This is a genomic window from Sphingomonas sp. ACRSK (assembly GCF_022346685.1).
GTDB lineage: Bacteria > Pseudomonadota > Alphaproteobacteria > Sphingomonadales > Sphingomonadaceae > Sphingomonas > Sphingomonas molluscorum.
This window is the reverse complement of record NZ_JAKRNR010000020.1, coordinates 1-51,779: the sequence shown is the minus strand read 5'-3', so window position 1 is coordinate 51,779 and position 51,779 is coordinate 1. Positions and strand designations below refer to the sequence as shown.

Here is a 51,779-nt window from a genome sequence, read left to right as displayed (position 1 = left end):
CCGAGGGGATCGGCAGCTTCGACGTCTCGACCACCAGCGTGGATCATGCGGTCGCCATCAACCCGCTGATCGCCGATCGCATCGAGGTGCTGCGCGGTCCCGCGGCGCTGCTGTTCGGTCCGTCGGCGATCGGCGGCGTGGTCAATGTGATCGACAGCCGCATCCCGCGCACGCTTCCGGAGGAACCGGTCCATCTCGACGGCATCGTCGGCTACGGATCGGCCGCGGACGAGCGTACCGCCTCGGGCAGCATCGACGTGCCGGTCGGCGGCAAGGTCGTCCTCCACGCCGATGGCAGCTACACCAAGTCGGACGACCTGGAGACCGGCGGTCACATCCTGGCAGGGCCGCAGCGCCGGGCCGCGGCAGCCAGCAGCGATCCCGACATCGCCGATCTGGCGAACCTCAGCGGCACGCTTCCCAACAGCTCGGCCGAGACCTGGCAGGTGGCTGGCGGTGCGGCGGTGGTCGCGGACGGCGGCAATCTCGGCTTCTCCGTGTCGCATTACGACACCAACTATGGCGTACCCATCCGCTATGCGATCGAGCCAGGCGAGGAAGCGGAGGCAGTTCGGATCGCCATGCGCCAGACGCGCCTCGACATGCGCGGTGAGGTGGAGACGGGCGGCTTCATCGACCGGGTGCGCTTCCGGGGGGCGATCGCCGACTATCGCCATCAGGAACTGGAGGACACCGGCGAAGTCGGGACGACCTTCTACAGCCAGGGGCTGGAAGCGCGCGTGGAAGCGCAGCAGGCGGTTCGTGGCGGCTGGCGCGGGACGACCGGCGCGCAGATGCTGATCCGCACGCTCAACGTCATCGGTGAGGAGAAATTCCTGCCGCGCAACGAGACGCAGCAATATAGTGTCTTCACCCTCCAGAGTGCCGATTTCGGCGCGGTGCGTGGCGAACTGTCCGGTCGCTACGAGCGCACCGAAGCAGTGGCGCAGCCCGACGCGGACCTCGGCAACGGCCGGCTGGAGCGCAGCTTCAACGCCTTCTCGGCCGCCGGTGGTGCGAGCGTGGGGCTGGGCAATAGCGGCGTGCGCTTCGGCGTGTCGCTGTCGCACAGTGAGCGGGCACCGACCGCGGAGGAACTCTTCGCCAATGGCCCGCACGCCGGCACCCAGGCGTTCGAGATCGGCGACGTGAACCTTGGCGTGGAGCGCAGCAACGGCGTGGAGGCGACGCTGAAGGGCGGCGGCGATGGCTTCGACTTCAGCCTCGCGGCCTACCATAACTGGTACGACGGCTTCATCTACGAGCAGCCCACCGGCGAGCTCGAGGACGGGCTGCCGGTGTACCAGTACAACCAGGTTGATGCGCGCTTCTATGGCCTTGAGGCGGAGGCCTCGGCCCGGCTGGCGCAGATCGGCAGCACCGCGGTGGTGGTGGATGGCGTCGCGGACTATACCCACGCCACGATCAAGAACGGCGGACCGGTGCCGCGCATCCCGCCGCTCCGCCTGCTCGGCGGCATCGAGGCGCAGGGTGTGCTCGCCCAGGGCCGCCTGGAGGTCGAACATGTCACCAAGCAGGATCGGGTCGCCGCCAACGAGACCGAGACGGGCGCCTATACGCTCGTGAATGCCTCGCTCACGCTGAAGCCCTGGGGACGCGACAACCCCACCAGTCTGCTTCTGTCCGCCAACAACCTGTTCGATGTGGTCGCGCGCCGGCACGCGAGCTACCTGAAGGACTATGCCCCGCTCGCGGGGCGCGATCTGCGCATCACCGCCCGCTTCGCGCTGTAAGGGGCCGGGGCGGGGCCACCCGCTTCGGGTCACCCGCGCACCAACAGAAACGGGGCCGCTTCCAATCCGGAAGCGGCCCCGTCTCGTGTCGGCTCTCTCGGGCTGCCGTTACTTCAGCTCGGGCTCGAGCAGGCGGTGCAGCGGCACCACCACATACTTCATCTCGGCATCGTCCACCGTCCGCTGCGCGGCGGCGCGCCACGCCTTTTCGGCGCTCTCATAGTCGGGGAACAGCCCGACCAGATCGACTTCCTTCAGATCGACGAAGTCGAGCGTCTGGGGGTCGCTGACGCGGCCACCGAAAACGAGATGCATCTTGCTCATGTCAGCTCCTGATGTGTGCTGCACTGCCGCATAGCGGCTCGAGCCGAGCACTCAAGGGCGCAGAGGCGATCAGGCCGCGCTGCTACCGGTAGCAGCCGTTTTTCCGCCGTCCTTGGCCGCCTCGACGACGTTGCCGAACGCCTTCTTCAGCGACTCCTTGGCGGCGTCCTTGTCGGGGATCGCGCTGGTCAGCTGTTCCTTGCCGGCCTCGCGAGCGGCGGTGGCGGCAGCGGCAGCGGTCTCGGACAGCCGCTTGCCGAGCGGACCCAGCACCTTCTGCTCGCTTTCCGACTTGGGCAGGAGCGCGCCGAGGATGGCGCCGAGCGCGATGCCGCCCGCCAGCACCGCGAGCGGGTTTGCCTCGATACCCTCGCTCGCACGCGCCGCTGCCGTCGCCGCGCTCTCGCGCGTGCTCTCATAGGCGTGGCTCGCGCTTTCGCGCAGGTGGGCGAGGGTGCCTGCGTCGCCCTGGGTGTCCGCGGACGTGTTGGTCGAAGCCGTGGTGTTGTTGCCGTTCGTGGTCATTCCACTTGTCCTTGCTAGGGGCCGATCACGGCCCAGTGATGGTGTCAGGATCCTACGGGGGGCGGTGCTGGCGGCGGCTCCGGGCTAGCGACCGTGGCTGGTACCTTGGCGCGTGCCCGCTTCTGCTTGCAGCGCCGCCGAAGGCTGCGGATCAGCTTCGGCGTGATGAACAGAGCGAACAGCCCGGCTGCACCCGCCGCCACGGCGCGGGGCTCGCGCTGGACGACGGCGACGCCTTGCTCGACCGCAGCCGACGCCCGTTCCTTGACCCGGCCGGCCACGTCCTCCGCGACGGTTCCGGGGTTCAGCCGGGCCTTCAGCGCGTCGACGGTACCCAGCATCCTGGACTTGGCCTGCTGCGCGTTGGCGCGCGCCGCTGCGATGCCCTGGGGTTCGGTCACAGCCCGTCTCCCGAAAAGGCGCGGCCCAGCCGCGTCGCCGCCATCTTGCCGAGGATGCCGGCGATCGCGAGCGCGACGAGCACGACCACGGCCGTCGCGCCGCCGCTACCCAACGGCCCGCGAAGTACCAGGATCAGCCCGACGAGCAGGGCGCCGATTGCTGCAAAGGTGAGCACCAGCGCCCCGACGCCGAAGGCAATCCCCAGGATCGCGTCGTTCTTGCGGGAGGCGGCGACCGCCTTCCACACGGCCAGCTCGGCCTGGACCCACGTCCGGCCGTCAGAGACCAGTCGCTGGATCAGTTCGCCGATACTGGCGTCGCTCCTGCTATCGCGCATCGCGTCCACTCGCTCGGGATCAGGCCGTCGGGGTCGTGTCGGTGGCGTCCGCGGTGCCGTCCACGCCCGCCTTGACGACGCGCGCCAGCACGAAGCCCAGAGCCGCTGCGGTGCCGATCGCGACCGCCGGGCTCTTGCGCACGAAGCCGCGCACGTCCTCGATCAGCTCGTCGACTTCCTTGTCGCGCAGGGAATCGGAAAAGCCCGACAGCGCCTGCGCCGCGGAGCGGGCATACTGGCCGTACTGCTCGCCCAGCTTGTCGTCGACGGTGCCTGCGGCATCTTCCATCATCTTCGAAAATTCATCGAGTGCGCCGGTCGCGCGCAGCTTGCCTTCATCGGCAAGGCCGCGTGCCTTGTCCGTCGCCTGGCGGCCCAGCTTGTTCGCCTCGTCCTTCAGCGTCTGTGCCGTACCCTTGGCCTTGTCCGCCGTCGTGCCGGTGGTGCTGCCGCCCGTGTCGGTCGTGCCTGCGGTCTCGAATACGGACTCGTCGCTGCCGGCTGGCTCGAAGCTGACGTCCGCGCCACCGGCGGTGCTGGAAGAGGGGGTGAACTCGACGTTGGTGTCGCTAGGGCCCGTGCTCGAAAGCGGGTCGGTCCGGTTGGTGTCGCTCATCGTGCGTTTCCCTTCGTGGTTCGCCTGGAGAACCAAAGCCGGCGACGGCGGTTCCCGATCCGGCACGAATTGCCCCGCGAGGGCCGAGCGGATAGGGCTGCGCACGATCGCCGGCAGCGTCCGGCCGAGAAGGTAGGGAGATCGTTACGTGACCGCAATCATCGACATCCACGCACGTCAGATCCTGGACAGCCGTGGGAACCCCACCGTCGAGGTCGACGTGATGCTGGAAGACGGCAGCACCGGCCGCGCAGCCGTGCCCTCGGGCGCCTCCACCGGCGCGCACGAAGCCGTCGAGAAGCGCGACGGCGACAAGAGCCGCTGGATGGGCAAGGGCGTGCAGGCCGCGGTCGACGCGGTGAACGCCGATATCGCCGAGGCGGTGCTGGGCCTTGACGCCGAGGATCAGGCAGACGTCGACCGGGCGATGATCGAGCTCGACGGCACGCCCAACAAGGGCCGCCTGGGCGCGAACGCGATCCTGGGCGTGAGCCTTGCGGTCGCCAAGGCGGCGGCGGACGCCCGCGGCCTGCCGCTCTATCGCTATGTGGGCGGCGTCTCGGCGCACCTGCTGCCGGTGCCGATGATGAACATCATCAACGGCGGCGAGCATGCCGACAACCCGATCGACTTCCAGGAATTCATGGTGATGCCGGTCGGCGCGCCCAGCCTCGCCGAGGCCGTGCGCTGCGGGTCGGAGATCTTCCACACGCTGAAGAAGGGCCTGCACGACAAGGGCCTCGCGACCTCGGTCGGTGACGAGGGCGGCTTTGCGCCGAACCTCTCGTCCACCACCGACGCGCTCGACTTCATCATGACCAGCATCGAGAAGGCCGGCTACACCCCCGGCGACGACGTGATGCTGGCGCTCGACTGCGCCGCGACCGAGTTCTTCAAGAACGGCAAGTATGAGATGGTCGGCGAGGGCAAGTCGCTGACCCCGGTCGAAATGGCCGACTATCTGGCGGACCTCGCCGCGCGCTACCCGATCTTCTCGATCGAGGACGGCATGGGCGAGGACGATTTCGAGGGCTGGAAGGCGCTCACCGACAAGATCGGCGGCAAGGTCCAGCTGGTCGGCGACGACCTGTTCGTCACCAACCCCGAGCGCCTGGCGATGGGCATCGGCAAGGGCCTCGCCAACTCGCTGCTGGTGAAGGTCAACCAGATCGGCACGCTGACCGAGACGCTGGAGGCGGTGAGCCTGGCCCAGCGTTCGTCCTACACCGCGGTCATGTCGCACCGTTCGGGCGAGACCGAGGACGCGACGATCGCGGATCTCGCGGTCGCCACCAATTGCGGCCAGATCAAGACCGGCAGCCTCGCGCGTTCGGACCGGCTCGCCAAGTACAACCAGCTGATCCGCATCGAGGAAGAGCTGGGCGACGCCGCCCGCTACGCGGGCCGCTCGATCCTGCGCGCGTAAGGGGAAGTGGGGGACGCGCGGGCAACGCGCTCCCCCGCCATCCTAAGCTGGAGAGCGTCGGGTGGCGAAGAGGGGCGGTAGCGCTGGTAGCCGTCGCGTAACCCGCTAACATCGGCTGATGGCATGCTCTAGCTACGCGCTACTTCCTTCCGTCCTCTTCATGGTGGGCTGCCCCGCGGGCAAGCCGAGTGAAAAGGTCGTGGAGCAGATAGAAGGTAAGCTGGCCGCCGATCCTTGTCTCAAGAACATCGCCAGCATGCGACGGACGTACGCGTATGCGAGACGGGGTTGGAAGATCGATCCAAACAGGATTGACGTCAGCATCGAGCGCGCCGGCTTCGATGGACTTCCTGCGGCGAGGATCATCACCAGTCCTCCCAGCCAAGTTGGTATCGATGAGCGGGAGCGCTTTAGCGCCGCCGCGACCTATGTCGTCAGCGCAGATGCCCTGGATATCTGGGCTTGCGGGGGGAGCCGGAGCGGGCTGCGCCATCTCCCACGCTTCTGACCTCCTCTCTCTGCACCACGCTCAAAACAGCCGCCCACCATCCGGCACCTTCTGGTCCGGCGCGAACAGCACCACCGCGCCGTTCTCGTCCGGGAAGCCGAGCGTCAGCACTTCGGACAGAAATTTGCCGATCTGGCGGGGCGGGAAGTTCACCACCGCCGCCACCTGCCGCCCGACCAGCGCCTCGGGCGTGTAATGCTCCGTGATCTGCGCGCTCGACCTGCGAACCCCGATCGTTGAGCCGAAGTCGATCCGCAGCTTGATCGCCGGTTTGCGCGCCTCGGGGAACTCTTCAGCGGCGACGATCGTTCCGACGCGGACGTCGACCGCGAGAAATGCATCGAAGTCGATTGGCTCGGCAGCGGGGCTGGCGGGGTCGTGGCGTAGATGCATCAGCTTCGAATCTCTTGATGTTTTCGACTCGGGCGACCTTGCGCACGCCCGCGGCTTGCGCAAATATCGGGGTATGCCGCGCTCCTCGCCGCTTCACCCGATACTCCGTCGTGCAGGATTTCCCGCGTTCGCGATCCTGTTCATGGGGTTCTTCGGCTATTATGCGGTGCTCGGGCCCAACGGCATTCTCGCCTACCGCGATTATTCCCGCAAGCTGGCCCAGCGTCAGGCCTACTACGCTTGCCTGGACAAGGCGCGGGCGGAGCTGCGCAACCGCGTCGCGCTGCTCGATCCCCGGCACGCCGATCCCGACATGGTCGACGAACTGGTCCGCAAGCAGCTGAACGTGGCGCACCCGGACGAGTTCATCATGCCGCTCGGCAGCGGTACCGGCAATGCGGATCGCTGCGCAGGGACGGTCGACGGCTAGGCCGAGTTGCGCTAGCAGGGCTCCAGCGCGGTCGCCCAGCCGCTCCGGCCGGGTGATTGCAGTTGGGAGAGAAACCGGCCTATAGGCTCGGCTCCTTTCCCCTTTCCCAGGCATGAGGGTACCTACATCGTGGCAAAGGCACCGGCGCAGAGCGCCAAGAGCGAACCTGCCGTTCCGAACCGTGAGCGTCCCAACGAACCGACGCGCTACGAGGCCTCGAAGGAGGAACTGCTCGACTTCTACAAGCAGATGCTGCTGATCCGCCGCTTCGAAGAGAAGGCGGGCCAGCTCTACGGCCTCGGCTTCATCGGCGGCTTCTGCCATCTCTACATCGGCCAGGAGGCGGTCGCCGTCGGCCTGCAGTCGGCGCTGGATGGCGAGAAGGACTCGGTCATCACCGGCTATCGCGACCACGGCCACATGCTGGCCTATGGGATCGATCCCAAGATCATCATGGCCGAGCTGACCGGCCGTGCCGCCGGCATCAGCCGCGGCAAGGGCGGATCGATGCACATGTTCTCGACCGAGAAGAAGTTCTACGGCGGCCATGGCATCGTCGGCGCGCAGGTGTCGCTCGGCACCGGCCTGGCGTTCGGGCACAAGTACAACGAGGACGGCGGCGTCGCGATGGCCTATTTCGGCGACGGCGCGGCCAACCAGGGCCAGGTGTACGAGAGCTTCAACATGGCCGAGCTGTGGAAGCTCCCGATCATCTACGTGATCGAGAACAACCAGTACGCCATGGGCACCAGCGTCAACCGCTCGTCGGCGGAAGACCAGCTCTACAAGCGCGGCGAGAGCTTCCGCATCCCGGGCATCCAGGTCGACGGCATGGACGTGCTCGCCTGCCGCGGTGCAGCCGAAGAGGCGCTGGCGTGGGTGCGTGCGGGCAAGGGCCCGATCATCCTCGAGATGAAGACCTATCGCTATCGCGGCCACTCGATGTCGGATCCGGCCAAGTACCGCTCGCGCGAGGAAGTGCAGGCGATGCGCGACAATTCCGACCCGATCGAGGCCGCCAAGCGCGAGCTGGAGAAGCTGGGCGTGGGCGAGGGCGACCTCAAGACGATCGAGCAGGAAATCCGCAAGGTGGTGAACGAGGCCGCCGACTTCGCCGAGAGCACGCCGGAGCCCGATCCGGCCGAGCTCTATACGGACGTGCTGGTGGAGAACTACTGAGATGGCGATCGAACTGAAGATGCCGGCGCTGTCGCCCACGATGGAAGAGGGCACGCTGGCGAAGTGGCTGGTCAAGGAAGGTGACGTCGTCAAATCCGGCGACATCATGGCCGAGATCGAGACCGACAAGGCGACCATGGAGTTCGAGGCCGTCGACGAAGGCACGATCGCCAAGATCCTAGTCACCGAGGGCACCGACAATGTGAAGGTCGGCACCGTGATCGCGCTGATCGCGGGTGAGGGCGAGGACGTGGCCGAAGCCGCCAACGCGTCGCAGACCTCCACCGGCGCAGCCGCAGGCTCCAAGCCGGCCGGGGGCGAGGGCGGCGTGCAGACCCCGTCCGACCAGCGCACCGAAGCCGTGTCGGACGCGCCGAAGGATCAGGAAACGGGCACCACCCAGCTCGTCCAGGCTGTCGAGAACACCTCGACCGACCCCGAAATGCCGGAAGGCACCGAGATGGTGAAGGTGACGGTCCGCGAAGCGCTGCGCGACGCGATGGCCGAGGAAATGCGTGCCGACGGCCGCGTGTTCGTGATGGGTGAGGAAGTCGCCGAGTACCAGGGCGCCTACAAGGTGACTCAGGGCCTGCTCGAGGAGTTCGGTCCCAAGCGCGTCATCGACACGCCGATCACCGAGTACGGCTTTGCCGGCGTCGGCACCGGTGCGGCGATGGGCGGCCTGAAGCCGATCGTCGAGTTCATGACGTTCAACTTCGCCATGCAGGCGATCGATCACATCATCAACTCGGCCGCCAAGACCAACTACATGTCCGGCGGCCAGATGCGATGCCCAATCGTGTTCCGCGGACCCAACGGCGCTGCCAGCCGTGTCGGCGCGCAGCACTCGCAGAACTATGGTCCGTGGTACGCGAGCGTCCCCGGCCTGGTCGTGATCGCGCCCTATGACGCCGCTGACGCCAAGGGCCTGCTGAAGGCCGCGATCCGTTCGGAAGATCCGGTCGTGTTCCTTGAGAACGAGCTGATGTACGGCCGCACCTTCGAGGTGCCCAAGCTCGACGACTATGTCCTGCCGATCGGCAAGGCGCGCATCATGCGCCAGGGCAAGGACGTGACGATCGTGTCCTACTCGATCGGCGTCGGCGTCGCGCTGGAAGCAGCCGAGAAGCTGGCGGGCGAAGGCATCGAGGCGGAGGTCATCGACCTGCGCACGCTGCGCCCTCTCGACACCAACACGGTGCTCGCAAGCCTGAAGAAGACCAACCGCCTGGTGGTGGTCGAGGAAGGCTGGCCGGTCTGCTCGATCGCGAGCGAAATCGCTGCGGTCGTGATGGAGCAGGGCTTCGACGACCTCGACGCGCCGGTGCTGCGCGTCACCAACGAAGACGTGCCGCTGCCCTATGCGGCGAACCTCGAGAAGCTGGCGCTCGTCACCGCCGACCGCGTGGTCGAGACGGTGAAGAAGGTGACCTACAAGGGTTGATCGTCCAGTCCTTCGGGATTGCGGAGGGCCGGCGGGAAACCGCCGGCCCTTTTTGCATCAGCAGCTCGAGACGGCGGCTCTCTCGGCGTTGTAGATGCTGCTCAGGTCTCGCCGGTCGCGCACCATCATCGATGCGATCTCCGTGATCGCGGACGAGGGGGCGAGGGAGGTCCGCACCAGCGGCTGGTATTTGTAATAGACTTCCACGAACATTGTCGCGCCGCCATCGGGCGCGAAGGCCTGGCGTCCGGCAGGCCCCATGCCGCTGAGGCCCGTATCCCCGGCCTTGCCATAGGAAGAGGCGCGCGTGGCGCTGCCCCGGCATCGCTGCCAGACGATCTTGTACTTCGACGTGGTGTTCGGGTTCGCGACCGGCTCCAGATCCGACACGATGACCCGCCCGTTCTTGTAAAGGTCGAGCCTGCCTGCCTGAAGCCCGGCGCCCGTGAGCAGGTCGTTGATGTCCGTCTCGCTGATCGTCTTGGCCGACAGCAGGCTCCCGCTGCCCATGCGTGCGGCATTGTCGGCGAGCTGGAGGGCGACCTGGCTGATCCGCATCCGCGTGATGATGAAGTTCGTGAGCTCTGCGCCCGTCAGGGTGAGTACCAGGAACACCGGCAGTCCTATGGCGAACTCGGTCAGTGCCACCGCCCGGTGCTCGCGAGCGAGTCGAGCGAGAAATGGGAGAGCGCGCCCGATCATGCGCAGTTCCGGACCACGGCGGTGCCATAGCTACCCTGGTCGCCGTAGGGCTGGTTCCGGAGCACGGTCGTGGCGCTCACCCGCGCCGTCGGGCTTCCGCCCACGAGGCGCCAGAACGGGAACAGCCGGGTGTAGGTGACGGTGGCGGTATAGACGGTAGCGTCCTTGGCACCACCCTGGCCGGCATTGCCGCCGTCGGGGTCCCAGATGCTGTTGAGGTTTGCGTCCTCATAGGGCTCCCCCTTGTCGCAGGTGCCGTTCTTGTTCGTGTCGGTGAAGGTTTCGGCCTTCTTTGCCGCCGCCGCGGCATAGTTGCGGTAGAAGCGCCGGGTGATCGTGACTTGCGCGTTGCTGGCGAGCACCCGCACCTGATCGGCTACCTGCTTGTCGAGCGCGGCCGCGGTCGCGGCGCTGGTGCCGCCCTCCAGCGCGGAATCGCGCGCGGTCTTCTGGACGATGCCTTGCAGGGCGGCGTTGACATAAAGGCCGTGCCCGACGTCGAACGCACCCATCAGGAGCACCGCCAGCACCGGGGCGACCAGGGCGAACTCTACGATCGTCGCGCCCCGGCGGTCGTCCACGAGCCGCCCGACTGCCGAGCAAGATGTTGCGATGCGCCCCATCATTTGGTCAGCCGTAGTTGCGAGATTTGATCGGCGATCGACTTGAACGTCGACTGCAGGGTGGCGGCATCGTTCGCGCTGAAATAGCGGTTTGATGTCGCGCAGGTTTGAAGCCGGTTCTTCGTGTCAGTCGTTATCGAGCCGAAGGAGATTACCCAAAGCGTGATGTTCTTGTTCTTGACGGCCGTGCACAGCGCCGCGAAGCGCGCATTGATCTGTGCCTCCAGCGTCGCGTCCGTGGGGGTGCCGGTATCGAGCGTTTGGCGTCGGTCGAACCAGGGAATGCCATAGGCATTATAGTCGCTCGCCGCCGCCTGCGTGTCGCCATCGGTCATAAAGATCAGGTGGCGTTCGATCTCACCGCCCTTGGGCGTGTAGGCGTTCTCGGACGAAAAGATCCCGGTCGGAGAGAGCAGTCGCGCACCCCAAAGTATCCCGATGTCGTGATAGGTATTCCCTTCCGGCGTGAGGCTGTCAACATAGCTGCTGAACGCGGCAGCATTGTCCCAGGTCCGCAGTTTCTGGGCCGGGGTCGGGCACGCCGCGTAGGACGAGTTGGTGTAGGTCTTCGTGTCCCTGACCGTGGCCCGGTTCCAGCCTGCGGTGCCGCTGTTGCTCGTGCTCTGGCGCGTGTAGATCAGGTCCGGCAGCCACGGTTTCCATTGCGTGTCCGCGTTGCTGGTCGGCACCATGTCGATGTTCAGGTCGTTCATGTCGCTGGTGATCGACGCGAACGTGCTCGTGGGGACCGTTTTCCGCTCCTCGATGCACCCGGGCCAGTTGATCGTCTTCGCGCTGGCATTATCGCCGATCGGGAGGGTGAAGCTCGCGTTCCAACCGTTGCCGTTCTTCAGTCCGCTTACATTCTGCTCAATCGGCCCATACTCCCATGTCAGCGGAGTAATGCTGCGCGTGCGCCTCTCGATGGTACACCGAAGGAAACTATAGCTGACCCGATACTCCTCAGTGTTCGTGTTAGATGGGACGTTACCGCAGAAAAGGAGATTGGTCTGGAAGTCGGTCCAGCCACTCCACGGCCCCACCGCTCCGCTCGAGAAGATCTTGCGGCTTTGATACGTCCACCGATCGGCCATCCATTCCGGCTTGAGCAGCCTCCCGACGTTGACGTTCACCGCATAGGGCACGAACCCGAACCGGATCTGTACCTGATTGCCCGTGCCGCCGCTGGGATTGCCCGTGGTGCAGTTCGCATCCGTGTCCAGCCGGGCGACAATCTCGTAGAAGCACTTCACCGCCACCTTCAGCGCGGCGATTTTCGATACGTTGTCGCTGCCCGCCGCCTGCGCCATCGATCCGGTGGTATCGAGCACGAACATCACGTCGGTGTTCGGCAGCCGCATCTCGGCATCGCAGGTGACGGAAATGGTCTGCGTCCTGAAGCCGAACACGCGCATCAGGGTCATGCCCAGGGTGGCAGACGCCGTCCCGGTTACCTTGCCGGCATTTTCGGAGAAGCTGCGCTTGATCGTCGTTGCGCCATAGGCCGAAGAGGAGATGTTGGCGTCGAAGAACTTCTCGGCAGCCGTGCGCGGATAGCTGGATTGCGCCCAGGTGCCGCCGCCCATCGCCTTGCGCCCCGCCAGCGCACCGGCGTCACACGCATGTTGCAGCCGCGTCTTGACGATGTACATGCGCGACAGGTCAATGCCCCCGCCGATCATGCCGATCAGCGGGATCATCGCGGCGGCCATGATCGCCAGGGTATTTGCGCGAACGTCGCCGAGCAGACGTGAGAGCAGGCCCGCCGGCCTCATTGCTGGGCGCCCCATCAAGTCGGTGCCTTAAGGTTACACATAAAATTCCAGCGCTTCGAATGGCCTGGAAGCGTTAAAGACGGGTTCAAGCATCATGGTTAACCAGGGTAAACAATTGGCCGGCGCGGGAGCGGCCGCGTCGGAGCAGGCAATGCAACCCGAACGCAATCTGGTGCTCACCTATGTTCCGGCGCCTCGCCTTCCTGCGATCGCGGCGTTGTTCGCACTTGATGACATGCTCGCTGAGATCCTGAGGACGACCAGTGAACCGGCGATCGGACAGATTCGCCTGACGTGGTGGCATGATGCGCTCGGCAAGCTCGACTCCGGACCGCCTCCTGCTCAGCCGATCCTTCAAGCGGTCGCGCGCGACCTGCTGCCGCTGGGCGTGCGCGGGGCCGATGCGGCGACGATGATCGACGGCTGGGACGTGCTGATCGAGGAGTCGACACTGGACCCAGACGCACTGCGGCGCTTCGGAGACGGCCGTGGCGCTACCCTGTTCGGGCTGGCCGCCCGGGTGCTCGGCGGGTCCTCCGATCTCGAGATGGTACGCTTGGCAGGCATTGGCTGGGCCCTGGCGGACTTGGCTTCCGGCTTGTCGAGCCCAGCGGAGGCGGAGGAAGCGCGTAGTCAGGCGCTGGCGCATTTGCGGCAGGCGCTGGCGCAGCGGTGGCCTGGCCCGCTTCGTCCGCTCGGCATGCTCGCGCACTTCGCGTTGCTGGACATGGGACAAGTACCGTTCGGTGCTCCGCGCCGCCTCGCACGGGTGCTGTGGCATCGGTTAACCGGGCGTTAGGGCTATCCTCCGCCTGCGGCTTGCGATAGCTTGCGCTCCGGCACAGCGGGGCGGGGGCAGGCATGTGGCGGTACGGGGCGGGGGTCTTGTCGGCGTTGCTTCTGGCGGGGGGCGGCGTGATCCTGTTCCGCGGTACGGCGCAGACAGAGGCGCCGTTGCCGCAGCCAAAGGCGGCGCCCGTCGGCATGGCACCGCTGCCGCCGGCACCCGTCACCATACCTAGCGCCACCGAACGTACCCGCGAGCAGAAGCGCTTCGATCGCTATGACAAGGACCGGGACGGCAGCATCACGCGCGACGAATATCTCGCCAGCCGGCGCAAGGCCTATGCCAAGCTCGACGCGAACCGCGACGGCCAGCTCTCGTTCGACGAATGGGCGGTCGCCACCACGACCAAGTTCGCCAAGGCAGATGCGGACCGGTCGACGGCGCTGAATCCGGCGGAGTTCGCGACCACCGCGGTCCCGCGCAAGCCTGCCGCGCGCTGCGCCTGTCCAGCCCCGCGCGCGGAGGCAGAGGACTAGGCGGGCATCCAGTCCGCAAGCGCAGCCCGGGCACGCGCGGTGTACATCTTCTTGCGATCGGCCTTCTTGGTGCGGCCTTCGATCGGCGGGAACAGGCCGAAATTGACGTTCATCGGCTGATAGGTCTCCGCCTCGGCGCCGCCGGTGATGTGGCCGAGCAGCGCGCCCAGCGCCGTCTCGGGCGGGGGTGGCGGAAGGTCCTTGCCGGCAAGTTCGGCCGCCGCGAAGCGGCCGGCCATCAGGCCGATCGCGGCACTCTCGACATAGCCCTCGCAACCGGTGATCTGCCCCGCGAAGCGCAGGTGGGGTCGCGCCTTCAGCCGAAGCGTGGGGTCGAGCAGCTCGGGCGAGCGGATGAAGGTGTTGCGGTGCAACCCGCCCAGCCGCGCAAATTCCGCCTTTTCCAGGCCCGGGATAGTGCGGAACAACCGAACCTGCTCGGCATGCTTGAGCTTGGTCTGGAAGCCGACCATGTTCCACAGCGTGCCCTGGGCATTGTCCTGGCGCAGCTGGACGACGGCATAGGGCCAGCGGCCGGTACGCGGATTGTCGAGCCCGACCGGCTTCATCGGGCCGTAGCGCAGCGTGTCGACGCCGCGCTCGGCCATGACCTCGATCGGCATGCACCCTTCGAAATAGGGGACGTTCTCCCACTCACGATACTCGGTCTTCTCGCCCGCGAGCAGCCCGGCGTGAAACGCGAGGTACTGGTCCTTGTCCATCGGGCAATTGATGTAGTCCTTGCCCCCCTTGTCCCAGCGCGCGGCCATCCAGGCGACGTCCATGTCGAGGCTGTCGAAGTGGACGATCGGCGCGATCGCGTCGAAGAAGGCGAGGGCGTCGCTGCCGGTCGCGCCGCTGATGCTCTCGGCCAGCGCGGGTGCCGTCAGCGGTCCGGTCGCGATGATCGTTGGGCCCTCCGCGGGGAGGATGTCGACCCGTTCGCGAACGATCGTGATGTTGGGGTGCGCCTCCAGTGCGGCGGTGACCCCGGCGGAGAAGCCCTCGCGGTCCACCGCCAAAGCCGAACCTGCGGGCACGCGGTGTTCGTCGCCCTTCGCCATGATCAGCGATCCGAGCGCCCGCATCTCGGCATGAAGCAGCCCGACTGCGTTGCTCTCCGCATCGTCGGAGCGGAAGCTGTTGGAGCAGACGAGCTCGGCCAGCCCGTCGGCCTGGTGCGCAGGCGTGCAGTCGCCGCTGCCGCGCATTTCCGACAGCCGCACGCGAAAGCCCGCCTGGGCCAGCTGCCAGGCTGCCTCGGACCCGGCGAGACCGCCGCCGATGATATGAATCTGGTGGGAATGCGTCACGAACGTCTCGAAAGCTGCTAGGTGAGGGAGGGCGGCGTGCGCCGCGATCGAAGGCTGCCTAGCCGATCCAGGAGCGGGTGCACAGCCGCAACGAAGGACATGCCATGCCGGATGCGCCGCAGACGATCTACACCATCGGCTATGAAGCGACGACCATGGCGGACTTCCTTGCCGCCCTGCAGCGCGCAGGCGTCCGGCGGGTGATCGACGTGCGCGCGCTTCCGCTGTCGCGCCGTCCGGGCTTCTCCAAATCGTCGCTTGCTGCGCATCTCGCGGAGGTCGGGATCGAGTACCGCCACCTGAAGGCGCTCGGTACGCCCAAGCGCGGGCGGGACGCGGCGAAGAAGGGAGACGTGGCAACCCTCCGGGACGTGTACGCACATCAACTGGCGCTGCCGGAGGCGCAGGCGCAGGCCGCGGCGATGCTGGCGCTGGCCGCGGAGATGCCGTCGGCGCTGCTCTGCTACGAGCGCGAGCCCGGGCACTGCCATCGAACGCTGCTGCTCCAGGCGGAAGCCCCGGACGCGCGCATCGTCGATTTGGTGCCGTAACGTCCGGAACCAAGCCGGCGGCGGAACGTTCCGGCGCTGTGGGGGAAGTCTCATGCCATTCCCGGATGAACCGGCCGATCCGACCTCGCCTTGCGAGGGGAGGGGCAGTCGCCGATCCGCCCGTGCGCCGCGATCGACAGCGATGCTGGCCATTCCCTTCAAGGTCGTTTTGCCCTAAGTAAACTCAAATAAAATGACGATCAGGAGCCGGCATGATCGGCTCCGTCCAGGACAGGATCGGCGCATCGTCAAGATGCGTTCGAGAGGCTAGCATGACTGAAGTCGACAATAACGCGTATTTTTACGAACGTGCCGAAGCAGAACTGAAGCTGGCGCAGAATGCCGAGCACCCCGCCGTGGTAAAGGCGCACTATCTGCTTGCAGGCTATTATCTCGACCGCGTCTATGGTCCCGGCGATGCGGAGAACACGCCGGCGGTGCCGCTGCCGTCGGCAGGCGAGCCGCTGGCGCAGTCCGACGCCTCCAAGTCTCCGCCCGCCTAAGGCGCTGCTGCGCCACGGGCGCCGAATGGCTGGTCGACGCTACGAGCCATTCGTGCCGGTGAGGCTCCGGCGGATCACCGCCGGAGTCGTTGTCAGCCGGTGACCGGCAGCCGGACGCTGCCGTCGCCTTCCCGCTCGAGCGGGGAGTAGGCGACGATCGTGTCCAAGGTCAGCTTCCCATAGAGATGCGGAAAGTCCTGACCACCGCGGGAAGGCTCCCAGCGGATGGCGTCGCCCAGCGCCTCCAGATCCACTTCGGCGACCCACAGCCCTTCCTGACCCGCGAAGTGCTTGTCCACCGTCTCGGTCAGCTGGGCTGCCGTCGACAGGTGGATATAGCCGTCCTGCTGGTCGATCGGGGCACCGGCGAAGCTGCCGGCCTCCAGTTCGGCCATCTGGTCGGCCGTCAGCACCTTGAACGCGGCGTTGGGCTTGCTCATTCCTCGTCGCTCCCGCTGTCCTCTTCCTCGATCCGCTCGGGCAGGGTCTCCGGACCGGTGCCGTCATCAAGCTGGATCGCGTCGTCGGTCGAACCCGCAGGCGGGGTTGCGGTTGCACGTTCCTCGGCGACGATCGCCTCGGCCTCGTTCTCCGGCTCCTCCTCCTCGTCGATGCGGGCGGCGGAGACGACATGCTCTTGGGCGGCGACATGGAACAGGCGCACGCCCTGGCTGGCGCGGCCGGTCACGCGGGTGTCGCCCACCGACATGCGGATCAGCTTGGCCTGGTCGGTAACCAGCATCAGTTGCTCGCCCGAGCTCGCCGGGAAGCTGGCGACAACATGGCCGTTGCGATCGGAGGTGACGATGTTCGTGATGCCCTGGCCGCCGCGGTTGGTGCGGCGATACTCATAGGCGGAGGTGCGTTTGCCATAGCCGTTCGCGGTGACGGTCAGGATGAACTGCTCCGCCGCCTCGAACTCGGCCATGCGTTCGGGAGAGAGGGTGACTTCGCGGTCGCCTTCCTTCCACGGTGCCGCCTTCAGATAGGCGTCGCGCTCCTCGGTGGTGGCCTGGAAGCCGCCCAGGATCGACAGCGAGATCACCTCGTCGCCCTCGGCCAGGCTGACGCCGCGCACGCCCGTGGACGTGCGGCTCTGGAACTCGCGCACGTCGGTGGCCGCGAAGCGGATCGCCTTGCCGCACTTGGTGGCGAGCAGCACGTCGTCGGTCTCGGTGAGCAGCGCCACGCCGATCAGGCGATCGTCGCTCTCCTCGTCGAAGCGCATCGCGATCTTGCCGGCGGTGGGCACGTTGGTGAACGCGTCCATCGAGTTGCGGCGCACGGTGCCGTTGGCGGTCGCGAACATGACGTGCAGGTCGGACCAGCTCGCCTCGTCCTCCGGCAGCGGCAGCACGGTCGAGATGGTCTCGCCCGCGGCCAGCGGCAGCAGGTTGATCATCGGCCGGCCGCGGGTGGCGGGGCCGCCCTCCGGCAGGCGCCACACCTTCATGCGGTACACCTTGCCGGCGGTCGAGAAGAACAGCACCGGCGTATGGGTGGACGTCACGAACAGCGACGTGACGGCGTCCTCGTCCTTGGTCGCCATGCCCGCACGGCCCTTGCCGCCGCGCTTCTGCGCGCGGAAGGTGTCGAGCGGCGTGCGCTTGATATAGCCCTGCATGGTCACGGTGACGACCATGTCCTCGCGCTCGATCAGATCCTCGTCGTCGATGCCATCGACGGCATTGGCGATCTCGGTCCGGCGCGGGGTCGCGAACTCGGCGCGGACCTGCACCAGCTCGCCGCGCATGACGGCATAGAGCTTGGCGCGATTGCCCAGGATCTCCAGCAGTTCGGCGATCGAGTCCGCCAGCTTCGAAAGCTCGTCGCCGATCTCGTCGCGGCCGAGCGCGGTCAGGCGGTGGAGGCGCAGGTCGAGGATCGCGCGGACCTGTGCATCCGACAGGCGATAGGTGTCGCCGGTGACCTCGGCTTCCACCGCCTCGACCAGGCGAATGTAGGGCGCGATCTCAGCGATCGGCCACTCGCGGGCGAGCAGCGACGCGCGGGCGGCGGCCGGGTTGGCGGCACCGCGGATGATGCGCACCACCTCGTCCAGGTTGGTGACGGCGATCACCAGGCCCAGCAACAGGTGGGCACGATCGCGCGCCTTGGCGAGCTCATACTTCGACCGGCGGGTGATCACCTCCTCGCGGAAGGAGACGAACGCGTCGATGATGTCCTTGAGGTTCAGTAGCTCCGGGCGGCCGCCGCGGATCGCCAGCATGTTCGCGGCGAAGCTCGACTGCGCGGGCGTGTGCCGCCACAGCTGGTTCAGCACCACGTCGGGGGTCGCGTCGCGCTTCAGGTCGATGACGATGCGGACGCCTTCGCGGTTCGATTCGTCGCGAATGTCGCTGACGCCCTCGATCCGCTTGTCCTTGGCCGCTTCGGCGATCTTCTCGACCAGGCCGCTCTTGCCGACCTGGAACGGGATCTCGGTGAGCACGATCGAGCGACGCTCGCCTCGCGCTTCGGTCGTGTAGCGCGACCGCAGGATGATCGAGCCGCGGCCGCCGGCATAGGCGGCGCGCGCACCGGCACGGCCCAGCATCAGGGCGCCGGTCGGGAAGTCTGGGCCCGGCACGATCTCGGACAGTTCCTCGACCGTCACGGGTTCGCCGCCCTCGACCGCGCGGTCGATGGTGAGCAGGCAGGCGTCGATCACCTCGCCCAGGTTGTGCGGCGGGATGTTGGTCGCCATGCCGACGGCGATGCCGCCCGCGCCATTGACCAGCAGGTTGGGGAAGCGCGCCGGCAACACCGACGGCTCGCGCTCCGACCCGTCATAGTTGGGGACGAAATCGACGGTGTCCTTGTCGAGGTCGTCGAGCAGGAAAGCGGCGGCGCGATGCAGGCGCGCCTCGGTGTAGCGCATGGCTGCGGGCGGATCCGGATCCATCGAGCCGAAGTTGCCCTGGCCGTCGATCAGCGGCACCCGCATCGACCAGTCCTGGGTCATGCGCGCCAAGGCGTCGTAGATCGCCGTGTCGCCGTGCGGGTGGTATTTACCGATCACGTCACCGACGATGCGCGCCGACTTGCGATACGGGCGGTTGTAGTGGAAGCCGCTCTCGTTGGCCGAAAACAGGATGCGCCGGTGAACCGGCTTCAGGCCGTCGCGCACGTCGGGAAGCGCGCGCGAGACGATCACGCTCATCGCATAGTCGAGGTAGCTCGACCGCATCTCGTCGACGATGGAGACGGGGGAAATGTCGGAAGGGTCCGCGAGGCGAATCTCGTCGGTCAAGGCGTCCTGCTTTCGGGAAGATTGAAATCCGGCGCCCTGACTAGCGGGGAGAGGCTCCTATGCCAAGCCGCGCGCACGCGTGCGCGTACGCGAGGGCAGGGTCAGAACGGGATTTCGGCGCCGTCCCAGGCGAAGAACTTACCGCTGTCCTTCGGCTTCAGCTCCTCGATCACGTCGAGCAACTGCATCGCGGCGCGATCGGGTGCGAACAGGCTGCCGGGTGCGACATTGCCCTGGAACGGCTTCGACAGCGCGCTGTCCACCGTGCCCGGGTGAAGGCCGACCACGATCGCGCGCGGGCTCTGCCGCTTCGCCTCGATCGCGGCGTTGCGGATCAGCATGTTTAGCGCCGCCTTGGCCGCGCGATAGCCGTGCCAGCCGCCCAGGCTGTTGTCGCCGATCGAGCCGACGCGCGCGGAGAGCGCCGCCACCACCGGCTCGCCGGTCTTCGGGAGCAGCGGCAGGAAATGCTTGAGCACCAACGCCGGCCCGATCGCGTTCACCGCATAGCTGCGCGCCAGCCATTCGGCGTCCAGTTCCTTGAAGCCGCGCTCCGGCACGCAATCGCCCTCGTGCAGCAGGCCGGTGGCGATCAGAACCAGCGAAGGGGAGGGGCCGGCCGCAACCCGCGCCGCCGCCGCCGCGATGCTCGCCTCGTCGAGAAGGTCGAGATGGTCCGCCTCGGTGCGGGAGCGGGCAAATCCCCAGACACGGTCGTGCACGCCTTCCTCGATCAGCGCGCGCTCGACCGCACCGCCGATCGCCCCGGAGGCGCCGATGACGACGGCCGAGCCGCTCATGCGCGGGTGAACCGCCAGCGGGTGTCGCTGCTTTCCTGCGGATCGAATCGATAGCCATCGCTGTCGAAGCCGCGCATCGCCTCCACCTCCGTGATCCGGTGCTCGCACATCCAGCGCGCCATCATGCCGCGCGCGCGCTTGGCGTGGAAGCTCAGGAACCGCGGGCCGTCCGGGCCAGGCGCGCGGAAATCGACGTCGATCACGCGGATCGACTCCGGCAGCTTGCCCGCCACCGCCTTCCAATATTCCTGGCTGGCGAGGTTCAGGACCACGCCCGATCCCTCTGCGGCGACGTCCTCGGCGAGCAGCTCGGCGATGCGGCCCTGCCACCAGTCGTACAGCGTCTTGGCCGAGCCGGGAGCCCAGCGCGTGCCCGTCTCGAGCCGGTAGGGGCGCATGGCGTCGAGCGGGCGCAACAGGCCGTACAGGCCGGACAGGATGCGCAGGTGGTCCTGCGCGAAGTCGATCGCGGGCGCGTCCAGCGTCGCCACCTCGAAGCCGGTGTAGACATCCCCGGCGAAGGCATGGATCGCCGGGCGCTCGGGCGCCTCTGCGAAGTCGCGGAACCGGGCAGCATTCAGCTCCGCGAGCTTGGGCGAGATGTGCATCAGGGTGCCGAGCTTCTCGGCGCCAAGCGACGCGGCGCCCTCGGCGAGCGTGTGCGCTTCCTTTGCCAGGCGGGGCACACTGGGCGTGCTGCTGGCAGGAACGGGGGTTTCGTAATCGAGCGATTTTGCGGGAGAAACAACGGCGATCATCGCGCGGCTGCCTAGCGGCCAAGCGCGGGCGGGTCAAAAATTTCGCCCGGGCGCCCGCGCTTCGGGATCGGCTCCGTTCAATTCGCGTTCACCGGGGCGAGGGCATCCGTCCGGATGGCCGCTGCGACTTGTCTGGCGTATCTGCGCAACTTACAGACGGTCCGACGCGTGTGCGCACAGCATCAGGAGAGTTCCGAATGGGTTTCGTATCGAAGTCGGCGCTTGCCGCGGTTCTTGCTCTGGGAGCGGCAGCGCTGACGGCGGCCCCTGCCGAGGCCCAGAAAAAGAAGAAGGAAGAGGCTCCCAAGGTCCAGATCAACGATGCGTTCCGCGCCGCAGCGGTCGCGGGTGAGACGGCGGCAAAGGCGGGCGATATCGCGACCGCGAAGGCGCGCCTGGCCGAGGCGGACGCAGCCGCGACCTCCGATATCGAGAAGTTTTACGCAGCTAACCTGCGTCTGCAGGTGGCCCAGGCGTCGAAGGACAATGCGCTTCTGGCGACCGCGATCGACCAGATGATCGCGAACCCCAATACGCCGGCCGAGCAGCAGGCGACGCTGAACTACAACCGCGGCATCCTGGCGCTGAACGCCAAGGACAAGGCCGGGGCGCGGCAGTATTTCCAGCGCGCAAAGCAGCTGGGCTACAACGACCCCGAATATGATCTGCGCATGGCGAGCCTGGAGCTCGAGGGCGGCAACGTCGATCAGGGCGTCTCTGCACTCGACAAGGCGATCCAGGCGAAGGTCGCAGCCGGCCAGCCCGTGCCGAACGACTGGTACAACCTGGCGATCTCGCAGCTGTACAAGGCGAACAAGCCGGCGGAGACCGCGGCCTGGATGCGCCGCCAGCTCAAGGATTATCCGACCGCGACCAATTGGCGCAAGGCGCTGATCCTGTTCCGCGACCGTGCGGACCAGGGCCGTGCGCTCGGTGGCTCGGCACGTCTCGACACCTTCCGCCTGATGCGGGAGACGGGCGCGCTGACCGACCAGGCCGAGTTCGGCGAATATGCGCAGCTCGCCCAGGACCTGGGCCTGCCGTATGAGACCGTGGCGGTGATCGACCAGGGCCGCGCCGCCGGCAAGATCCCCGCATCGGCCACCCAGTACAACGCGCTCAAGACCGAGGCGCAGGCCGGCATCCGTGCGGAGGGCTCGCTGTCGTCGCTCGACGCCAAGTCGCGCTCGGCTGCCAACGGCAAGCTCGCCGCCGGCACCGCCAACGCATACCTCGCCAACGGCGATGCGGCCAAGGCGGCGGAGTTCTTCCAGCTCGCCCTGCAGAAGGGTGGCGTCGATCAGGACGAGGTCAACACCCGTCTCGGCATCGCACTCGCCAAGAGCGGCCGCCGCGAGGAAGCCAAGGCGGCCTTCGCCAAGGTGACGGGCTCACCGCGCAACGAGCTCGCGGCCTTCTGGACGCTGTGGCTGGACTCGCCCAAAACGGCGGGCTGAACGGACACGGGCGGCAGGTTGCCCTGCCGCCCGCTGTCTTCGGAATGGAAGAAGGGCCGTGCGACTGTGTCGCGCGGCCCTATTCCGTTGGCACCGGGATGCCCGGCAGCTGCTTGGAAGTGCGGATCGTCAGCGAGGTCTTGACGCTGCTGACATTGTGGGCGGTCGTCAGCCGCGTGGTAAGGATGTCCTGGAACGCCTTGAGGTCGGTCGCGACGATCTTCAGGATGAAGTCGATCTCGCCGTTGAGCATGTGGCATTCACGCACCTCGGGAATGCCGGCGACATGCGCCTCGAACGCCGCCAGGTCGCTCTCCGCCTGGCTGCGCAGGCTCACCAGCGCGAACACGGTGATGGTGTAGCCCAGCTGTGCCGGGTTCAGCGCCGCGTGATAGCCGCCGATCGTGCCCGACTCTTCCAATGCGCGAACCCGTCGCAGGCAGGGCGGAGCCGTCAGGCCGACACGTTCTGCGAGTTCGACATTGGTCATCCGACCGTCCTCCTGAAGCAGCGAGAGGATTTGACGGTCGATACGGTCGAGAACCATGGAAGGGGCAACTCCGGGAATCTGATACAAGGAAAAAGGATTCTGTCCGCCCCCTATAAGATAATTACACGCCAAAGCAATTGTCCCACAATGTTACGGGCGCAAAATGTCTGTACCCGAACGGCTTTTCCCGGCGTAAGGAGAGGCGGCAGGCGCGAACGGCGCCGGGGATCAGGTGGCGCGTGCGGTTCGACGATACTCTTCAAACAGTGCTCACCACGGACCTCAGCCATCCGCAGGCGCGCCAGTCCGCGTGGCGACAACTCGTCGACCTGATCGGCCGACGCCGTGCCTCCGCCGACCCGCGCGCGATCGCATTGCTGGCCGACATCCGCGACGCGGTACCGCAGTCGGTGCGGGCGGCGAGCGCACGTGCTCTCGTCTTCGCGAACCCGCCGGCAACGTTGGTTCGGCTGCTCGCCGAAGACACGCTCACCGTAGCGGCTCCCGTGCTCGCGAGCGCCCGCCTGGACGCCGCGGAATGGGTGGCGCTGCTTCCCGATCTTACTCCTTCGACCCGCTCGGTGCTGCGCAACCGCCGCGACCTCCCTGCCGAAGTGGCGCGGGCGCTGGCAAGCTTCGGTCCCGCCGACATGGTGTTGACCGACCAGAGCGCCGCGGATGCGAGCACCGGGCAGCCGGCGGCCGCGCTCGAAGCGCCGGCGCAGCTTCCGGAGGCGGAACTGGCGCCCCAGCGGATGGCGGAGCCGGTTGAAGCTGCCATCGCCACCGTTTCGGAACCCGTGGTCGAGGCCCCGGCGGCAGTACCGGAAGGTCCGTTCCGCATCGCCGACGTCGTGGCGCGGATCAATGCCTACCAGCGCCAGGCCGACAGCAAGCCGCGTCGTCCGGCTGCGGCTCCGGGCATCGTCACCAGCTTCCGGTTCGAAACCGACAGCCGCGGCGTGCTCTCGCGCGTCGACGGGGTCGAGCGGGGGCCGCTGCTCGGCCTTTCGCTCGCCCGCGCCGGCGAAACCGGATTGGCGCAGATCGATGGCGTGCCCGGCGGCGCCCTTCGTCGTCGCGCGGCCTTTTCCAACGCGCGGTTGCGGGTTGGCGGCAGCAGCGACGCGGCAGGCGACTGGCGGATCTCCGGCGTGCCGAGCTTCGATCCTGCATCGGGCCGGTTCATCGGCTACCGGGGCTCGGCACGGCGCCCGCGTTCGGACGAACGGGCGGAGCCGGCACCTACGCCCGCGCCTTCGACCGCCGACTCGCTCCGGCAGCTGGTGCACGAACTGCGCACCCCGGCAGGCGCGATCTCCAGCTTTGCCGAGATGATCGAGGCACAGATGCTCGGCCCGGTGCCCCCGGTCTATCGCGGGCAAGCCGGCGTGATCCGCCAGCAGGCGCGGGATCTCCTCGGCGTCATCGACGATCTCGATCTCGCCGCCCGGATCGAAGAGGACGCGCTCGATCTGCGCCCCGGCACGGTGCCGCTTGCGCCGCTGCTTGCGGAAATCGCCGGAGAGCTGGCGCCGCTTGCGGAGCTGCGCGGCGCCTCCCTGTCGGTGGAGGGCATCGGCACCGTCGTGCGCGGCGACCGCCGCGCGGTGGAGCGACTGCTGTCCCGGCTGCTGGCGACCTTGGTCTCGGCAGCACGATCCGGGGAGACGATCCGCGTGGAGACGCTTGCCGGCGCCGGCGAGGCGCCGGTGCTCGCCTTCGCCCGACCCGCTGCATTGGACGCCTATCCCGGCGACGCGCTGCTTGCGATCGACGACGAAGGCGAGGATGCTGCCCTGCTCGGCACCGGGTTCGCGATGCGGCTGGTGCGCAACCTGGCCAAGGAGCTTGGCGGTGCGCTGCTGTTCGAGCCCGGTCAATTGATCCTGCGACTGCCGTCCGCGGACAACATCCCGCTGGGGCAGGCGCACGGCGGCTGATCGTGGAGGCGCCGATGGTCTTCCATCCGCCGGCGCCCGCTCCGGAGGCGCTGGTCCGGTGGCCGGACGCCTTCGGAACCCGCTTCACCCTTTTCGTCGACACCGAAGAGGAGTTCGACTGGTCTGCCGGGTTCCGCCGTGAGGGCTTCACCACCGGCGCGATGGCCGCGATCCCCGAGGCGCACCGCCGCTTCGCCGAGCGCGGCATCGGTGTCGTCTATCTGGTGGACTATCCGATCGCGCGCGATCCAGCGGCAGTCGCGTTTCTGCAAGAGCCGCTAGCCGATGGCCGCTCGGAGATCGGTGCGCAGTTGCATCCTTGGGTGACGCCGCCGTTCGAGGAGAGGGTTAGCGTTTCCAACAGCTTCGCCGGCAATCTTGCGGAAGCGGTGGAAGCCGCCAAGCTCGACCGGCTGGGTCATGCGATCAGCCGGGCATTCGGTCGACTGCCGCGCGCCTATCGGGCCGGGCGATATGGCCTTGGTCCGCATACGCTCCGTCTCCTTGCCGCCCGCGGCTATCGCGTGGACACGTCGATGCGCGCGAGGTTCGACTATTCCCGGGAGGGCGGCCCCAACTACAGCGACATCGGCAACGCGGCATTCCGCACCGGCCCGCACGAGACGCTTCTCGAACTGCCGTTCACGACCGTGTTCACCGGCCGCGCACGCGGACGGGGGGGCGCCCTCCACAAGCGGCTCTCGCGGCTACCCAAGGGCGCGGCAATCGCCGCGAAGCTGGGTCTCTTGAACCGTGTTCCGCTGACGCCGGAAGGGGTGTTCCGATCGGAGGCGTTGGAAGCAATCCGGGTTTCGGTGGGAGAGGGGCTGCGGCTCCTGAACTTCGCCTTTCACTCGCCCTCGCTGGTGCCGGGGAACACCCCGTACGTCCGTGACGCGGCCGATCTCCAGCGCTTCTGGGCATGGTGGGAAGGCGTCCTGGACCTGCTCGATCGCCTGGGCGTCCGCCCCGCCACGCTCGACGAGGTACTGCAGGCCGCATAGCCCGCTTGCAGGAAAGCCCCAGCCTCCGCTATCGCAGCCGGGCTGGGGGCCTGTAGCTCAATGGTTAGAGCTGGCCGCTCATAACGGCTAGGTTGCGGGTTCGAGTCCTGCCGGGCCCACCAGCGTTAATCTTCACGGCTTCCATATGTTCTCACCTCTCCTTAGAAGGAGAGGGTGAGTCCCGCTGCCGGTTTCTCATATGTTCTCATTAGGCGACGCCTAAGCGCGGCCCTCGTGGGGGTAGCAGTGGGGGTATCGTCGAACGAGTGGGGGTATCGTGCCGCTAACAGCCGTTGAAGCGCGCAACGCCGCGCCGGGAGCCAAGGACTATAAGCTGCCGGACGAGAAAGGGCTCTACCTTCTGATTCGTCCGAACGGCACGAAGGCGTGGCGGCACAAGTACCGCTTCGCCGGGAAGGAGAAGCTCGCGAGCTACGGCCTGTTCCCCGAGGTCGGCCTGAAGGAGGCACGAGATCGTCGTGACGCGGCCCGCGCCGTTCTGCGGCTGGGTAAGGATCCGATGGCCGAGGCCGAGCGCGAACGCCAGGCGGCCGTCGCTGCGGCCGGCGCGAAGTTCCGGGCTGTCGCGGAGGCGTGGCATGAAGCCGAGAAGCCGCGCTGGTCGCCGCGTCACGCTATGGTCGTCATGAACGCGCTGGAGCGGGACGTCTTCAAAGCGCTGGGAAACCGCCCGGTGGCCGAGATCGAGCCGTCCGACGTCCTCCAGGTGCTGCGCAAGATCGAAGGCCGCGGCGCGATCGAGACCGCCAAGCGGGTCCGGGGCTACATCTCCGAAGTGTTCCAGCGTGCGAAAGCCGAGCACCTGATCAAGACGAACCCGGCCGCAGATGTCGGGGACGCCCTCCGTCCGACGCCGAAGGGCTCCAAGCAGCCGGCGCTGACGAAGGTGGACGATCTGCGGAAGCTGCTCGACCGAGTGGACCGCTCCACGTCGAACCCGGTGACGAAGCTGGCGAACCGCCTGCTCGCGCTCACTGTGGTGCGCGTGGGCGTGCTGCGGACCAGCGTCTGGCCCGAGTATCTGGGCATCGACTGGGAAGAGCCCACTGCCGCTGCTCCCGGCGCCGAGTGGCACATTCCCGCCGAGCGGATGAAGCTGGAGGTGGAAGAGAAAGGGGACGAGGCGTTCGACCACCGCGTGCCGCTCGTGCCGCAGGCAGTTGCCACTGTGCGTGCACTTCGCGTGCTAACCGGCCGCAGCCAGTACCTTTTCCCCAACACCCGCACGACGCGCGAGCCCATGACGGACAGTGCGATCAGCTCGCTCTATCTGGAGCTTGGCTACCGCGGGAAGCATGTGCCGCACGGCTGGCGTGCAGCATTCTCGACGATCATGAATGAGTGGGCGGCGAAACATGGGCGCGATCACGACCGGCTGGTGGTGGACCTGATGCTTGCGCACCGGCCCAAGGGTATGTCCTCCTCCGAGTTCGCCTACAACCGCGCCTTGTTCTCCGACCGCCGGCGCGAGCTGGCGCAGGTGTGGGCGGACCTGATCACCCGGGACATGGGCGATCCGATGGATCTGCTTAAGGGTCAGGCCCGATAGCCCATCGGGTCGGCCACGAAGGCGGTCACGTCGGAATCATACCAAGCCACCATTCGATCACCCAGCTTCTGACGGGGCGGGAAGGTGCCGGCGGCTTCGCGGCGGTAGATGGTCGCCGTTGACAGGCCGGTGCGCGCCTTCACCTGGGCGATGCGCAACAGGCTGTCGCGGCTGCGATCGACACGCTCGGTCATTGAACCATCTCCATCTGCCGGTGCGAAGCTTTTGGGGCTCGCCTTCATATCCCGTTCGTTTCGAGCTCGGCCAAACGCCGCTTGTTCGCCGCCACCTTTTCGGGAGCGACCTTACGTGGCTGGCGACCCAGCTGGACGGCGAGGTGCAGACCGAACCACTGAAGCTCGACTAGCCAGACCTCGCCTTCAGCCTCATCGGAGAAGTCGCGCTCGACCTGATCCAGCCGCCAGGTCGTCGTCTTGCCCCAGTCGTACCAAGGCTCCAGCCACGGCGCGCGACGGCGCACGAGTTCGATGAGGCTCATGCCTCCCTCCACCGGTAGGCGACGTATCGCCGATTATCCGCCGTCGAGACATGCAGCCGGATCCGGCTGGCTTTGGCGCGGTATAGCTGTCCCTCGAAGTCGAAACTCGCGATCCGCTTGCGGCCAGTCAGTGCTGCGACCGCGGCCTGGGCGGCGTCGAGCAAGGCTGTCGTTTCCTCTGACGAGAAGCTGCCCTCGGCCAGCACGTCCCGCGCCGGCGCCTGCCTGAAACCACTCATTGGCGCGGCTCCTCTACGCCCAGCACTTCGGCCAGCCGTTCTCGACCAAGCAAGTACGCGCCGTCGAATGCATCGAGGGCGAACGCGGCAGGCGTTAGCTTCGTCAATGCCAGCGCAGAGCCGGCCTGCACCAGCACCTGGAGCGCCAACAGTACGTCGCCGGTCTGGCTGAGTGCGGCACTGGCAAGCTGTCCCGCGAGGACGGAGTGGTCGGGTTCGGAGCTCATCGGCACACCTGCTTTCCGTCTGCGTTGAGGCGCGGGGTGATGCCGCCGCCGCTTGTCTCCAGATACTGGCAGCCTGTGCCGTGGTCGGTGCGCAGCGCCATCTGGCTATGCACGCCCGCACCGCGATCGTCGGTGTCGTCCCAGCCATAGCCGAGGGCGCTCAGGATCAGGGCAAGCAGGATCGTGATGCCGATCCACACGAGGGCTAATCGGGCGATTTCGAGCATGACCCCGCGAGCAACATCGCGGCCGGCTTGCATCATGTCGCGCTTCATCGCCGCCCCCGCTCTGCCAGTCCGACCAGCTTCTCAATGGCTTCCGCCGAGCGCCGCGACTGGTACGCGATGCGCGCCAGCGAGAACGCTGCCCATGCGGCGAACATGCCGAAGGTGAAGACGTCCGGATCATCCATGATCGCTCTCCGGCTGGTTGCCGTCACTCCGGCGGAGAGCCGGCAACGGCCACTCGACGAAGCGATAGAAACGGATGTTGCGCTTCCAGCTCGACGCGTGGCCCTGCCACCAATCGTCTGGCCAGTAGCCGGCGTGTTCGACATCGCGGCCGGTGATGTGCAGCCCGTCGGCGAGGATGATCTCCACCGGCAGCCGCTTATCGAACGGAAAGGGGCCGCCCATGTGCTTGATCCAGCCGATCGGCAGCATGCGCACGCGCGGCTTCGGCGGGCGGGGCGGTGGCGGTGCCTGTCCTTCCTCGATGATCAGCATGTCACCGGGGCTGGAGCCGGGATCGTAGCCACACCAGAGCGCGTGATCCTCGCCATGGGTGTCGAACAGCTTGCGGATGAACTGCGGGATCATCGCGGAAGCCTCGCCTCGATCCGGTTGATCATCTGCCTGAGGGCTTGGGTAACTGCTGCCTTAGCCTCCTCCATCGAGGATGCTTCCCGCTTTATCCACGCCAGTTCGAGCGCGGCTTCGCGATACTCGCGAGCCTTCCGGCCCCAGTGCAGCGCATTCCCGAAGTCGCTCCGAGCAATACCACCACCTGCGCACGACCGGCGATACTGACCGATGCCTGTAGCCTCTGCCTCGTCAGCTAGGCGGCGGAGTTCCTTGATCGCGTCTTCTCTCTTCATGGTCGCTTCCTTCCGTCGCGGCAGTACCCGCAGCGGCCGTCCACCAGCCGCGGCATGTCCTCGCCGCATTGCTCGCATTCGCCGGGTTGGCCGGCTGGTATCGGTGCGCGCGCAGCTGCGAGACTGCGCTCGAGGTGCGCCTCTGCGATCGCGTTCGCCTGGTCGACTTCGTCAGCCATCAGTGCACCCGCCCGGCTGGTTCGGCCTGAAGCATGGCCCGCAGATCGTCACGGCCCTCGGCTACGCTGCTGAGGAAGTCAGCCGTTGCGTCTGGACCAAAGTGCGCGGCGAGTGTCCCGAGGCAGGCACCGAAGAGCGCGAGAGCAGCGTCGACAGGATCGCCGCTCTTCTCCAGGGCCATTTCGGCCAGATCGTCAGCCAGTGCCTCCATCTGGTCTTCGGTGAAGCCCGCGTCAGCCATGGGGCCGCTCCTGGCGCCGCACCCATGCGGCGTGAGCTTCGAAGACGCTCGTGCCGTCGCCGTCGCGAGGCTGCTTGGGTTCCAAGTCCGCCGGCAGCGCTTTCACGCGACCGACCTCCTGCAGGATGACGAACGTCGACTGCGGGTGCTTGCCAAGCAGTCGCTGCGCTTCGGTTTCGGCACTCTCAAAGGTCGGGTGGCGGAAGCGCGGCGGGCGCGCCGTGCGTTCGCCAGTCCGGCGCTTGAGGTTATGTCCGTCCTTGCGGAACAGCAGGTAGTTGCCCGGGAAGCTCTTCGTGCTGGTGGTGAGTTCGTCGGTCATGATTTCCTCCGGGTGAGGGGGACGCCGGAGGCGCTGCGATGCATGCGCACCCGAGCTTCCTCGCGGGTAATGATGAAAGTCGCGGTCGGGTCAGCCTCGACCAGGCGGATCGCCTCGGCCTCGGCCGCGCTGAAGCTGTCGTGCCGGGTGCGGGGCGCCGTGCTCTTGTGCAGCAGGTACGCGCCGCTGCGGATCGGCAGCACATCGGGTCGGCTCATGTGCGCTGTCGTTTCAGTCGCGCGGGGTGGACGGGCAACCAGACGATGGCCTTGCGTCCGCTGGCGTTGCGCCGGCGCAAGCCGCTGTCACGCACCAGACCGAGCCGGGAGAGTTCGGTCAGGCGCGGGCGGATCGAGAGGATGGAGAGCCCCAGCCGGCCCGCGACCTCGTCAGCAGTCAGACCGTTCGAGCGCTTCACGACGGCCAGCGCGCGGCCGCGCAGCAGGTGAGCCTCAGGCGCGATCGCCTCGGCGGCAGCCTGGGACGTGTCCTGATCCTGCGTGCCCGGCTGGTGCGGATAGGCGAAGAGGTCGGTCATGCCGCGATGTTCGGACGGATCGGCACTACTTCACCGCCGATCTGGTCGACGGGAACTTCCTCCCCGTCGTCCGGGTCCCTGCCGCCAGGCTGCCCTTCCCACATCGCGCAGAACCGATCCTCGTGCGTGACGGGGAACACGCCGGATTGGTTTTCACGCCATCCAGAGATCCGCGCTTCCGGCGGATACACATGACAAGCGCCCTGGAAGTGCTCTGCCAGAGGATCTCGGGTGGCCGCGGCGTTCGCAGGCGACCCGGCTACCCACCACCGGCAGTTACCGCAGCGCTGCGCGACTTCCTCGGTCATGCTTCGTACTCCCCGGCGAGCAGCGCGCAAATGCGGTCCAGCTGCGGGATGACGGTGTCCGCGATCGTCCAGATCGCGGTGGCGAGGGCAGCGCTGAACAGCGCGGAGGTGAAGAGCGAGATCATGCGGCACGCTCCTCGTTGATGGAGCGGCTGCGGGTCTCGATCTGTCCGCCAACGTCGCCGCAGGCGTCCGCCAAATCTAAGCCGATGGTGCAGAGGTTATCGGCGTCACCCAGCTCACCCTCATCGATCGCGTTGCGGATAGCTGCGAACAGGGACTTCAGAACTGCCCCGCGGACTTGCACGTCCGTGCCAAGCAGCCGGATGTCTTCGCGCACACTCCCGGCGCTCACTTGACCGCCTCCAGCACGCGCCAGCCGTTTGCCGTCTGCACCCCGAGCATGCAGACTGCGCGCTTGATCTGCCGGTCCGTGTTGTAGCGGCGACGCAGGTCAAGGTAGCGCGACAGCGCTTCGTCCCTCTGTTGGGCGGTGTCCGCCAGGTCACGCATGACGCAGTGATCTTCCAGCACGCCCCGGGGGTTCAGGAGGATGCGGCCGCCGGCACGGATGAAATCGCGAACGACCCAGGTCGTTTTTCGCGCGTTGGTTGGCCTCCGGTCCATCTTTGGACCATGCTCGCGCAGCTGCCGCAGCAGTTCGTCGCGCCGGCCATCGCCACGCTCAAGATCCATCAGCAGGAAATGTGTCCAGCGCGTTCGGTGCCGCGTCTGCGTGTCCATCGGCATCCAGAGCTTGATACTCTGCTCCCCATTTCGCTCGTAACAGAGCGACACGGGGCACCCGATCGATGCCAGCAGGAAGCGGTAGAGGCTGACGTAGCCAACATCGTCATCGTCGAACTGATGGAGGGCGTTGAGCATCTCCTCGATCGGAGTTGCATCGCGCATGTCCGGGCCATCGCACAGTCTGTCATCCAGGGCCGGGATCGGTTCATCGTCAGCGGCGGCGGAAAATGGGAGGAGCTCGGTCATGCCGCCGCTCCCATCCCGATCGAGGCGGGGCTGTAGATGCCCACGATCTTCCCGATGATCTTGTCGGCGAGGTAGTACTCGCGGAGTGGGCCGTCAGAGCAGGTGAAGACGCCCGCGCGGAAAGCCGCGAGGGGGTGGATCATCCAATCGTCTTCGGCGCCGGGCCAGTTGGACCGCACAACGCGCGCCGCGGTGCGGCTCACATCGAGTCCAGATCGTCCGGCCGTCCGTCCGGCGTTATGGCGGTCCCAGCATTCCCAGCTCATACCCGAGCGCGGATGCTGGTATTCGAGGACGTAGAGACCCCCGTCGATCACGCCTTCGGAGGACCAGAGTTCGTCGTAGACCGCGACCTCCCCGGTGCGGAACATCGGCGAGTTGCCTTCGATCGCGATCACCCCATGCCGGGGCGGGATGCTCGGGAAAATGCGAAGATGCGCACCTTGGCTTTCGCCCGCCTGAAGCGGATGAGCTGAGGAAATGGTGGATTTGCAGGGCCGCAGTCGTGCGGCAACAGTCGTCCGTCCGCGCACCGATGGTGCGCGCTGTGCTTCGGCGGCCATGAGCCAACCTCCCTCCATGAGTGGAGCAGGTGGATTGGCGGAGGCTGGCCCCTATTCGCCGGGTGCCGAGCGCGTCTTTCCTATCCCTGCATCATCAGGGTCGGCTGGCCTTGCGGCTGCACTCACCTGATGGAATGCAGGATATGTCCACAATGGACATGGCGTCAACTCGTAAATGTCCGTTAAGGAAATAATCGCTAGAGCGGCATGAACGCGCCGGTCACCTGGCCTATGACCGTGAAGGGCGTGCGTCCCAGCGGTATTTCCACATGGGTCGGATTCGACGAGCACGGCTCAAGCCGAGCTGGGTCCGTGCGAAACCGCTTTACCGTAGTTTCGCCCTCTTCATTCATGATCGCATAGACCTTGCCGTCCCGCAGATCGGAAAGGCCCGGCTCGATCACCACGTAGCCGCCATCAGGGACGAGGAGGTTCATGCTGTCGCCTCGGGCGCGCAGACCGAATGCTTCGTCACTGGCGCCCACTGCGGCGACTGAGCCATCCGCATGCTCGATCGCTTCCCGCCAGTTGCCAGCCGCGATGTCGCCGACGAGGGGCACTACCCGAACTGACGCGGTGGCGCCGGCATTCCCGACGATCAGCTCAGATTCCGAGATCTCGAATGCCTTCGCCAAGCGCTCGATCCAGTCCAGGTCAAGCCGACGGTGTGATTTCTCAAGCTTCATGATCTGGGGCGCGGTCGTACCCGCGCGCTCCGCCAGCTCTTGGAGCGTCCAACCGCGGGCCATGCGCAGCGCGCGCACGCGGTTCGGGATCAATTCGCTCAGCTTGGACATGACCTACCTCTTCAGTTCGGTACGCCATATCCGTTACGGATATTAACAACCAGTGCACAGAATGGACACGAAGACAGGTTGTCTTGTGTCCAAATAGGAAATATGTTTCGCAGCATGAAGCTCGGAACATACCTGGCGTTGAGCCGCATCAAGTACGACGACTTCGCGGAGCGCATTGGCGTCGCGAATGCCGGCGTGATCAGCAAGTACGTCACCGGCAAGCGCTATCCTCGCCGCAAGTTCCTGGAAGCGATTGTCCGCGAAACCGACGGCGATGTGCAGCCTAACGATTTCCTCCTCACCGCTCCGGCGGAGTGACGCGCATGAACCGCGCCACTCTCGGAAGGGGCATTGAGGAACTTCCGGCTCCGCTTACCCCCCTAGACTGCGATCTGCGCGACTTCGGCCGGATGATGATCGACATCACGCGGCTGCGCGCGTCCGACTTTGATGCAGTCACCAGCGACGGGGCCTGGCGCGCGGGGGTCAACCTGTGGCTCACGTCCTGGCACTCGGTGCCGGCCGGATCGATGCCGGACACCGATAGCGTGCTGGCCAAGGGCGCCGGCCTCGGCCGGGATCTGGTCACATGGGCAGAGGTGAAGACGGAGGCACTGCGGGGCTGGGTTCGTTGCTCTGACGGTCGCCTCTATCACCCTACCGTCTGCGAGATCGCACTCGAAAGCTGGATCGAAAAGCTTCACCAGCGCCGGTCCAGCGGCAAGGGAAACAGCGCACGCTGGGGCGCTGCCTTCGACGAGAACAGTGTCGACGCACAGATCGACGCGGCCGCGCAGATGCTCTCGGCGATCGCGCCGAAATCCAAATCACTGTCGAAGCTGATCCGCCGGCAAAGCCGGAAGGAGGGCAAGTGAGCCTCGCTCGTTATCCCGCCGGGATCCCGCTGGCATCCCACCGGGACTCCCGACGCAATCCCAGCCGTGTCCCGATGTCGTCGCAAGAGACAGAGACAGAGACAGAGACAGAGACAGTAGTAAGAAGAAGGCCCTTACCAGAGGGAGACTTCAGTTATGTAGCGTATACGCGTGCGAGCGAACGCGCGGCCGGGGGTGCGGCATGACCCCCGACATGTTCGCTCCCGAGCCAGGCGCGCCCAAAGAACTGCGCCCGCATCAGGCGGTGGCGATCGGCCTGCTCAAGCGCTCCACTGGCAAGGCAATCCACGAGGGTCGCCGCGCGCGCTTCATGCTGAAGCTGTCCACCGGCGCTGGTAAGACCGTGATCGCCGCCGCGATCGTTCAGGGCGCCCGCACCAAGGGCAAGCGCGTCCTGTTCATCGTCGACGCGATCTCGCTAATCGACCAGACGGTCGAAGCCTTCATGTCGCAGGGCGTCACCGAGATCGGCGTCATCCAGGCGCAGCATTCGATGGAGGACTGGTCGCGCCCGGTTCAGGTCGCTTCCGTGCAGACGCTGCAGCGTCGGGGCAAGCTTCCGCCCGCCGACATTGTGATCGTCGACGAAGCGCACTGCCAGAGTGAATGGCTCAGCGAGATCATGCAGAGCGAGACTTGGGCGGGCGTGCCGTTCATCGGGCTCAGTGCGACGCCTTGGTCGAAGGGGCTGGGGCTCCTGTACGACGAGCTGATCTGCCCGATCACCATGCAGGAGTTGATCGATCGGGAGCTACTGTGCCCGTTCCGCGTCTACGCGGCGGCGCATCCCGATCTGACTGGCGTCAAGACGACCGCCGGAGACTACCAGCAGGCCCAGCTTTCGGAGGCGATGGCCGCGGGCAATCTGGTGGCCGACCTTGTCGAGACGTGGCGCCGGTACGGGGAAAACCGGCCGACCTTCTGCTTCGCCGTGGACCGTGCGCACGCCAAGAAGATCCAGCGCCGGTTCGAGGAAGCCGGAATCGGCTGCGGGTATATCGACGCATTCACCCCGACGGATGAACGCAAAGATATCCGGCGCCAGCTCGACGCGGGGCAGATCCGGGTCGTGTGCAATGTCGGGTGCCTCACCAAGGGCGTCGACTGGGCGATCGGCTGCATTATCCTGGCGCGGCCGACGAAGTCCGAGATGCTGTACGTCCAGATGGTCGGTCGCGGCCTGCGCGTGAACGAAGGCATCCCGGACTGCGTGATCCTCGACCATGCCGACAACACCCTGCGCATGGGGTTCGTCACGGACCTCGACGCTACCCGCAACACCATGTGCACCGCCAAGCGTGGCGAGAGGACAGCGCGGGAGCGCCCTGTGCCACTCCCGAAGGAGTGCGGGTCATGCGGCTACCTCAAGCCTCCGAAGACGCGGGAATGTCCGTCGTGCGGGTTCGTTGGCGAGCCGCAGTCGAAGGTCACCGAGACCAACGACGAGCTCGTCCCCGTCTCGAGGAAGCAGGCGGCCGCCACGCGCGACCAAAAGCAGGCGTGGCTGTCGCAGCTGAACTGGATTGCACGCGAGCGCGGCTACAGCCGCGGCTGGGCAGCGAACACCTACAAGAAGAAGTTCGGGGTCTACCCGCGCAACTTGGACGCCAGTGCGACATGCGAACCGTCGCATGAGGTGCGGAGCTACGTCCGGTCGTCGCTGATCGCATTCGCCAAGCGCCGGGACCGCGCGGCATGAGGATCGCGGAACGCGCAAAGGGCAGGTGGCGCACGCTGCTTCCGCGACTGGGCGTCGAGAGCAAGCTGCTGTCGGGCAAGAACCAGCCGTGCCCCGGCTGCGGCGGACGTGACCGGTTCCGCTTCGATGATCGCAATGGCGCCGGCGGGTACTTCTGCAACGGATGCGGTGCGGGTGACGGCTTCAAGCTGCTGGAGATGGTGAAGGGCTGGACGTTCGCGGAGGCCGCGCGCGAGATTGAGGGCATCATTGGCGAGATCCCCCTCGATCGCACCAGGGCGAAGATCGACCCCAGCCGAGGCCGTGACCTGTGCCGGGCCCTGTGGGGCGAATGCCAGCCTATTCGCGTGGGCGACGAGGCGCATCGCTACCTCCGCAATCGAGGCTACGAGGTGCCGGCCCTCGGGGCGCTGCGCTTCCACCCGGCTTGCCCGGTTTCGCGAGTGCCGGGCGTCGATACACTTCCCGCGCTGGTGGCCCTGTTCCGCGCGCCGAACGGCGAGGGCGATACGCTCCATCGGACCTATCTCACCAACGGCGGCAAGGCCGCGATCGACAGCCCCAAGCGCCTCATGCCCGGCGGCGTGACGAAGGGCGGTGCCATCCGGTTGATGCCGCACAATGGCGAGCTGGGGATCGCAGAAGGGATCGAGACGGCGCTCGCGGTCTGGCGCGATTTCGGGATCCCGTGCTGGGCCGCGGTCAGCGAGCAGCTGCTAAGCGAGTTCGTGTGGCCCGACGAGATCCGCAAGCTGCACATCTTCGGCGACAACGACGCCAACTATGTCGGTCAAGCCGCCGCCTTTGCCCTAGCGAAGCGCGCGTCTCTGGGCCGGACGCCGGTGCCGGTCGAGGTCCACATACCGCCGGTGCCCGGCACCGATTGGGACGACCACGGGGGGCAGGCGCTTGCCGCGTAATGAGGGAATCGTGCCGCCCTTTGCCCGCGTCGACATCCGATACCGGGGCGGCGTCGTGGTGCGCGACATCGATCCCGCGACCAGGCGCTGGACGATCAACGATCCGGATTTCGGCGGGGCCAAAGGCTCTGCCTTCGACATTGCCAGCTGGCAGCCGGCTGGAAGCACGGGGAAGGGAAATTGATGGCTGAAAAGAGGGCGTTCGCATGAGCGGGATCAACGAGAGCCGGGCGCAGCGGATTGCACGAGCGCGCCAGGAGCTGGCGGAGCGGTACGCCGCCGATCCGGAAGGCGTCGCGGCATTCAACCTTCGCATGGCTCGGCTGGCGGAAGCGCGGAAGCGCGAGCGGCAGCGGGTAGAAATGGCGATTCGTGGTGGGGCTGATCCCGAGCCAGAGCCCCCCGCGCTTGATCGGCCGGACGGTGTGAGCCGTCGCGATTGGAAGGCCCTGCGGCAGCAGAGGCAGCGCGAATACCGAGCGCGGTTCTCCGCATGGTCGAAGAAGCAAGGCACCATCGGGCAGAACATCCCGACAGCCGAGCAGCTTGCGCGAGCGCCCTTCACCGAACGGGAAGTCACCGACTACCAGGGCGGGCGGCTTGTCCGAATTGGCCGCGCGTACTGTCGCCAGCCTCGCTTCGAAACCATCGAGGGACTGACCGCCGTCCAGCTGGCGGCGCTGCGGCGCTACCGCCGGGTCTTTGACGCATCCGAATTGTCGCCGGTGAAAAGCGGCCTCGACATCGGCCCGGGCGGAGGGTCGGGCGGGGCGCATGGGGCGCTCCTGAGGGTTGAGGCGATCGCGTTCGCGGACATCGCTGTCACGCGGATCGAGAGCGCAATTCCTCACCACGACCTGCCCGTGCTTCGCGCCGTCGCGCTGCAGGATCAGGACTTCAAGGCAGTCGCCCTCGATCGCTATGGCAGCGCGTCCGGGCAGCGGCGCACCCGCATTCGCAACGAGTTCGTCAGAGCGGTTGACTCGCTCGTGAGGGCGATGGCTCCCCCGCCGCGGCCAGCCGGAGACGAGCAACCTTCGGATGCCTGCACTGCCACAGTTCCGGCAGGCGTCAGCGACGCCTTTCTCGACGAGCGCGGGTACATGCGCCCGATGGAAGAGATCGCCGAGATCATCCTTGCGAACCTTGGTGGCACCGTAGAAGGTGAATAACATGCGAGATCTGAGAAAAGCTCTGGCTGGTCTGGGCGCGCAATCGCGGAAACCCCGCCGACTTCGCGAGGTGGCGGCTATCAGGGAGATCGAGCAGATGCTGGATCAGCCAGGCGGGGCGTGGACGGCCGCGTTCCAGGAGCGCTGCAATCAGCTCTCGCTATCGATGTTTGGCGTTATTGAAGCGGACACCAAGCCGGCAGAGCCTCACCCGGACGACTTCGGAGAGAACTCCCGGCACTCGTTCAGCGACACCTCTTTCGCGTCCTATAATACCGCGCTCCAGGCGTGGTACGATTGGCAGCAGGTCATCGGCGCCTTCCAGAGAGACATCGAAGAACTTGGGAGCGAGCGATATTGGCGCCGCTACGGCCTCGATGTGACGACTGAGGATGGCAGCCTCCTGCGGTGCTTACCCCTCATCGAGCGGCAGTTATTCGCGGCCATAAAGGGGGTGCTGCCGGGAGCGAAGGTTACGTGGGACGGCACGGGCCGACGGGGCAGCCAGTCGGTCGAGGAGTGGGGAGCCGCGCTGGCGGCTGAGGCGGCTCGGTTCAGGCCTTCAAGATAGAGGTTGCGTCGGGACACGGGAAAAGGCATATCCGTCAGTACTTGGATTGCGCCCGCACCCTACCGGTGTCCGGGCGCTTTGTCGTTTCGTCACCGTCCTTCCCGATTAGCTCAGCTGGATAGAGCGCCGGACCCGCCTTCGCACGGTGCTTTGGATGCCGCGGGTTCAAGTCCCGCATTGGGCTGGGCGGTGGCGATAGATGCTGCGGCGGATAGCCCAAGAGCGAACCCGCAACCGATCAGACGCGCGCCCTTGAAGTGGCGCGCTGTCAGCTGGCCGGTGCAGACACGCCCCTCGCAAGGGCAGACGCCAAGCCTCGCAGCCGAGGCGATCCGGTGCTGGCACATGGCGGCGGCTGGTGAGAGCCCAGCACATCGATGCGCACGGAGGATGGCAGTAGGATGCACACCGCCTCTGACCGCCTGCGCCACCTCGCTGCGGACCTTGAGGTGCTGGCCGACGCGATGGAGCGGCCGTCCCGGTCGACCGTACGATCGGACATGCTGATCGCCGAATGCGAGCGCATCGCTGCCGACGTGCGGGCTGTGGTGCGGGGGCCTGTCCGGTCGATCCATCCGCCGCGCCGCCAGAGCGGCGGGCAAGCGGCCTGGTGACGGGCCGGGTGCCCCCCCCCCCCTTCGGGTCCTTCCGGCGCCCCAGGGTAATACGGGGGGCAAAGGCGCAACTTCCGTCTAGCCACGAAAATCGCCTTAGTTCTTCCTCCTAGGGGCCAAAAACGGCGGATTTCTGCGGCTTTTCCGCTCTGGAGCAGGGAAGTAGATGGAAATCGACCTAGAAGAGCCGAGCAGGCCGCAGCTCGCGGCCATGTTCCAGGTCTCCAGCCGCTGGATCGGCGAGCTTCGGTCCCAGGGTAAGATGCCGGCGGATGGTGCCTCCCTGCTGGAGAACATCGAAGCTTGGGCGGCCATCAAATACGGTGGCGCCGCAGCGGATCCGGAAGCGCTCGACAAGGAACAGGAGCAGGCGCGGCTCGCCAAGGAACAGGCCGACGCCAAGGCGATGGACAATGCCGAGCGACGCCGCGAACTCGCATCGCTGCCGGACATGGTCGCTGCCGGCGCGGGCGTGATCGTGATGATCGTCGCCCAGCTCCAGCAGGTCGGCGCCCGCGTCGCCAAAGGCGACACAAAGCTGCGCGCCCGAGTCGATGCCGAGATCAACAACGTCCTCACCGACTTGAGCATGGCCCGGATTGAGGAGGCGCGCGGCGGGGGCTTCGATGACAGCGAGCCCGAAGAAGAAGGGGGCGATTGAGCCCTATCAGGCGCCAGGTCCGCATGGTGTAGCCCTCGCCCGCGCTTGGTTGGCCGCCTGTAAGCCGCGCGAACGGCCGCCGCTGTCGAAGTTCATGGTCGAGCATGCGCGTTCCGACGACGGCGCGCGTATCCGACCGTTTCCGTTTCAGGCGGACATCGCCGACGCGTTCACCGATCCGGAGACGTCGCAGCTGTCGGTGCGAAAGAGCAGCCGCATTGGCTACTCGACCATCCTGCAGTGCTTCGTCGCTTGGCGCATCAAGTTCGATCCGGCCCGCACGCTGATCTACCAGCCGACCATTGACGACGCGGAGAAGTTCAGTCGCGACGATCTGGACCCGGTGCTGCAGTGGCCGGTCGTTCGTTCGGTTGCGACGTTCAAGCCACGACATGCCGACAACCAGATCCGGGCGAAGCGCTACAAGGGCGGCTGGATTCAGATCAAGGGCGCGAACAGCCCCAAGGAGTTCAGGCGTGTCACGTCCGACGACGTGTTCCTGGAGGAATGCGACGGCTATCCCTGGGCGTCGAAGGAAGAGGGCGACCCGGCCCGGCTGGCGTACAAGCGCAACCTGACGTCACCCCGCCGGTTCAGCGCAGCTGGCTCGACACCGAAGGTGAAGGGCTTCAGCCGGATCGACGATCTGTTCGAGCTGGGCAGCCAGGAATTTCGTTACGTCCCGTGTCCGCACTGCGGCGAGATGCAGCAGCTGGTGTTCGGCGACGGCACGGGCGCTGGTATCCGCTGGGAGCCGAAGGAGAACCCGACCCGCGCCTGGTACCGGTGCGTCAACGGCTGCGACATCGACGAAGCCGACAAGCCGGCGATGGACGAAGCTGGGGAGTGGCGGGCACAGAACCCGGCGGCGTACCCCCGGCACCGTTCGTTCCATATCTGGGCGGCCTACAGCCAGCACCCCGGCGCCGCCTGGCTGGAGATCGCGCGCGAGTTCATGGAGGTCCGCAAGGATCCGAACCTGCTGCGCACCTTCGTGAACCAGGTCCTGGGCGAGGCGTGGGCCGAGCGCGGCGAAGCTCCGGAGTGGCAGCGCCTCTATGATCGCCGGGAGAAGGCGATGCGGCTGGGAACGCCTTCGGCCATGGCTGGGCTTCTTGTCGGTGCCGCTGACGTCCAGCGCGGTGGCGGCGGCCGCATCGATCTCGACATCTGGGCTTTCGGCCAGAACGGCCGGCGTGAGTTCGTCGAGCGCATCGAGGTCTTCGGCTCGATCTCCGACAAGGAGACCTGGAAGAAGCTGGACGCGGAAGTCTCTCGCACCTGGACCAGCGAAGACGGCCGCACGATGCGACTGGCTCGGGTGGCGATCGATTCCGGCGACGGCGAGAACACCATGGAGGTGTACGCCTGGGCCCGACGCCATCCCGGCTTCGTGATGGCGGTTAAGGGCCGGCACATGATCACGGCGAACCAGCCGATCGGCTCGCCGACCTGGCAGGACGTCACCGTGAACGGCCGCAAGATGAAGCGCGGCGTCCGGCTCTGGAACATCGGCACGTCGATGCTCAAGCTGGAGCTGTTCGGCGACCTGGAGAAGGAAAAGCCGGTCGACGGCGAGGAATATCCGGACGGCTACGTCTACCTGCCGGACGGCACCACGGACGAGTGGATCAAGCAGCTGGTCGCCGAGGAACTCCGGATCATCCGCCAGCGCAACGGCGGTTTCCGGCGTGAATGGCACAAGAACCGGGATCGAAACGAGGCGCTCGACAACGCCGTCTACGCCCGTGCGGTCGCCTTCTCGCTCGGGGTGGACCGGTGGACCCCGGCCCAATGGGCCCTGTTGCTAGAGAAGCCGCCCGAGGTCCGCGCGCCGAAATCCGCTGCGAAGAAGGCGGCTCCTGCAAAGCCGATCTCCGCCGCACCGAAAAAGCCACCGCCGCCGAAGCCGCCGAGCAACTGGATGAACCGCAGGAGGCGCTGATGGCCTACACCCAAAGCGACCTGGACGCGCTCAGCAAGGCGATCACCGCCGGAATCAAGAGCGTCACCTATGCCGACGGCCGCCGTGTTGAATATCAGACGCTGGCCGACATGCGTGCGCTTCGCGCTGACATGAAGGAGGAGATCGCAGCTGGCGGGCGCGTGAGCCAGCCGCGCACGACCGTTGGCCGGGTGATCCGCCGATGAACGTCATGGATCGTGCCATCCAGGCGGTGTCCCCCGTGTGGGGAGCCAAGCGCGCCGCAGCTCGCCGCGCTCTCGGCTACCTCAACAAGCCCACGCAGCGCTACGTCGGAAAACCGGGCGACTGGGATCGCAACACGGGCAATCCGGACGACGCGCGGCCTGCGCGGATGGTCGATCGCAAGCGGGTGATCGATTTGGTCGCCTCCGACCCATTCGCGCGCAAGGCGCTGTCGGCGCTGGTGAACAACACCGTCGGCTGGGGCATCACCGGTGCGCCGAAGAAGGCGCCGGCGACGTTCCGCAAGTTGTGGAACGATTGGCTGAAGGTCTGCGACTGGTACGGCCGGCTCGGCTTCTACGGCCTTCAGGAGCTGGCGGCCCGGACGATGTTTCGCGAGGGCGAGGTCTTCATCGTCTTCCAGACGCTTTCCCTGGCGGAGGCAAATGGCACGATTCCGCTGCGCTTGCAGCTGCTCGACGCCGGGATGCTCGCGAACACGGTCTATAGCCACGGCGGCAACGATGTGGTGGACGGCATCGAATACGATGCCCGCGGGCGCGTAGTCGCATATCACTTCTACGAGGGCCGTCCGAGCCAGCGGTGGGCGTCATACCGGACCGTCCGCGTTGCCGCAGAGGACGTGATCCACCTCTTCATTCAGGAGTATGTCGGGCAGCGCCGGGGGCAGAGCGTCTTCAATACCATCGTGAAGCGGCTGGGCGACATCGACGAGAGCGTCGAGGCCGAGCTGGTGCGCAAGAACGTCGAGGCATGCTTCGCCGCGTTCATCACCCAGGGCGTCGACGACAACGGCGTCGTGTTCGGCGAACTGCAGGGCGATGCGGAGTCCAGCCCTATCGGTGTGCAGAGCGAGGGGCTCACCCCGGGCATGATCAGCCGCCTGGCGCCTGGCGAGAGTGTGAAGTTCGGGGATCCGAAGGCCTCCGGCGGCCTGAACGACATCCTGCGCCTCGCCTTGCTGTCGGCGGCGGCTGGCGCCGGCATCACCTATGAGCACTTTGGTGACCTCTCGAACGTCAACTTCTCCAGCTACAAGGCCGGCAACCTGGAGTTCCAGCGGTCGACGGGCCGGATCCAGTTCAACACACTGATCCCGGTGTTCCTCGATCGGGTCGCGGCCCGCTTCCAGGAAGCGGCTTTCCTCGCCGGCATGATGCCGAACCGTTCCTACGAGATGACCTGGTCGCCTCCGCCGTTCGAAAGCATCGACCGCAAGGGCGACGCCGAGGCCGACATCCTGGAGATGGCAGCGGGTCTCGAAAGCCGTCCGAACCTCGTTGTCGCGCGCGGCTACGACCCCGACCAGCTGCGAGCCGAGATCGCAGAGGATCGCAAGCAGAATGGCGCCGCCAATCTCGTGTTCGCGGGCGACGCGCCCCCGACCCAGTTTGCGCCAGCCGCGCCGCCAGCTGCCGCATAGGAGCCTGCCCATGACCAAGCCGAAGCCGGCGCCGAGCGGCGTCGATGAGCCCCCGCGCGCGATCGGCGACACCGCTGACGGTCCGCTGCCGCCGCGACGCAAGCGGTCTGCCCTTGCCCTCGCGCTGGTCGCGGGCGCCGGCATCGCCGGCATGTTGACGCGGGACGCCCCGGGCCAGCGCCCGGGCGCCGATCCGGAAGAGCGCCGGCAGCCGCAGGCAGGCGGACGGGGCACGCGCAGCCTCGCTCTCGCTCCGGACAGCTACGATGCCGAGGCGCACACGGTAGAGGCGATCCTCTCCACCGGTGCGGCCGTCCAGCGCTATTACTTTGTCGAAGAGCTAGAGATCAGCGCCGACGCGATCGACCTGACGCGCGTCGCTGGCGGCATTTGCCCGCTGCTCGACACGCATAACCAGTTCGAGGTCGGGGCGCAGATCGGCCGCGTGACGTCCGTCCGCATCGAGGGCGGGCAGCTGATCGGGACGTTGCAGTTCGACCAGACTGCTGCCGGACAGGAGATCGAGGCGCGCGTCGCCCGCGGCGAGCTGCGCGCGATCTCGATCGGCTACCGCGTCACCCGCTGGCAGATCACCGCCACCGACGAAAACGACAACGAGACCTGGCGCGCCGTCGCCTGGGAGTTGCTGGAAGCCAGCCTCGTGCCCGTTCCCGCTGATCCGAACGCCGTGGTTCGGTCTGCACCCGGGACCCCCGCCCACGGAACCCAAGAGGAAGAAGATATGCGACGGAACCTTCCGGGCGGCGGTGTCGCCCACCCGAATGCCAACCGCGGCGCCGCTGCCCCCGCGCAGACGGCCGCTGACACGCCCGTTGTCGTCGAGCCGAACGGTGGCGCCCGCACGGAACCGAACACGCCCGCAGGCGCGGGCGCGGCCCCGGTCAGTGACACCCGCGCCGCTGGCGGCGTCTCGGCGTCGCGCATTCTCGACCTGTGCGGCCGCTCGGCCTCGCTCGGCAGCGAATTTGCGGCGGAGCTGATCCGTGCAAACGAGACGACGCCGCTGACCGAAGCGGACCTGCTCGGCAGAGTGAACGAGCGCCTGATCGCCGATCGCCCGACGATCGACGCGCGCGCCGGCGCCACCGGTACCGAGAGCGAGGGCTATCGGCAGGCGATCGAGGACGCGGTGATGCTCCGCGCGAACCCCGACACGCAGCTGCCGGACGAGCCGGGCCGAACCCGTGCACAGCGCCTGGACGCGGCGCGCGAGTTCCGCGGCATGACGCTGATGGAACTGGCACGCGACTATCTCGGCCGGACCGGCATCAACACCCGCGGCATGGGGCGCCTGGACGTTGCCGGCGCCGCGCTGGGCATGCGCTATGGCGCGCTGACCACCAGCGACTTCGCGAACGCGCTCGGCTCCGTCACCAGCCGCCGGATCCGCGGTGCGTTCGATGCGGCGCCGCAGACGTTCCGGCCGATCGTCTCGACCGGCACGCTGCCCGACTTCAAGCCGGCACAGATCATCGGCCTGGGCGATGCCCCGGCGCTGCTGAACGTGCCCGAGAACGGCGAGTTCAAGCGCGGCGCGATCACCGACACCGGTATGACCTATCGGCTGTACACCTATGGTCGCATCATCGCGATCTCGCGGCAGGCGATCGTCAACGACGACCAGAACCTGTTCGGCCGTATCCCGACCATGTTCGGCCGCAAGGCGGCGGACCTGGAGAGCGATCTCGTCTGGGGCATCCTCCTGTCGAACCCCGCGATGGCGGATGGCGTACCGCTGTTCCATGCGAGCCATGGCAACCTCGCGGCCTCGGGCGGACCGATCAACGTCGAGAATGTCGGCAAGGGCCGCCAGGCGATGCGCCAGCAGAAGAGCAACGAGGGTGGCTTCCTCAACATCGGCGCCACTTATTTGATCGTGGGCCCGGCCCAGGAAACGGCCGCCGACCAGTTCGTCACCGCGATCACCGCCAACACGAACAGCGCGGTGAACCCGTTCGCGGGACGCCTCCAGGTGATCGTGGAGCCGCGCATCACGGACAACAGCTGGATGCTGTCCGCCGACCCGAACGCCTTCGATACGATCGAGCTGGATCATCTGCTCGGCCAGGAGGAGCTGTTCACCGACACCCGCGTCGGGTTCGACGTCGACGGCGTCGAGAACAAGGCGCGCCTCGATGTCGGCGCGGCCGCGCTCGACCACCGCGGCTTCTACAAGTCGCCGGCCTACTAAGCGGTCAGTCCACTGCATTGGCGGCGGGCAAGGCTCCCGCCGCCGGGAGAAAGCACATGAAGACGATCAGCTTGCGGCAGCCCCTGCCGATCGGCGGGCCTGTCCACCACCCGTCGGAAGGTCCGGTGACCGTGGAAGACGCTCTCGCCGAGCACCTCGTCAGCAGCGGCCTCGCCGATGAAGGCGACGGCGAAGAGGACGACGAGGAGTTCGACGAAGAGGACGACGGCCTTGAGGACCTCACCGTCGCCGACCTCGGCATCCTGGTCACCAAGGAGGGCGTGCCGCTCCATGGCGCGACCAAGAAGGACGACATCATCAAGGCGATCCGCGCTCACCGCGCCGCCGAGTAAGGAGCAGCATCGATGAAGAACCATATCCAGCCGGGGGTGAACCTCACCCTCACGGCTCCGCGCGACCTGGCGAGCGGCGAAGGCTTCTTGGTCGGGTCGATCTTTGCCGTGGCATCGACGGCGGCCAAGGCCGGCGAGCAGGTGGTCGGCGTCACCGAACAGGTGTTCGATCTGCCGAAGGCGACCGGTGCGGTGACGCAGGGCGCGAAGGCGTATTGGGACGACGCCGCCCGTAACGTCACGACCGTCGCCGGTGGCGTGCTGATCGGCGCGTTCGTCGACCCGGCAGCGAGCGCGGCAGCGACGGGCCGAGTGAAGCTCACCGGCCAGATCGCCGCCTGAGCCATGGATCCGTTCGCCTCGGCGCTCGACGCCCTGTTTCATGGGCCGGGTTCCGAGGCGGCGGATTTCGTGTCCGAAAGCGGCGTGCAGGAGGGTGTCCGCATCATCCGGTCTCGCCCGACCGCCGATGCCACCTTCGGCGAAAGCCGGATCCGGCAGGACACCACCGAGATCGACGTGCGCCGCTCGGAAGTGCCGGACCCGGCCCCCGGTGACCGCTTCGTAATCCGCGAGATCGATCCGGCCACCCAGGCTGAGGTTGAGACCGTGTGCATCATCGCCGGAGATCCGGAGCTGGACGTCGAGGGCATGACCTGGACCTGTTCGGCGCCGCCAGCATGAACGTCGAGATCGGCATCCCCGACTTCGCCAAGGTCATGCACGAGGCGGAGAGCAGCGTCGCACGCGCCGCGACCGTCGCGATGCGGGCCACCACCGGCGACGCCCTGCGCGAGCTGCGCGGCCAGGTCACGTCGGCCGGGCTCGGCCAGCGCCTGGCGAATACCTGGCGCGGCAACGTCTATCCAAAGTCGCGCAACGGCATGAACCCGGCCGGCTACATCTACAGCCGCGCGCCGGACATCATCGACAGCTTTGTGCGCGGAGCCACCATCCGGCCCGTCGGCGGCGCGAAGTTCCTCTGGATCCCGACCGGCAACGTCCCGCGGGCGAATGCCAGGATGGGCAGGATCTCCAGGCAGTCGAACGGTCGCATGGGCTCTCGCGGCCTCAAGGGAGGCGCGCTGACGCCGGAAGAATGCGAAGACCGGTTCAACGCCGACTTCATCATCCGGCAGGGCAAGCGCGGCCACCTGCTCGCCTTCATGCAGTTGATACGCTCACGGAACGGCCGCGGCGTCCGCGCCAATACCGCCGGCCGGCAGCGTCAAGGCCGCACCGCCAACCTGACCCTCATGTACACCCTCGTGCCGAGCGCACGCATGCCCAAGCTGCTCGATCTGGACGGCCCCGCCAATCGCTGGAGCGCCGCCTACATCGCCGCCTTCACCCGCGGGCTGGAGAAGAACTGGTGAGCAAGCGCCTCGACGTTCTCGCCGCCGTGAAGGCGCTGATCGAATCCGCGCTCCCAGGCGCCACGGTGCTGGGAATAGACGGCAAAGACGCAGCGCCCGCGCGCGTACCACCCAACGGCCGTGTCGTCGTGCGCAGCGGTGAGCCAGGCGAGCCAGAGATCGACCTCTGTCCGCCAGTCTACCACTACGACCACCGCATTCCGATCGAGGTCGACGGCTACCAGACTACCGCGCGAACCGGCGAGGAGGTCATCGACGAGATGATGGGCCGGATCGGTGCCGCAGTGGAAGCGGATCGCACGCTCGGCGGCCTTTGCAACTGGCTGGAGCCCACCGTCCCGAACACCGACGACATCTACGTCGAGGGTGCGAACCCTGCGCGCGGCGGCGATTTCGACCTGGTCGCCTCCTACTCGACCACTTCCCCTCTCAACTGAGCCCGAAGGAACCCACCATGGCCGTTCAGCCTACCCGCCGGCGCGCGCTCGGCATCAATGCCGTGCAGGCGGCCGTGTTCGAGACGTCCTATGGGCAGACGCCCACGACGGGCTTCAAGCGCCTGCCGTTCGTCAGCAATGCGCTGGGCGAAGAGCGCCCGCTGATCGAGGACGATCAGCTCGGCTTCGGCCGCGAGGGGCTGGACCCGGAATATGACGTCGCGACCAACGACGGCGACGTTGTCGTGCCGATGGACACTCGCGCGTTCGGCTGGTGGCTGGCGCTGCTGTTGGGCGCTCCGGCCACCGCGCCTGTCGAGGGCGGCGGCTATGCGCACACCTTCGTCTCGGGCAAGACGGAACTGCCGTCCGCCTCGATTGAGATCGGCAACCCCGAGATCCCCAGCTTCTCGGTCAACTTCGGCGCGCTCGCCAATCAGCTGCGCGTATCCATGGCGCGTTCCGGCATGCTGAACGCCACCATGGGCATCATCGCCCAGGGCGAGACCCGCAAGCAGGCGTTGAGCGTCGCCGGCACTCCGGGCATGTTCCACGGTGACCGCTTCCAGCAGGCAACCGGCTCCATCAAGCGCGGCGGCGAGGTCCTGGGCAGCGTCACGGCTGCCGGCTTCACCTATTCGAACAACTACGAGAAGGTGGAGGCCATCCGCGAGGACGGCCGGATCGACGGCGCGGATCCTCTCAAGGCGATGATGACCGGCGAGCTGACGATGCGCTTCGACCGGCTCGACCTCTACGACGCCACGGTCGACGGCACGCCGATCGACCTGGAGTTCGGCTGGAAGCGCGGTGACGCCAGCCTGATCTTCACCGTCCCGCGCGTGTTCCTGCCGCGGGTGAAGACGCCGATCACCGGCCCGGGCGGCGTCCAGGCGACCTCCAACTGGCAGGCGTCCGGCGCCGGCGGCCACACGCTCACAGCCGTGCTGACGAACGACGTCGCCGGCTACTGATCCCCTCCAGCGGAGAATGCCCGTGAAGAAGGAAGACACTGCCGCGACCGTGGCGAATGAGACGCCGGCGCCCGCTCCGAAGCCGGTGCCGACCCAGGCGAAGGTCGGCGTGACGCCCGACTTCGCGAAGCTGCGGGTCGTCGATGCCGACACCGGCAAGACGATCGCGCATGTGCTGGAGGCGGACACGGAGAAGGGGTTCGTCCGCCGCTATGCGGTGGAGGGCGGCAACTTCGTGCGCGAGGGCAGCGACCTGAAGGCCATCGAGGAGGAGCGCAAGGTCCGCTTTGAGTGGATCGAGGCTGCCTGATGCTCGTCGTCAGCAAGCGGGCCGAGGGCCCGGCCTGGCTGTCCGTGATGGGCGCGCAGGTGTTGTTCGCCCCCATCGACCGCAAGATGATGCGTGCAGCGCGCCGGGCCGCGGTGAAGGCTCTCCGCGGCGAAGATGCTGCGGAGGCGGACGAGGCTGGCGATGCGCCGGCCAGCGAGCAGCTGGAGGAGTTGGGAGATGCCCTGAGCGTCGCCCTGATCCTCGCCGGCGCGCTCGATTGGAAAGACGTTTGCCGGATGGCCGACGGCGAGGACACCAGCGCCGGTGAACCGCTGCCGTTCAGCCGGGAGAACCTGGAGCACGCGCTCTCGGACCCGCTGATCTTCGACGCGTTCGATCAGGCGTATGTCATGCCGTTCGTCATGCGGGAGCGGACAAAAAACGTCTCCGCCGCCTCTCAGAATGGCACTGGGGAGGCGGCGATGCTGGAGAGCGGTACTGCCAGCTCACCTGCCAAGCCGGCGAAGGTGGCCGGTGCAAAGCGTGCCCGTACCGGGTCGAAGAGCCCGACACCGCGGAAGCGGAAGGCGTCTGGGAAGTCCTGACGTCCTGTGACCGGCAGCTGCGGGTCGGGGGTGGCATGCCAGGCAAGCCGTTCGCCCTGGATTACGCGGCAGTGATGGCGGTCGGCGCCGCTCTGGATGCCGACATGGAAATGCTGGCGGATGTGCTGCCGGCAGCGGAAGCGGCGATCGTCGCGCAGTTCGCCGGTGATGACGGCGGGGATTGAGGAGGGCGCGTGGAAAAGTCCGTCTCGATCCGCATGGGAACCACTGGTAAGGCCGACGTCACCCGCACCTTTGACGAGATCGCCGCTTCTGGCGACGCATCGGCGAAGCGCTGGAGCAAGGCCTATGAGCGCGCCGGTGAGGACGTCGAGGCCGCCCTGCAGCGTCAAGCCGCCGCCGCCGCCAAGATCGCTGCCATCGCGCCGCAGTCTTCCGTGCAGATGCGGATCGAGGATGCGAACGGAACCGGCTTTGGGCAGTGGGAGGGCTCTGCCCGCAAATCCGCCGCAGCCTTCAAGGAGCTGATTGCCGCCGAAGAGCAGCTGGACGCGCGCACCCGCGCCTTGGTGAGCGCCATCGATCCGGCGTTCGCGGCGCAGCAGCGCTACAATGCCGAGATGCGTGAGGCCGCGGCGCTGCATGATGCCGGGCGGATCACGCTCGACCAGTTCATTGCTGCCGAGCAACAGGCAGCGGCCGTGCTCGACAAGGTGGCGGGCATCACCCGCACCACGGCGCAGGAGACTGCTGAGCTCACCGCCATGCAGGCGCGGGTGGAGGCGGCTGCTGGAACCGGCTTCGGGCAGTGGGAGGGCTCTGCCAAGCGCTCTGCGCTGGCGATGGGGGAACTGCTCGATGCCGAGGAGCGGCTAGAGCAGCGCACGCGCGCGCTGATCGCCGCCATCGACCCGGCCGCAGCCGCGCAGATGCGCTTCGACGCGGAGATGTCGAACGCAAGGGAGCTCGTCAGCCGCGGGGCGATCTCGCTGGACCAGTATGTCGCCAAGCTCCGGTTGGAACAAGACGCGCTCGACGACGCCACCGCCGCGCAGATGCGTGCGCACGCTTCGACCGGGCAGCTCCGTTCCGGCAGCCAGCAGCTCGCCTACCAGATCGGTGACATCACCCAGCAGTGGGCGCTGAACACGCCAATGATGGTGATCTTTGCCCAGCAAGGCGGACAGGTGGTGCAGGCGCTCGATCTGATGACGGGCGGAGCCAACCGCTTCATCTCCTTCATGGCGGGTACGTGGGGCGCTGTTCTCCTGGGCGCCGTCATGATCGTTGGGCAGTTGATCAGCCGATCGGACGACGCGAGCAACGCAGCCGACGAGCTAGCAAAGCATCAGGAAAGCCTGTCCGGGATCATCGACAAGACGACCGGCCGGATCAAGGAACAGAACCAGGCGCTGTTGCAGAACGCGATTCTCGCCGCGCGCAAGGACGTGAACGACACGCGCGCTGCCTACGTCGACGCGCGCACCAGCTTCGTGAACACGGCCGTGCCAATCCCCGGCTTGGCGCAGCTGCAGCAGCAGTTCGCCCGCGGCGAAAAAAGCGCAGCTCAGGTCTCTTCCGAACTGGCCGCTCTGACCCGCGAGTTCAAATATGGGACCACCGGCTATAAGCAGGTGGAGCACCTGCAGGGCCTGCTGAAGAACATCGTGGATACGGCGCGGACGGGTGTCAGCGCGCAGGCACAGGCAAGGCTGCTGGATGGCGCCGGCCGGCCGGGCGATGCGGCGATCGCGTTTGGAGACTTCAGCGGGGGGCGGAATGACCCTGCGAACACCGCCATCCTTGATGCTCAGGCGCGCTTGCAGGCCGGGAACCTAAGCAAACTGCAAGAGGCGCAGGAAAAGCTCACCATCGCGCGCGAGAAGGCGAAGGAGGAACTGGAAAAGGGCATCATCACCCAGAACCAGTACACAGCCCGCCTGGCGCCACTCGAGGCGGCTGTGAACGCCGCCCGGGAGAAGACCGACCGGCACGGGCAGTCCCTCGCGCGGCAGGCCGCAGCGATGGACGTAAATGCGCAGGCTTCCCTCGATC

At 66.9% G+C, this 51,779-nt stretch carries 71 protein-coding genes and 2 tRNA genes (1 of these 73 running past the window's edge); 39 read left to right on the top strand and 34 right to left on the bottom strand.

The genetic code is table 11. From position 1 onward, the window contains the following. Positions 1–1,754 carry the 3' portion of a TonB-dependent receptor domain-containing protein gene (locus MHZ35_RS12220; RefSeq protein ID WP_239435909.1) on the top strand. It extends 379 nt beyond the left edge of the window, so only the last 1,754 of its 2,133 coding nucleotides appear in the window; its start codon lies beyond the left edge, outside the window; it ends in the stop codon at positions 1,752–1,754. A gap of 108 nt (positions 1,755–1,862) precedes the next feature. On the opposite strand, the gene MHZ35_RS12215 is transcribed toward MHZ35_RS12220, so the two are convergent. The 5 genes from MHZ35_RS12215 to MHZ35_RS12195 form a co-directional block, all read right to left on the bottom strand. Then, a complete protein-coding gene (locus MHZ35_RS12215) occupies positions 1,863–2,078 on the bottom strand; it encodes a DUF4170 domain-containing protein (protein ID WP_125961882.1) in 216 nt (71 codons plus the stop codon). 69 nt (positions 2,079–2,147) lie between these two features. Then, positions 2,148–2,603 (bottom strand): hypothetical protein, encoded by a 456-nt coding sequence (locus MHZ35_RS12210; protein ID WP_239435908.1) that lies wholly within the window; start codon positions 2,601–2,603, stop codon positions 2,148–2,150. Positions 2,604–2,647: 44 nt separating this feature from the next. Further along, on the bottom strand, positions 2,648–3,004 hold the full coding sequence (locus MHZ35_RS12205; protein WP_239435907.1) for a DUF3618 domain-containing protein: 357 nt from the start codon (positions 3,002–3,004) through the stop codon (positions 2,648–2,650). Next, positions 3,001–3,342, bottom strand: a complete 342-nt coding sequence (locus MHZ35_RS12200; protein ID WP_239435906.1) for a phage holin family protein — start codon at positions 3,340–3,342, stop codon at positions 3,001–3,003. The genes MHZ35_RS12205 and MHZ35_RS12200 overlap by 4 nt, the downstream gene beginning before the upstream one ends. 19 nt (positions 3,343–3,361) lie before the next feature. Continuing rightward, positions 3,362–3,958, bottom strand: coding sequence for a hypothetical protein (locus MHZ35_RS12195; RefSeq protein WP_239435905.1), 597 nt, complete (start codon positions 3,956–3,958; stop codon positions 3,362–3,364). 148 nt (positions 3,959–4,106) lie between these two features. Here MHZ35_RS12195 and eno point away from each other — a divergent pair, with 148 nt between their 5' ends. Next, complete coding sequence (gene eno / locus MHZ35_RS12190; RefSeq protein WP_239435904.1) at positions 4,107–5,384, top strand: phosphopyruvate hydratase; 1,278 nt, start codon at positions 4,107–4,109, stop codon at positions 5,382–5,384. A 160-nt stretch (positions 5,385–5,544) separates the two neighbouring features. Continuing rightward, positions 5,545–5,892 (top strand): hypothetical protein, encoded by a 348-nt coding sequence (locus MHZ35_RS12185; protein ID WP_239435903.1) that lies wholly within the window; start codon positions 5,545–5,547, stop codon positions 5,890–5,892. A gap of 21 nt (positions 5,893–5,913) precedes the next feature. Here MHZ35_RS12185 and MHZ35_RS12180 read toward each other — a convergent pair whose 3' ends face one another. Then, positions 5,914–6,285, bottom strand: coding sequence for a tRNA-binding protein (locus MHZ35_RS12180; protein WP_239435902.1), 372 nt, complete (start codon positions 6,283–6,285; stop codon positions 5,914–5,916). Positions 6,286–6,358: 73 nt separating this feature from the next. On the opposite strand from MHZ35_RS12180, the gene MHZ35_RS12175 reads away from it, so the two are divergent. From MHZ35_RS12175 to MHZ35_RS12165, 3 genes are all read left to right on the top strand, one after another. After that, positions 6,359–6,715, top strand: a complete 357-nt coding sequence (locus tag MHZ35_RS12175; RefSeq protein WP_239435901.1) for an FtsB family cell division protein — start codon at positions 6,359–6,361, stop codon at positions 6,713–6,715. A gap of 129 nt (positions 6,716–6,844) precedes the next feature. Continuing rightward, the gene (gene pdhA, locus MHZ35_RS12170) at positions 6,845–7,894 is read left to right on the top strand and encodes a pyruvate dehydrogenase (acetyl-transferring) E1 component subunit alpha (RefSeq protein WP_125961872.1); all 1,050 of its coding nucleotides are present in this window, start codon (positions 6,845–6,847) and stop codon (positions 7,892–7,894) included. 1 nt (position 7,895) lies between these two features. Then, on the top strand, positions 7,896–9,338 hold the full coding sequence (locus MHZ35_RS12165) for a pyruvate dehydrogenase complex E1 component subunit beta (protein WP_239435900.1): 1,443 nt from the start codon (positions 7,896–7,898) through the stop codon (positions 9,336–9,338). Between the two features lie 57 nt (positions 9,339–9,395). Here MHZ35_RS12165 and MHZ35_RS12160 read toward each other — a convergent pair whose 3' ends face one another. Genes MHZ35_RS12160 through MHZ35_RS12150 form a run of 3 tightly spaced genes read right to left on the bottom strand, consistent with a single transcriptional unit; the run spans position 9,396 to position 12,438 of the window. Beyond that, positions 9,396–10,040, bottom strand: a complete 645-nt coding sequence (locus tag MHZ35_RS12160; protein ID WP_239435899.1) for a TadE/TadG family type IV pilus assembly protein — start codon at positions 10,038–10,040, stop codon at positions 9,396–9,398. Continuing rightward, positions 10,037–10,621: a TadE/TadG family type IV pilus assembly protein gene (locus MHZ35_RS12155; RefSeq protein WP_239435898.1), complete on the bottom strand. Its 585-nt coding sequence runs from the start codon at positions 10,619–10,621 to the stop codon at positions 10,037–10,039. Before MHZ35_RS12155 ends, MHZ35_RS12160 begins: the two co-directional genes overlap by 4 nt. A gap of 41 nt (positions 10,622–10,662) precedes the next feature. Further along, the gene (locus MHZ35_RS12150) at positions 10,663–12,438 is read right to left on the bottom strand and encodes a TadE/TadG family type IV pilus assembly protein (protein ID WP_239435897.1); all 1,776 of its coding nucleotides are present in this window, start codon (positions 12,436–12,438) and stop codon (positions 10,663–10,665) included. 94 nt (positions 12,439–12,532) lie between these two features. Between MHZ35_RS12150 and MHZ35_RS12145 the strand changes: the two genes are divergently transcribed. Together MHZ35_RS12145 and MHZ35_RS12140 are read left to right on the top strand one after the other, a co-directional pair. Continuing rightward, on the top strand, positions 12,533–13,237 hold the full coding sequence (locus MHZ35_RS12145) for a squalene/phytoene synthase family protein (protein ID WP_239435896.1): 705 nt from the start codon (positions 12,533–12,535) through the stop codon (positions 13,235–13,237). Positions 13,238–13,299: 62 nt separating this feature from the next. Continuing rightward, positions 13,300–13,761, top strand: a complete 462-nt coding sequence (locus MHZ35_RS12140) for an EF-hand domain-containing protein (RefSeq protein WP_239435895.1) — start codon at positions 13,300–13,302, stop codon at positions 13,759–13,761. On the opposite strand, the gene trmFO is transcribed toward MHZ35_RS12140, so the two are convergent. Continuing rightward, positions 13,758–15,074, bottom strand: coding sequence for a methylenetetrahydrofolate--tRNA-(uracil(54)-C(5))-methyltransferase (FADH(2)-oxidizing) TrmFO (gene trmFO, locus MHZ35_RS12135; protein WP_239435894.1), 1,317 nt, complete (start codon positions 15,072–15,074; stop codon positions 13,758–13,760). The two genes, MHZ35_RS12140 and trmFO, sit on opposite strands and share 4 nt — an antisense overlap. 104 nt (positions 15,075–15,178) lie before the next feature. Between trmFO and MHZ35_RS12130 the strand changes: the two genes are divergently transcribed. Next, positions 15,179–15,625 (top strand): DUF488 domain-containing protein, encoded by a 447-nt coding sequence (locus tag MHZ35_RS12130; protein ID WP_239435893.1) that lies wholly within the window; start codon positions 15,179–15,181, stop codon positions 15,623–15,625. 272 nt (positions 15,626–15,897) lie between these two features. Then, positions 15,898–16,128, top strand: a complete 231-nt coding sequence (locus tag MHZ35_RS12125; RefSeq protein ID WP_132883528.1) for a hypothetical protein — start codon at positions 15,898–15,900, stop codon at positions 16,126–16,128. Between the two features lie 92 nt (positions 16,129–16,220). On the opposite strand, the gene MHZ35_RS12120 is transcribed toward MHZ35_RS12125, so the two are convergent. The 4 genes from MHZ35_RS12120 to yaaA all read right to left on the bottom strand — a co-directional run bounded on the left by MHZ35_RS12120 (position 16,221) and on the right by yaaA (position 20,939). Beyond that, positions 16,221–16,568: a DUF952 domain-containing protein gene (locus tag MHZ35_RS12120; protein ID WP_132883527.1), complete on the bottom strand. Its 348-nt coding sequence runs from the start codon at positions 16,566–16,568 to the stop codon at positions 16,221–16,223. Beyond that, positions 16,565–19,381, bottom strand: coding sequence for a DNA gyrase subunit A (gene gyrA / locus MHZ35_RS12115; RefSeq protein WP_239435892.1), 2,817 nt, complete (start codon positions 19,379–19,381; stop codon positions 16,565–16,567). Before gyrA ends, MHZ35_RS12120 begins: the two co-directional genes overlap by 4 nt. A gap of 101 nt (positions 19,382–19,482) precedes the next feature. Further along, positions 19,483–20,181: an SDR family NAD(P)-dependent oxidoreductase gene (locus tag MHZ35_RS12110; protein WP_239435891.1), complete on the bottom strand. Its 699-nt coding sequence runs from the start codon at positions 20,179–20,181 to the stop codon at positions 19,483–19,485. Next, on the bottom strand, positions 20,178–20,939 hold the full coding sequence (yaaA, locus tag MHZ35_RS12105) for a peroxide stress protein YaaA (protein ID WP_239435890.1): 762 nt from the start codon (positions 20,937–20,939) through the stop codon (positions 20,178–20,180). The genes MHZ35_RS12110 and yaaA overlap by 4 nt, the downstream gene beginning before the upstream one ends. Positions 20,940–21,136: 197 nt before the next feature. On the opposite strand from yaaA, the gene MHZ35_RS12100 reads away from it, so the two are divergent. After that, a complete protein-coding gene (locus MHZ35_RS12100; protein ID WP_125962309.1) occupies positions 21,137–22,396 on the top strand; it encodes a hypothetical protein in 1,260 nt (419 codons plus the stop codon). A 79-nt stretch (positions 22,397–22,475) separates the two neighbouring features. Here the strand turns inward: MHZ35_RS12100 and MHZ35_RS12095 are convergent, their stop codons facing one another. Next, positions 22,476–22,943 carry an Lrp/AsnC family transcriptional regulator gene (locus MHZ35_RS12095; protein WP_125962310.1) on the bottom strand — a complete coding sequence of 156 codons (468 nt, stop codon included), beginning with the start codon at positions 22,941–22,943 and terminating at the stop codon, positions 22,476–22,478. Between the two features lie 209 nt (positions 22,944–23,152). On the opposite strand from MHZ35_RS12095, the gene MHZ35_RS12090 reads away from it, so the two are divergent. The 4 genes from MHZ35_RS12090 to MHZ35_RS12075 all read left to right on the top strand — a co-directional run bounded on the left by MHZ35_RS12090 (position 23,153) and on the right by MHZ35_RS12075 (position 27,403). Then, entirely contained in the window at positions 23,153–24,829 is a 1,677-nt protein-coding gene (locus MHZ35_RS12090) for a histidine kinase dimerization/phospho-acceptor domain-containing protein (RefSeq protein ID WP_239435889.1), read from the top strand. Positions 24,830–24,843: 14 nt separating this feature from the next. Continuing rightward, complete coding sequence (locus MHZ35_RS12085; protein ID WP_239435888.1) at positions 24,844–25,833, top strand: polysaccharide deacetylase family protein; 990 nt, start codon at positions 24,844–24,846, stop codon at positions 25,831–25,833. 46 nt (positions 25,834–25,879) lie between these two features. After that, a tRNA-Ile gene (locus tag MHZ35_RS12080) sits at positions 25,880–25,955 on the top strand. A gap of 155 nt (positions 25,956–26,110) precedes the next feature. After that, entirely contained in the window at positions 26,111–27,403 is a 1,293-nt protein-coding gene (locus tag MHZ35_RS12075) for a tyrosine-type recombinase/integrase (protein WP_239435887.1), read from the top strand. Here the strand turns inward: MHZ35_RS12075 and MHZ35_RS12070 are convergent. The 19 genes from MHZ35_RS12070 to MHZ35_RS11985 all read right to left on the bottom strand — a co-directional run bounded on the left by MHZ35_RS12070 (position 27,391) and on the right by MHZ35_RS11985 (position 33,409). Beyond that, positions 27,391–27,597, bottom strand: a complete 207-nt coding sequence (locus MHZ35_RS12070; RefSeq protein WP_239435886.1) for a helix-turn-helix transcriptional regulator — start codon at positions 27,595–27,597, stop codon at positions 27,391–27,393. The genes MHZ35_RS12075 and MHZ35_RS12070 overlap by 13 nt on opposite strands. 44 nt (positions 27,598–27,641) lie before the next feature. After that, positions 27,642–27,902 (bottom strand): hypothetical protein, encoded by a 261-nt coding sequence (locus MHZ35_RS12065; RefSeq protein WP_239435885.1) that lies wholly within the window; start codon positions 27,900–27,902, stop codon positions 27,642–27,644. Continuing rightward, entirely contained in the window at positions 27,899–28,141 is a 243-nt protein-coding gene (locus MHZ35_RS12060; protein WP_239435884.1) for a hypothetical protein, read from the bottom strand. Before MHZ35_RS12060 ends, MHZ35_RS12065 begins: the two co-directional genes overlap by 4 nt. Then, entirely contained in the window at positions 28,138–28,368 is a 231-nt protein-coding gene (locus tag MHZ35_RS12055) for a hypothetical protein (protein WP_239435883.1), read from the bottom strand. The genes MHZ35_RS12060 and MHZ35_RS12055 overlap by 4 nt, the downstream gene beginning before the upstream one ends. Then, entirely contained in the window at positions 28,365–28,643 is a 279-nt protein-coding gene (locus MHZ35_RS12050; protein ID WP_239435882.1) for a DUF6440 family protein, read from the bottom strand. The genes MHZ35_RS12055 and MHZ35_RS12050 overlap by 4 nt, the downstream gene beginning before the upstream one ends. Beyond that, the gene (locus MHZ35_RS12045; RefSeq protein WP_239435881.1) at positions 28,640–28,780 is read right to left on the bottom strand and encodes a hypothetical protein; all 141 of its coding nucleotides are present in this window, start codon (positions 28,778–28,780) and stop codon (positions 28,640–28,642) included. Before MHZ35_RS12045 ends, MHZ35_RS12050 begins: the two co-directional genes overlap by 4 nt. Continuing rightward, positions 28,773–29,186, bottom strand: a complete 414-nt coding sequence (locus MHZ35_RS12040) for a hypothetical protein (protein ID WP_239435880.1) — start codon at positions 29,184–29,186, stop codon at positions 28,773–28,775. The genes MHZ35_RS12045 and MHZ35_RS12040 overlap by 8 nt, the downstream gene beginning before the upstream one ends. Next, entirely contained in the window at positions 29,183–29,464 is a 282-nt protein-coding gene (locus tag MHZ35_RS12035) for a hypothetical protein (RefSeq protein WP_239435879.1), read from the bottom strand. Before MHZ35_RS12035 ends, MHZ35_RS12040 begins: the two co-directional genes overlap by 4 nt. Continuing rightward, positions 29,461–29,643: a conjugal transfer protein TraR gene (locus tag MHZ35_RS12030; RefSeq protein ID WP_239435878.1), complete on the bottom strand. Its 183-nt coding sequence runs from the start codon at positions 29,641–29,643 to the stop codon at positions 29,461–29,463. Before MHZ35_RS12030 ends, MHZ35_RS12035 begins: the two co-directional genes overlap by 4 nt. After that, complete coding sequence (locus MHZ35_RS12025; protein ID WP_239435876.1) at positions 29,643–29,885, bottom strand: hypothetical protein; 243 nt, start codon at positions 29,883–29,885, stop codon at positions 29,643–29,645. Before MHZ35_RS12025 ends, MHZ35_RS12030 begins: the two co-directional genes overlap by 1 nt. Continuing rightward, positions 29,878–30,207: a hypothetical protein gene (locus MHZ35_RS12020; RefSeq protein WP_239435874.1), complete on the bottom strand. Its 330-nt coding sequence runs from the start codon at positions 30,205–30,207 to the stop codon at positions 29,878–29,880. Before MHZ35_RS12020 ends, MHZ35_RS12025 begins: the two co-directional genes overlap by 8 nt. After that, positions 30,204–30,425: a hypothetical protein gene (locus MHZ35_RS12015; RefSeq protein WP_239435873.1), complete on the bottom strand. Its 222-nt coding sequence runs from the start codon at positions 30,423–30,425 to the stop codon at positions 30,204–30,206. Before MHZ35_RS12015 ends, MHZ35_RS12020 begins: the two co-directional genes overlap by 4 nt. Continuing rightward, entirely contained in the window at positions 30,422–30,745 is a 324-nt protein-coding gene (locus MHZ35_RS12010; RefSeq protein ID WP_239435871.1) for a hypothetical protein, read from the bottom strand. Before MHZ35_RS12010 ends, MHZ35_RS12015 begins: the two co-directional genes overlap by 4 nt. Beyond that, the gene (locus MHZ35_RS12005) at positions 30,742–31,053 is read right to left on the bottom strand and encodes a hypothetical protein (RefSeq protein WP_239435870.1); all 312 of its coding nucleotides are present in this window, start codon (positions 31,051–31,053) and stop codon (positions 30,742–30,744) included. The genes MHZ35_RS12010 and MHZ35_RS12005 overlap by 4 nt, the downstream gene beginning before the upstream one ends. After that, a complete protein-coding gene (locus tag MHZ35_RS18070) occupies positions 31,050–31,178 on the bottom strand; it encodes a hypothetical protein (RefSeq protein ID WP_274615900.1) in 129 nt (42 codons plus the stop codon). The genes MHZ35_RS12005 and MHZ35_RS18070 overlap by 4 nt, the downstream gene beginning before the upstream one ends. Continuing rightward, positions 31,175–31,393, bottom strand: coding sequence for a hypothetical protein (locus tag MHZ35_RS12000; protein WP_239435869.1), 219 nt, complete (start codon positions 31,391–31,393; stop codon positions 31,175–31,177). Before MHZ35_RS12000 ends, MHZ35_RS18070 begins: the two co-directional genes overlap by 4 nt. A gap of 11 nt (positions 31,394–31,404) precedes the next feature. Then, positions 31,405–32,049, bottom strand: coding sequence for a hypothetical protein (locus tag MHZ35_RS11995; RefSeq protein ID WP_239435868.1), 645 nt, complete (start codon positions 32,047–32,049; stop codon positions 31,405–31,407). Then, a complete protein-coding gene (locus MHZ35_RS11990) occupies positions 32,046–32,612 on the bottom strand; it encodes a hypothetical protein (RefSeq protein ID WP_239435866.1) in 567 nt (188 codons plus the stop codon). Before MHZ35_RS11990 ends, MHZ35_RS11995 begins: the two co-directional genes overlap by 4 nt. A gap of 197 nt (positions 32,613–32,809) precedes the next feature. Further along, a complete protein-coding gene (locus MHZ35_RS11985) occupies positions 32,810–33,409 on the bottom strand; it encodes a LexA family protein (protein WP_239435864.1) in 600 nt (199 codons plus the stop codon). Between the two features lie 114 nt (positions 33,410–33,523). Here MHZ35_RS11985 and MHZ35_RS11980 point away from each other — a divergent pair, with 114 nt between their 5' ends. From MHZ35_RS11980 to MHZ35_RS11865, 24 genes are all read left to right on the top strand, one after another. Next, positions 33,524–33,727, top strand: coding sequence for a helix-turn-helix domain-containing protein (locus MHZ35_RS11980; protein WP_239435863.1), 204 nt, complete (start codon positions 33,524–33,526; stop codon positions 33,725–33,727). 92 nt (positions 33,728–33,819) lie between these two features. After that, positions 33,820–34,284, top strand: a complete 465-nt coding sequence (locus MHZ35_RS11975) for a hypothetical protein (protein ID WP_239435861.1) — start codon at positions 33,820–33,822, stop codon at positions 34,282–34,284. Between the two features lie 202 nt (positions 34,285–34,486). Next, the gene (locus tag MHZ35_RS11970; protein WP_342453524.1) at positions 34,487–36,004 is read left to right on the top strand and encodes a DEAD/DEAH box helicase; all 1,518 of its coding nucleotides are present in this window, start codon (positions 34,487–34,489) and stop codon (positions 36,002–36,004) included. Further along, complete coding sequence (locus tag MHZ35_RS11965; RefSeq protein WP_239435857.1) at positions 36,001–36,924, top strand: DUF7146 domain-containing protein; 924 nt, start codon at positions 36,001–36,003, stop codon at positions 36,922–36,924. The genes MHZ35_RS11970 and MHZ35_RS11965 overlap by 4 nt, the downstream gene beginning before the upstream one ends. 10 nt (positions 36,925–36,934) lie before the next feature. Next, positions 36,935–37,108 carry a hypothetical protein gene (locus tag MHZ35_RS11960; RefSeq protein WP_239435856.1) on the top strand — a complete coding sequence of 58 codons (174 nt, stop codon included), beginning with the start codon at positions 36,935–36,937 and terminating at the stop codon, positions 37,106–37,108. Between the two features lie 22 nt (positions 37,109–37,130). Beyond that, the gene (locus MHZ35_RS11955; RefSeq protein WP_239435854.1) at positions 37,131–38,096 is read left to right on the top strand and encodes a hypothetical protein; all 966 of its coding nucleotides are present in this window, start codon (positions 37,131–37,133) and stop codon (positions 38,094–38,096) included. 1 nt (position 38,097) lies between these two features. Next, the gene (locus MHZ35_RS11950; RefSeq protein ID WP_239435852.1) at positions 38,098–38,667 is read left to right on the top strand and encodes a hypothetical protein; all 570 of its coding nucleotides are present in this window, start codon (positions 38,098–38,100) and stop codon (positions 38,665–38,667) included. Between the two features lie 100 nt (positions 38,668–38,767). Further along, a tRNA-OTHER gene (locus tag MHZ35_RS11945) sits at positions 38,768–38,851 on the top strand. 217 nt (positions 38,852–39,068) lie between these two features. Continuing rightward, positions 39,069–39,281, top strand: a complete 213-nt coding sequence (locus MHZ35_RS11940; protein ID WP_239435850.1) for a hypothetical protein — start codon at positions 39,069–39,071, stop codon at positions 39,279–39,281. Between the two features lie 166 nt (positions 39,282–39,447). After that, complete coding sequence (locus MHZ35_RS11935; RefSeq protein WP_239435849.1) at positions 39,448–39,942, top strand: terminase; 495 nt, start codon at positions 39,448–39,450, stop codon at positions 39,940–39,942. Further along, positions 39,908–41,887, top strand: coding sequence for a phage terminase large subunit family protein (locus MHZ35_RS11930; RefSeq protein ID WP_239435848.1), 1,980 nt, complete (start codon positions 39,908–39,910; stop codon positions 41,885–41,887). Before MHZ35_RS11935 ends, MHZ35_RS11930 begins: the two co-directional genes overlap by 35 nt. Next, positions 41,887–42,093: a phage head-tail joining protein gene (locus tag MHZ35_RS11925; protein ID WP_239435847.1), complete on the top strand. Its 207-nt coding sequence runs from the start codon at positions 41,887–41,889 to the stop codon at positions 42,091–42,093. The genes MHZ35_RS11930 and MHZ35_RS11925 overlap by 1 nt, the downstream gene beginning before the upstream one ends. After that, complete coding sequence (locus MHZ35_RS11920; protein WP_239435846.1) at positions 42,090–43,535, top strand: phage portal protein; 1,446 nt, start codon at positions 42,090–42,092, stop codon at positions 43,533–43,535. The genes MHZ35_RS11925 and MHZ35_RS11920 overlap by 4 nt, the downstream gene beginning before the upstream one ends. Positions 43,536–43,545: 10 nt before the next feature. After that, positions 43,546–45,747, top strand: coding sequence for a prohead protease/major capsid protein fusion protein (locus MHZ35_RS11915; protein ID WP_239435844.1), 2,202 nt, complete (start codon positions 43,546–43,548; stop codon positions 45,745–45,747). Between the two features lie 56 nt (positions 45,748–45,803). Continuing rightward, positions 45,804–46,100: a hypothetical protein gene (locus MHZ35_RS11910; protein WP_239435843.1), complete on the top strand. Its 297-nt coding sequence runs from the start codon at positions 45,804–45,806 to the stop codon at positions 46,098–46,100. Positions 46,101–46,112: 12 nt separating this feature from the next. Further along, the gene (locus MHZ35_RS11905) at positions 46,113–46,442 is read left to right on the top strand and encodes a DUF2190 family protein (RefSeq protein ID WP_239435842.1); all 330 of its coding nucleotides are present in this window, start codon (positions 46,113–46,115) and stop codon (positions 46,440–46,442) included. Between the two features lie 3 nt (positions 46,443–46,445). Next, the gene (locus tag MHZ35_RS11900) at positions 46,446–46,784 is read left to right on the top strand and encodes a head-tail joining protein (RefSeq protein WP_239435841.1); all 339 of its coding nucleotides are present in this window, start codon (positions 46,446–46,448) and stop codon (positions 46,782–46,784) included. After that, the gene (locus MHZ35_RS11895; RefSeq protein ID WP_239435839.1) at positions 46,781–47,476 is read left to right on the top strand and encodes a DUF6441 family protein; all 696 of its coding nucleotides are present in this window, start codon (positions 46,781–46,783) and stop codon (positions 47,474–47,476) included. Before MHZ35_RS11900 ends, MHZ35_RS11895 begins: the two co-directional genes overlap by 4 nt. Then, the gene (locus MHZ35_RS11890) at positions 47,473–47,913 is read left to right on the top strand and encodes a hypothetical protein (protein WP_239435838.1); all 441 of its coding nucleotides are present in this window, start codon (positions 47,473–47,475) and stop codon (positions 47,911–47,913) included. The genes MHZ35_RS11895 and MHZ35_RS11890 overlap by 4 nt, the downstream gene beginning before the upstream one ends. A gap of 17 nt (positions 47,914–47,930) precedes the next feature. After that, positions 47,931–48,887 (top strand): phage tail tube protein, encoded by a 957-nt coding sequence (locus MHZ35_RS11885; RefSeq protein WP_239435836.1) that lies wholly within the window; start codon positions 47,931–47,933, stop codon positions 48,885–48,887. A 22-nt stretch (positions 48,888–48,909) separates the two neighbouring features. Further along, complete coding sequence (locus tag MHZ35_RS11880) at positions 48,910–49,197, top strand: hypothetical protein (RefSeq protein WP_239435835.1); 288 nt, start codon at positions 48,910–48,912, stop codon at positions 49,195–49,197. Then, entirely contained in the window at positions 49,197–49,763 is a 567-nt protein-coding gene (locus tag MHZ35_RS11875; RefSeq protein WP_239435834.1) for a hypothetical protein, read from the top strand. The genes MHZ35_RS11880 and MHZ35_RS11875 overlap by 1 nt, the downstream gene beginning before the upstream one ends. Positions 49,764–49,798: 35 nt before the next feature. After that, a complete protein-coding gene (locus MHZ35_RS11870; RefSeq protein WP_239435833.1) occupies positions 49,799–49,948 on the top strand; it encodes a DUF7697 family protein in 150 nt (49 codons plus the stop codon). 9 nt (positions 49,949–49,957) lie between these two features. Then, a partial coding sequence (locus tag MHZ35_RS11865) for a hypothetical protein (RefSeq protein WP_239435832.1) occupies positions 49,958–51,779 on the top strand: 1,822 nt, incomplete at its 3' end.

Coding starts and splice junctions, on each gene's coding strand:
- MHZ35_RS12215 (WP_125961882.1), bottom strand. CDS start 2,078: ATGAGCAAGATGCATCTCGTTTTCGGTGGCCGCGTCAGCGACCCCCAG.
- MHZ35_RS12210 (WP_239435908.1), bottom strand. CDS start 2,603: ATGACCACGAACGGCAACAACACCACGGCTTCGACCAACACGTCCGCG.
- MHZ35_RS12200 (WP_239435906.1), bottom strand. CDS start 3,342: ATGCGCGATAGCAGGAGCGACGCCAGTATCGGCGAACTGATCCAGCGA.
- MHZ35_RS12195 (WP_239435905.1), bottom strand. CDS start 3,958: ATGAGCGACACCAACCGGACCGACCCGCTTTCGAGCACGGGCCCTAGC.
- MHZ35_RS12185 (WP_239435903.1), top strand. CDS start 5,545: ATGGTGGGCTGCCCCGCGGGCAAGCCGAGTGAAAAGGTCGTGGAGCAG.
- MHZ35_RS12180 (WP_239435902.1), bottom strand. CDS start 6,285: ATGCATCTACGCCACGACCCCGCCAGCCCCGCTGCCGAGCCAATCGAC.
- MHZ35_RS12175 (WP_239435901.1), top strand. CDS start 6,359: ATGCCGCGCTCCTCGCCGCTTCACCCGATACTCCGTCGTGCAGGATTT.
- MHZ35_RS12165 (WP_239435900.1), top strand. CDS start 7,896: ATGGCGATCGAACTGAAGATGCCGGCGCTGTCGCCCACGATGGAAGAG.
- MHZ35_RS12160 (WP_239435899.1), bottom strand. CDS start 10,040: ATGATCGGGCGCGCTCTCCCATTTCTCGCTCGACTCGCTCGCGAGCAC.
- MHZ35_RS12150 (WP_239435897.1), bottom strand. CDS start 12,438: ATGAGGCCGGCGGGCCTGCTCTCACGTCTGCTCGGCGACGTTCGCGCA.
- MHZ35_RS12145 (WP_239435896.1), top strand. CDS start 12,533: ATGGTTAACCAGGGTAAACAATTGGCCGGCGCGGGAGCGGCCGCGTCG.
- MHZ35_RS12140 (WP_239435895.1), top strand. CDS start 13,300: ATGTGGCGGTACGGGGCGGGGGTCTTGTCGGCGTTGCTTCTGGCGGGG.
- MHZ35_RS12130 (WP_239435893.1), top strand. CDS start 15,179: ATGCCGGATGCGCCGCAGACGATCTACACCATCGGCTATGAAGCGACG.
- MHZ35_RS12125 (WP_132883528.1), top strand. CDS start 15,898: ATGACTGAAGTCGACAATAACGCGTATTTTTACGAACGTGCCGAAGCA.
- MHZ35_RS12120 (WP_132883527.1), bottom strand. CDS start 16,568: ATGAGCAAGCCCAACGCCGCGTTCAAGGTGCTGACGGCCGACCAGATG.
- MHZ35_RS12110 (WP_239435891.1), bottom strand. CDS start 20,181: ATGAGCGGCTCGGCCGTCGTCATCGGCGCCTCCGGGGCGATCGGCGGT.
- yaaA (WP_239435890.1), bottom strand. CDS start 20,939: ATGATCGCCGTTGTTTCTCCCGCAAAATCGCTCGATTACGAAACCCCC.
- MHZ35_RS12100 (WP_125962309.1), top strand. CDS start 21,137: ATGGGTTTCGTATCGAAGTCGGCGCTTGCCGCGGTTCTTGCTCTGGGA.
- MHZ35_RS12095 (WP_125962310.1), bottom strand. CDS start 22,943: ATGGTTCTCGACCGTATCGACCGTCAAATCCTCTCGCTGCTTCAGGAG.
- MHZ35_RS12085 (WP_239435888.1), top strand. CDS start 24,844: ATGGTCTTCCATCCGCCGGCGCCCGCTCCGGAGGCGCTGGTCCGGTGG.
- MHZ35_RS12070 (WP_239435886.1), bottom strand. CDS start 27,597: ATGACCGAGCGTGTCGATCGCAGCCGCGACAGCCTGTTGCGCATCGCC.
- MHZ35_RS12065 (WP_239435885.1), bottom strand. CDS start 27,902: ATGAGCCTCATCGAACTCGTGCGCCGTCGCGCGCCGTGGCTGGAGCCT.
- MHZ35_RS12060 (WP_239435884.1), bottom strand. CDS start 28,141: ATGAGTGGTTTCAGGCAGGCGCCGGCGCGGGACGTGCTGGCCGAGGGC.
- MHZ35_RS12055 (WP_239435883.1), bottom strand. CDS start 28,368: ATGAGCTCCGAACCCGACCACTCCGTCCTCGCGGGACAGCTTGCCAGT.
- MHZ35_RS12050 (WP_239435882.1), bottom strand. CDS start 28,643: ATGAAGCGCGACATGATGCAAGCCGGCCGCGATGTTGCTCGCGGGGTC.
- MHZ35_RS12045 (WP_239435881.1), bottom strand. CDS start 28,780: ATGGATGATCCGGACGTCTTCACCTTCGGCATGTTCGCCGCATGGGCA.
- MHZ35_RS12040 (WP_239435880.1), bottom strand. CDS start 29,186: ATGATCCCGCAGTTCATCCGCAAGCTGTTCGACACCCATGGCGAGGAT.
- MHZ35_RS12035 (WP_239435879.1), bottom strand. CDS start 29,464: ATGAAGAGAGAAGACGCGATCAAGGAACTCCGCCGCCTAGCTGACGAG.
- MHZ35_RS12030 (WP_239435878.1), bottom strand. CDS start 29,643: ATGGCTGACGAAGTCGACCAGGCGAACGCGATCGCAGAGGCGCACCTC.
- MHZ35_RS12025 (WP_239435876.1), bottom strand. CDS start 29,885: ATGGCTGACGCGGGCTTCACCGAAGACCAGATGGAGGCACTGGCTGAC.
- MHZ35_RS12020 (WP_239435874.1), bottom strand. CDS start 30,207: ATGACCGACGAACTCACCACCAGCACGAAGAGCTTCCCGGGCAACTAC.
- MHZ35_RS12015 (WP_239435873.1), bottom strand. CDS start 30,425: ATGAGCCGACCCGATGTGCTGCCGATCCGCAGCGGCGCGTACCTGCTG.
- MHZ35_RS12010 (WP_239435871.1), bottom strand. CDS start 30,745: ATGACCGACCTCTTCGCCTATCCGCACCAGCCGGGCACGCAGGATCAG.
- MHZ35_RS12005 (WP_239435870.1), bottom strand. CDS start 31,053: ATGACCGAGGAAGTCGCGCAGCGCTGCGGTAACTGCCGGTGGTGGGTA.
- MHZ35_RS18070 (WP_274615900.1), bottom strand. CDS start 31,178: ATGATCTCGCTCTTCACCTCCGCGCTGTTCAGCGCTGCCCTCGCCACC.
- MHZ35_RS11995 (WP_239435868.1), bottom strand. CDS start 32,049: ATGACCGAGCTCCTCCCATTTTCCGCCGCCGCTGACGATGAACCGATC.
- MHZ35_RS11990 (WP_239435866.1), bottom strand. CDS start 32,612: ATGGCCGCCGAAGCACAGCGCGCACCATCGGTGCGCGGACGGACGACT.
- MHZ35_RS11985 (WP_239435864.1), bottom strand. CDS start 33,409: ATGTCCAAGCTGAGCGAATTGATCCCGAACCGCGTGCGCGCGCTGCGC.
- MHZ35_RS11980 (WP_239435863.1), top strand. CDS start 33,524: ATGAAGCTCGGAACATACCTGGCGTTGAGCCGCATCAAGTACGACGAC.
- MHZ35_RS11975 (WP_239435861.1), top strand. CDS start 33,820: ATGATGATCGACATCACGCGGCTGCGCGCGTCCGACTTTGATGCAGTC.
- MHZ35_RS11970 (WP_342453524.1), top strand. CDS start 34,487: ATGACCCCCGACATGTTCGCTCCCGAGCCAGGCGCGCCCAAAGAACTG.
- MHZ35_RS11965 (WP_239435857.1), top strand. CDS start 36,001: ATGAGGATCGCGGAACGCGCAAAGGGCAGGTGGCGCACGCTGCTTCCG.
- MHZ35_RS11955 (WP_239435854.1), top strand. CDS start 37,131: ATGAGCGGGATCAACGAGAGCCGGGCGCAGCGGATTGCACGAGCGCGC.
- MHZ35_RS11950 (WP_239435852.1), top strand. CDS start 38,098: ATGCGAGATCTGAGAAAAGCTCTGGCTGGTCTGGGCGCGCAATCGCGG.
- MHZ35_RS11940 (WP_239435850.1), top strand. CDS start 39,069: ATGCACACCGCCTCTGACCGCCTGCGCCACCTCGCTGCGGACCTTGAG.
- MHZ35_RS11935 (WP_239435849.1), top strand. CDS start 39,448: ATGGAAATCGACCTAGAAGAGCCGAGCAGGCCGCAGCTCGCGGCCATG.
- MHZ35_RS11930 (WP_239435848.1), top strand. CDS start 39,908: ATGACAGCGAGCCCGAAGAAGAAGGGGGCGATTGAGCCCTATCAGGCG.
- MHZ35_RS11925 (WP_239435847.1), top strand. CDS start 41,887: ATGGCCTACACCCAAAGCGACCTGGACGCGCTCAGCAAGGCGATCACC.
- MHZ35_RS11920 (WP_239435846.1), top strand. CDS start 42,090: ATGAACGTCATGGATCGTGCCATCCAGGCGGTGTCCCCCGTGTGGGGA.
- MHZ35_RS11915 (WP_239435844.1), top strand. CDS start 43,546: ATGACCAAGCCGAAGCCGGCGCCGAGCGGCGTCGATGAGCCCCCGCGC.
- MHZ35_RS11910 (WP_239435843.1), top strand. CDS start 45,804: ATGAAGACGATCAGCTTGCGGCAGCCCCTGCCGATCGGCGGGCCTGTC.
- MHZ35_RS11905 (WP_239435842.1), top strand. CDS start 46,113: ATGAAGAACCATATCCAGCCGGGGGTGAACCTCACCCTCACGGCTCCG.
- MHZ35_RS11900 (WP_239435841.1), top strand. CDS start 46,446: ATGGATCCGTTCGCCTCGGCGCTCGACGCCCTGTTTCATGGGCCGGGT.
- MHZ35_RS11895 (WP_239435839.1), top strand. CDS start 46,781: ATGAACGTCGAGATCGGCATCCCCGACTTCGCCAAGGTCATGCACGAG.
- MHZ35_RS11885 (WP_239435836.1), top strand. CDS start 47,931: ATGGCCGTTCAGCCTACCCGCCGGCGCGCGCTCGGCATCAATGCCGTG.
- MHZ35_RS11875 (WP_239435834.1), top strand. CDS start 49,197: ATGCTCGTCGTCAGCAAGCGGGCCGAGGGCCCGGCCTGGCTGTCCGTG.
- MHZ35_RS11870 (WP_239435833.1), top strand. CDS start 49,799: ATGCCAGGCAAGCCGTTCGCCCTGGATTACGCGGCAGTGATGGCGGTC.